Origin of the sequence: Staphylococcus sp. 11511212 (assembly GCF_011394755.1) — a bacterium.
Taxonomy (GTDB): domain Bacteria; phylum Bacillota; class Bacilli; order Staphylococcales; family Staphylococcaceae; genus Staphylococcus; species Staphylococcus chromogenes.
This window is the reverse complement of the sequence record NZ_JAANBQ010000017.1, coordinates 1-57,262: the sequence shown is the minus strand read 5'-3', so window position 1 is coordinate 57,262 and position 57,262 is coordinate 1. Positions and strand designations below refer to the sequence as shown.

Annotated in this window: 69 protein-coding genes (1 of these 69 cut by a window edge); 63 read left to right on the top strand and 6 right to left on the bottom strand. The window is 36.6% G+C overall.

Translation table 11 applies throughout. The annotated features are described in order from the left end of the window. Positions 1-800: the final stretch of an efflux RND transporter permease subunit gene (locus tag G8Y84_RS10370; protein WP_037574809.1), read on the top strand. 2,356 nt of this gene lie to the left of the window's left edge; the window shows 800 of its 3,156 coding nt (coding positions 2,357-3,156); the start codon falls outside the window, past its left edge; the stop codon is at positions 798-800. A 245-nt stretch (positions 801-1,045) separates the two neighbouring features. Next, on the top strand, positions 1,046-2,197 hold the full coding sequence (locus G8Y84_RS10365) for an aminotransferase class I/II-fold pyridoxal phosphate-dependent enzyme (RefSeq protein ID WP_037574807.1): 1,152 nt from the start codon (positions 1,046-1,048) through the stop codon (positions 2,195-2,197). 66 nt (positions 2,198-2,263) lie between these two features. On the opposite strand, the gene mspA is transcribed toward G8Y84_RS10365, so the two are convergent. Beyond that, on the bottom strand, positions 2,264-2,581 hold the full coding sequence (mspA, locus tag G8Y84_RS10360; RefSeq protein WP_037574805.1) for a membrane stabilizing protein MspA: 318 nt from the start codon (positions 2,579-2,581) through the stop codon (positions 2,264-2,266). 42 nt (positions 2,582-2,623) lie between these two features. After that, entirely contained in the window at positions 2,624-2,797 is a 174-nt protein-coding gene (locus G8Y84_RS10355; RefSeq protein ID WP_165806336.1) for an SE1832 family protein, read from the bottom strand. A 126-nt stretch (positions 2,798-2,923) separates the two neighbouring features. Between G8Y84_RS10355 and G8Y84_RS10350 the strand changes: the two genes are divergently transcribed. After that, positions 2,924-3,838, top strand: a complete 915-nt coding sequence (locus tag G8Y84_RS10350) for an AEC family transporter (RefSeq protein WP_037574803.1) — start codon at positions 2,924-2,926, stop codon at positions 3,836-3,838. 38 nt (positions 3,839-3,876) lie between these two features. On the opposite strand, the gene G8Y84_RS10345 is transcribed toward G8Y84_RS10350, so the two are convergent. Continuing rightward, the gene (locus G8Y84_RS10345) at positions 3,877-4,737 is read right to left on the bottom strand and encodes a GNAT family N-acetyltransferase (protein ID WP_037574801.1); all 861 of its coding nucleotides are present in this window, start codon (positions 4,735-4,737) and stop codon (positions 3,877-3,879) included. A gap of 121 nt (positions 4,738-4,858) precedes the next feature. Here G8Y84_RS10345 and G8Y84_RS10340 point away from each other — a divergent pair, with 121 nt between their 5' ends. From G8Y84_RS10340 to G8Y84_RS10110, 47 genes are all read left to right on the top strand, one after another. Beyond that, the gene (locus G8Y84_RS10340; protein ID WP_037574799.1) at positions 4,859-6,991 is read left to right on the top strand and encodes a DNA topoisomerase III; all 2,133 of its coding nucleotides are present in this window, start codon (positions 4,859-4,861) and stop codon (positions 6,989-6,991) included. 111 nt (positions 6,992-7,102) lie between these two features. Further along, positions 7,103-8,437 carry an NCS2 family permease gene (locus G8Y84_RS10335; protein WP_037574797.1) on the top strand — a complete coding sequence of 445 codons (1,335 nt, stop codon included), beginning with the start codon at positions 7,103-7,105 and terminating at the stop codon, positions 8,435-8,437. A 461-nt stretch (positions 8,438-8,898) separates the two neighbouring features. Beyond that, positions 8,899-9,207: a 30S ribosomal protein S10 gene (gene rpsJ, locus G8Y84_RS10330; protein WP_001118667.1), complete on the top strand. Its 309-nt coding sequence runs from the start codon at positions 8,899-8,901 to the stop codon at positions 9,205-9,207. Between the two features lie 27 nt (positions 9,208-9,234). Next, positions 9,235-9,894, top strand: coding sequence for a 50S ribosomal protein L3 (gene rplC / locus G8Y84_RS10325; RefSeq protein WP_037574795.1), 660 nt, complete (start codon positions 9,235-9,237; stop codon positions 9,892-9,894). A 26-nt stretch (positions 9,895-9,920) separates the two neighbouring features. Continuing rightward, positions 9,921-10,544, top strand: a complete 624-nt coding sequence (gene rplD / locus G8Y84_RS10320) for a 50S ribosomal protein L4 (protein WP_037574793.1) — start codon at positions 9,921-9,923, stop codon at positions 10,542-10,544. Beyond that, complete coding sequence (rplW, locus tag G8Y84_RS10315) at positions 10,544-10,819, top strand: 50S ribosomal protein L23 (RefSeq protein WP_037567103.1); 276 nt, start codon at positions 10,544-10,546, stop codon at positions 10,817-10,819. The genes rplD and rplW overlap by 1 nt, the downstream gene beginning before the upstream one ends. Positions 10,820-10,848: 29 nt before the next feature. Next, positions 10,849-11,682 carry a 50S ribosomal protein L2 gene (gene rplB / locus G8Y84_RS10310; protein WP_037574791.1) on the top strand — a complete coding sequence of 278 codons (834 nt, stop codon included), beginning with the start codon at positions 10,849-10,851 and terminating at the stop codon, positions 11,680-11,682. 64 nt (positions 11,683-11,746) lie between these two features. Continuing rightward, on the top strand, positions 11,747-12,025 hold the full coding sequence (gene rpsS / locus G8Y84_RS10305; RefSeq protein WP_014613216.1) for a 30S ribosomal protein S19: 279 nt from the start codon (positions 11,747-11,749) through the stop codon (positions 12,023-12,025). Between the two features lie 26 nt (positions 12,026-12,051). After that, positions 12,052-12,405 carry a 50S ribosomal protein L22 gene (gene rplV / locus G8Y84_RS10300; RefSeq protein WP_037574789.1) on the top strand — a complete coding sequence of 118 codons (354 nt, stop codon included), beginning with the start codon at positions 12,052-12,054 and terminating at the stop codon, positions 12,403-12,405. Positions 12,406-12,427: 22 nt separating this feature from the next. Next, on the top strand, positions 12,428-13,081 hold the full coding sequence (gene rpsC / locus G8Y84_RS10295; protein WP_037574787.1) for a 30S ribosomal protein S3: 654 nt from the start codon (positions 12,428-12,430) through the stop codon (positions 13,079-13,081). A 2-nt stretch (positions 13,082-13,083) separates the two neighbouring features. After that, on the top strand, positions 13,084-13,518 hold the full coding sequence (gene rplP, locus G8Y84_RS10290; RefSeq protein ID WP_037567112.1) for a 50S ribosomal protein L16: 435 nt from the start codon (positions 13,084-13,086) through the stop codon (positions 13,516-13,518). Beyond that, the gene (gene rpmC / locus G8Y84_RS10285) at positions 13,508-13,717 is read left to right on the top strand and encodes a 50S ribosomal protein L29 (RefSeq protein WP_014613220.1); all 210 of its coding nucleotides are present in this window, start codon (positions 13,508-13,510) and stop codon (positions 13,715-13,717) included. Before rplP ends, rpmC begins: the two co-directional genes overlap by 11 nt. Before the next feature lie 24 nt (positions 13,718-13,741). Then, complete coding sequence (gene rpsQ, locus G8Y84_RS10280; protein ID WP_037567114.1) at positions 13,742-14,005, top strand: 30S ribosomal protein S17; 264 nt, start codon at positions 13,742-13,744, stop codon at positions 14,003-14,005. Positions 14,006-14,035: 30 nt separating this feature from the next. After that, on the top strand, positions 14,036-14,404 hold the full coding sequence (rplN, locus tag G8Y84_RS10275; RefSeq protein ID WP_014613222.1) for a 50S ribosomal protein L14: 369 nt from the start codon (positions 14,036-14,038) through the stop codon (positions 14,402-14,404). Positions 14,405-14,442: 38 nt separating this feature from the next. Beyond that, positions 14,443-14,760, top strand: a complete 318-nt coding sequence (gene rplX / locus G8Y84_RS10270; RefSeq protein WP_037567116.1) for a 50S ribosomal protein L24 — start codon at positions 14,443-14,445, stop codon at positions 14,758-14,760. A gap of 24 nt (positions 14,761-14,784) precedes the next feature. Next, positions 14,785-15,324, top strand: a complete 540-nt coding sequence (rplE, locus tag G8Y84_RS10265) for a 50S ribosomal protein L5 (RefSeq protein WP_037574785.1) — start codon at positions 14,785-14,787, stop codon at positions 15,322-15,324. 21 nt (positions 15,325-15,345) lie between these two features. After that, the gene (locus tag G8Y84_RS10260; protein WP_037574783.1) at positions 15,346-15,531 is read left to right on the top strand and encodes a type Z 30S ribosomal protein S14; all 186 of its coding nucleotides are present in this window, start codon (positions 15,346-15,348) and stop codon (positions 15,529-15,531) included. Between the two features lie 31 nt (positions 15,532-15,562). Beyond that, positions 15,563-15,961: a 30S ribosomal protein S8 gene (gene rpsH, locus G8Y84_RS10255; protein ID WP_037574781.1), complete on the top strand. Its 399-nt coding sequence runs from the start codon at positions 15,563-15,565 to the stop codon at positions 15,959-15,961. A gap of 29 nt (positions 15,962-15,990) precedes the next feature. After that, a complete protein-coding gene (rplF, locus tag G8Y84_RS10250; protein ID WP_037567123.1) occupies positions 15,991-16,527 on the top strand; it encodes a 50S ribosomal protein L6 in 537 nt (178 codons plus the stop codon). 30 nt (positions 16,528-16,557) lie between these two features. Beyond that, positions 16,558-16,917, top strand: coding sequence for a 50S ribosomal protein L18 (rplR, locus tag G8Y84_RS10245; protein WP_037574779.1), 360 nt, complete (start codon positions 16,558-16,560; stop codon positions 16,915-16,917). A gap of 21 nt (positions 16,918-16,938) precedes the next feature. Continuing rightward, positions 16,939-17,439 carry a 30S ribosomal protein S5 gene (gene rpsE, locus G8Y84_RS10240; protein WP_037574777.1) on the top strand — a complete coding sequence of 167 codons (501 nt, stop codon included), beginning with the start codon at positions 16,939-16,941 and terminating at the stop codon, positions 17,437-17,439. Between the two features lie 17 nt (positions 17,440-17,456). Then, positions 17,457-17,636 carry a 50S ribosomal protein L30 gene (rpmD, locus tag G8Y84_RS10235; RefSeq protein WP_037574776.1) on the top strand — a complete coding sequence of 60 codons (180 nt, stop codon included), beginning with the start codon at positions 17,457-17,459 and terminating at the stop codon, positions 17,634-17,636. A 16-nt stretch (positions 17,637-17,652) separates the two neighbouring features. After that, positions 17,653-18,093 (top strand): 50S ribosomal protein L15, encoded by a 441-nt coding sequence (rplO, locus tag G8Y84_RS10230; RefSeq protein WP_037574774.1) that lies wholly within the window; start codon positions 17,653-17,655, stop codon positions 18,091-18,093. After that, complete coding sequence (gene secY, locus G8Y84_RS10225; protein ID WP_037574771.1) at positions 18,093-19,385, top strand: preprotein translocase subunit SecY; 1,293 nt, start codon at positions 18,093-18,095, stop codon at positions 19,383-19,385. Before rplO ends, secY begins: the two co-directional genes overlap by 1 nt. A 17-nt stretch (positions 19,386-19,402) precedes the next feature. Continuing rightward, positions 19,403-20,053, top strand: a complete 651-nt coding sequence (locus tag G8Y84_RS10220; protein WP_037574768.1) for an adenylate kinase — start codon at positions 19,403-19,405, stop codon at positions 20,051-20,053. Positions 20,054-20,220: 167 nt separating this feature from the next. Further along, positions 20,221-20,439 (top strand): translation initiation factor IF-1, encoded by a 219-nt coding sequence (gene infA, locus G8Y84_RS10215; RefSeq protein WP_001118443.1) that lies wholly within the window; start codon positions 20,221-20,223, stop codon positions 20,437-20,439. A 32-nt stretch (positions 20,440-20,471) separates the two neighbouring features. Further along, the gene (rpmJ, locus tag G8Y84_RS10210) at positions 20,472-20,585 is read left to right on the top strand and encodes a 50S ribosomal protein L36 (RefSeq protein ID WP_002509257.1); all 114 of its coding nucleotides are present in this window, start codon (positions 20,472-20,474) and stop codon (positions 20,583-20,585) included. A 22-nt stretch (positions 20,586-20,607) separates the two neighbouring features. After that, complete coding sequence (gene rpsM, locus G8Y84_RS10205) at positions 20,608-20,973, top strand: 30S ribosomal protein S13 (RefSeq protein ID WP_037574765.1); 366 nt, start codon at positions 20,608-20,610, stop codon at positions 20,971-20,973. A 24-nt stretch (positions 20,974-20,997) separates the two neighbouring features. Continuing rightward, positions 20,998-21,387, top strand: a complete 390-nt coding sequence (rpsK, locus tag G8Y84_RS10200) for a 30S ribosomal protein S11 (protein WP_014613235.1) — start codon at positions 20,998-21,000, stop codon at positions 21,385-21,387. A gap of 83 nt (positions 21,388-21,470) precedes the next feature. Next, positions 21,471-22,415, top strand: a complete 945-nt coding sequence (locus G8Y84_RS10195) for a DNA-directed RNA polymerase subunit alpha (protein ID WP_037574762.1) — start codon at positions 21,471-21,473, stop codon at positions 22,413-22,415. A gap of 16 nt (positions 22,416-22,431) precedes the next feature. After that, a complete protein-coding gene (gene rplQ, locus G8Y84_RS10190; RefSeq protein ID WP_037574759.1) occupies positions 22,432-22,800 on the top strand; it encodes a 50S ribosomal protein L17 in 369 nt (122 codons plus the stop codon). 366 nt (positions 22,801-23,166) lie between these two features. Then, positions 23,167-23,970 carry an energy-coupling factor transporter ATPase gene (locus G8Y84_RS10185; RefSeq protein ID WP_103158737.1) on the top strand — a complete coding sequence of 268 codons (804 nt, stop codon included), beginning with the start codon at positions 23,167-23,169 and terminating at the stop codon, positions 23,968-23,970. Further along, positions 23,967-24,833, top strand: a complete 867-nt coding sequence (locus G8Y84_RS10180) for an energy-coupling factor transporter ATPase (protein ID WP_103158738.1) — start codon at positions 23,967-23,969, stop codon at positions 24,831-24,833. The genes G8Y84_RS10185 and G8Y84_RS10180 overlap by 4 nt, the downstream gene beginning before the upstream one ends. Continuing rightward, positions 24,823-25,626, top strand: a complete 804-nt coding sequence (locus G8Y84_RS10175) for an energy-coupling factor transporter transmembrane component T family protein (RefSeq protein WP_037574751.1) — start codon at positions 24,823-24,825, stop codon at positions 25,624-25,626. The genes G8Y84_RS10180 and G8Y84_RS10175 overlap by 11 nt, the downstream gene beginning before the upstream one ends. A gap of 14 nt (positions 25,627-25,640) precedes the next feature. Continuing rightward, positions 25,641-26,471, top strand: a complete 831-nt coding sequence (gene truA / locus G8Y84_RS10170; RefSeq protein ID WP_103158739.1) for a tRNA pseudouridine(38-40) synthase TruA — start codon at positions 25,641-25,643, stop codon at positions 26,469-26,471. A gap of 188 nt (positions 26,472-26,659) precedes the next feature. Next, a complete protein-coding gene (rplM, locus tag G8Y84_RS10165; protein ID WP_037574745.1) occupies positions 26,660-27,097 on the top strand; it encodes a 50S ribosomal protein L13 in 438 nt (145 codons plus the stop codon). A 19-nt stretch (positions 27,098-27,116) separates the two neighbouring features. Beyond that, the gene (gene rpsI / locus G8Y84_RS10160) at positions 27,117-27,509 is read left to right on the top strand and encodes a 30S ribosomal protein S9 (protein ID WP_037542446.1); all 393 of its coding nucleotides are present in this window, start codon (positions 27,117-27,119) and stop codon (positions 27,507-27,509) included. A gap of 645 nt (positions 27,510-28,154) precedes the next feature. Then, positions 28,155-28,907: a DeoR/GlpR family DNA-binding transcription regulator gene (locus G8Y84_RS10155; RefSeq protein ID WP_037574742.1), complete on the top strand. Its 753-nt coding sequence runs from the start codon at positions 28,155-28,157 to the stop codon at positions 28,905-28,907. Positions 28,908-29,147: 240 nt separating this feature from the next. Next, positions 29,148-29,576 carry a galactose-6-phosphate isomerase subunit LacA gene (lacA, locus tag G8Y84_RS10150; protein ID WP_037574739.1) on the top strand — a complete coding sequence of 143 codons (429 nt, stop codon included), beginning with the start codon at positions 29,148-29,150 and terminating at the stop codon, positions 29,574-29,576. 15 nt (positions 29,577-29,591) lie between these two features. Then, the gene (gene lacB, locus G8Y84_RS10145; RefSeq protein ID WP_037574736.1) at positions 29,592-30,107 is read left to right on the top strand and encodes a galactose-6-phosphate isomerase subunit LacB; all 516 of its coding nucleotides are present in this window, start codon (positions 29,592-29,594) and stop codon (positions 30,105-30,107) included. A 101-nt stretch (positions 30,108-30,208) separates the two neighbouring features. Next, on the top strand, positions 30,209-31,180 hold the full coding sequence (lacD, locus tag G8Y84_RS10140; RefSeq protein ID WP_103158740.1) for a tagatose-bisphosphate aldolase: 972 nt from the start codon (positions 30,209-30,211) through the stop codon (positions 31,178-31,180). Between the two features lie 30 nt (positions 31,181-31,210). Next, a complete protein-coding gene (locus G8Y84_RS10135) occupies positions 31,211-31,525 on the top strand; it encodes a PTS lactose/cellobiose transporter subunit IIA (protein WP_037574730.1) in 315 nt (104 codons plus the stop codon). A gap of 5 nt (positions 31,526-31,530) precedes the next feature. Continuing rightward, a complete protein-coding gene (locus G8Y84_RS10130) occupies positions 31,531-33,279 on the top strand; it encodes a lactose-specific PTS transporter subunit EIIC (protein ID WP_107363502.1) in 1,749 nt (582 codons plus the stop codon). Between the two features lie 15 nt (positions 33,280-33,294). Beyond that, on the top strand, positions 33,295-34,698 hold the full coding sequence (gene lacG / locus G8Y84_RS10125; RefSeq protein ID WP_105996789.1) for a 6-phospho-beta-galactosidase: 1,404 nt from the start codon (positions 33,295-33,297) through the stop codon (positions 34,696-34,698). Between the two features lie 265 nt (positions 34,699-34,963). Beyond that, on the top strand, positions 34,964-35,971 hold the full coding sequence (locus tag G8Y84_RS10120; protein ID WP_103158742.1) for a zinc-binding alcohol dehydrogenase family protein: 1,008 nt from the start codon (positions 34,964-34,966) through the stop codon (positions 35,969-35,971). A 77-nt stretch (positions 35,972-36,048) separates the two neighbouring features. Further along, complete coding sequence (locus G8Y84_RS10115) at positions 36,049-37,575, top strand: BCCT family transporter (protein ID WP_037574720.1); 1,527 nt, start codon at positions 36,049-36,051, stop codon at positions 37,573-37,575. A 263-nt stretch (positions 37,576-37,838) separates the two neighbouring features. Then, positions 37,839-38,168, top strand: a complete 330-nt coding sequence (locus tag G8Y84_RS10110) for a hypothetical protein (protein ID WP_103159485.1) — start codon at positions 37,839-37,841, stop codon at positions 38,166-38,168. 58 nt (positions 38,169-38,226) lie between these two features. Here G8Y84_RS10110 and G8Y84_RS10105 read toward each other — a convergent pair whose 3' ends face one another. Both G8Y84_RS10105 and G8Y84_RS10100 read right to left on the bottom strand, forming a co-directional pair. Further along, entirely contained in the window at positions 38,227-39,378 is a 1,152-nt protein-coding gene (locus tag G8Y84_RS10105; protein WP_037574714.1) for an MFS transporter, read from the bottom strand. A 139-nt stretch (positions 39,379-39,517) separates the two neighbouring features. Beyond that, on the bottom strand, positions 39,518-41,464 hold the full coding sequence (locus tag G8Y84_RS10100; RefSeq protein ID WP_165806335.1) for an IucA/IucC family protein: 1,947 nt from the start codon (positions 41,462-41,464) through the stop codon (positions 39,518-39,520). Between the two features lie 101 nt (positions 41,465-41,565). Here G8Y84_RS10100 and G8Y84_RS10095 point away from each other — a divergent pair, with 101 nt between their 5' ends. The 6 genes from G8Y84_RS10095 (at position 41,566) to G8Y84_RS10070 (ending at position 48,652) form a co-directional block, all read left to right on the top strand. Then, entirely contained in the window at positions 41,566-42,732 is a 1,167-nt protein-coding gene (locus G8Y84_RS10095) for an MFS transporter (protein ID WP_037574708.1), read from the top strand. A gap of 1 nt (position 42,733) precedes the next feature. After that, on the top strand, positions 42,734-44,497 hold the full coding sequence (locus G8Y84_RS10090; RefSeq protein ID WP_165806334.1) for an IucA/IucC family protein: 1,764 nt from the start codon (positions 42,734-42,736) through the stop codon (positions 44,495-44,497). Between the two features lie 3 nt (positions 44,498-44,500). Further along, positions 44,501-45,571 carry an alanine racemase gene (locus G8Y84_RS10085; RefSeq protein ID WP_037574703.1) on the top strand — a complete coding sequence of 357 codons (1,071 nt, stop codon included), beginning with the start codon at positions 44,501-44,503 and terminating at the stop codon, positions 45,569-45,571. 73 nt (positions 45,572-45,644) lie between these two features. Further along, positions 45,645-46,622 (top strand): ABC transporter substrate-binding protein, encoded by a 978-nt coding sequence (locus tag G8Y84_RS10080; RefSeq protein WP_037575241.1) that lies wholly within the window; start codon positions 45,645-45,647, stop codon positions 46,620-46,622. 45 nt (positions 46,623-46,667) lie between these two features. After that, positions 46,668-47,693, top strand: a complete 1,026-nt coding sequence (locus G8Y84_RS10075; RefSeq protein ID WP_165806333.1) for a FecCD family ABC transporter permease — start codon at positions 46,668-46,670, stop codon at positions 47,691-47,693. Further along, complete coding sequence (locus G8Y84_RS10070; RefSeq protein WP_105963147.1) at positions 47,690-48,652, top strand: FecCD family ABC transporter permease; 963 nt, start codon at positions 47,690-47,692, stop codon at positions 48,650-48,652. The genes G8Y84_RS10075 and G8Y84_RS10070 overlap by 4 nt, the downstream gene beginning before the upstream one ends. Before the next feature lie 101 nt (positions 48,653-48,753). Here G8Y84_RS10070 and G8Y84_RS10065 read toward each other — a convergent pair whose 3' ends face one another. Continuing rightward, on the bottom strand, positions 48,754-49,014 hold the full coding sequence (locus G8Y84_RS10065; RefSeq protein ID WP_037574694.1) for a SunI/YnzG family protein: 261 nt from the start codon (positions 49,012-49,014) through the stop codon (positions 48,754-48,756). Between the two features lie 187 nt (positions 49,015-49,201). On the opposite strand from G8Y84_RS10065, the gene G8Y84_RS10060 reads away from it, so the two are divergent. From G8Y84_RS10060 to G8Y84_RS10030, 7 genes are all read left to right on the top strand, one after another. Next, entirely contained in the window at positions 49,202-49,705 is a 504-nt protein-coding gene (locus G8Y84_RS10060) for a metal-dependent hydrolase (protein WP_037574691.1), read from the top strand. Between the two features lie 50 nt (positions 49,706-49,755). Beyond that, a complete protein-coding gene (locus G8Y84_RS10055; protein ID WP_105963146.1) occupies positions 49,756-50,946 on the top strand; it encodes a UTP--glucose-1-phosphate uridylyltransferase in 1,191 nt (396 codons plus the stop codon). 10 nt (positions 50,947-50,956) lie between these two features. Continuing rightward, positions 50,957-51,643, top strand: a complete 687-nt coding sequence (gene trhA / locus G8Y84_RS10050) for a PAQR family membrane homeostasis protein TrhA (protein ID WP_105963145.1) — start codon at positions 50,957-50,959, stop codon at positions 51,641-51,643. Between the two features lie 312 nt (positions 51,644-51,955). After that, positions 51,956-53,290, top strand: a complete 1,335-nt coding sequence (sdrM, locus tag G8Y84_RS10045; RefSeq protein WP_103159481.1) for a multidrug efflux MFS transporter SdrM — start codon at positions 51,956-51,958, stop codon at positions 53,288-53,290. Positions 53,291-53,330: 40 nt separating this feature from the next. Further along, positions 53,331-53,798, top strand: coding sequence for a SepA family multidrug efflux transporter (locus tag G8Y84_RS10040; protein ID WP_037574677.1), 468 nt, complete (start codon positions 53,331-53,333; stop codon positions 53,796-53,798). Between the two features lie 345 nt (positions 53,799-54,143). Next, positions 54,144-55,580 carry an MDR family MFS transporter gene (locus G8Y84_RS10035; RefSeq protein WP_103159480.1) on the top strand — a complete coding sequence of 479 codons (1,437 nt, stop codon included), beginning with the start codon at positions 54,144-54,146 and terminating at the stop codon, positions 55,578-55,580. A 92-nt stretch (positions 55,581-55,672) separates the two neighbouring features. Beyond that, the gene (locus G8Y84_RS10030; protein WP_037574671.1) at positions 55,673-56,737 is read left to right on the top strand and encodes an Mrp/NBP35 family ATP-binding protein; all 1,065 of its coding nucleotides are present in this window, start codon (positions 55,673-55,675) and stop codon (positions 56,735-56,737) included. Positions 56,738-57,262 lie beyond the last annotated feature (525 nt).

Genomic DNA, 57,262 nt, shown 5'->3' with positions numbered 1-57,262 from the left:
ATCAAAAAGAAACGAACTGGACACAGAGTAAACTTGAAAATACACCTATTCCTTCACCTATGGATGAGAATTTAAAATTAAGTGATATCGCGACGCTTGAAAAAACGACAACGCCTAATTCTTTTGTGAAAGAAAGTGGCGATTATACAAGTACGGTGACTGCGAATATTTCTAGCAAAGATGTCGGGTCTATCACACAAGAAGTTATGAAATCACTCAATAAGTTAGATAAACCTCAAAATGTTAAAACTTCTGTGGGTGGCACGAATGACGATATTAATGACGCGTTCTCACAATTATTAGTCGCAATGCTTGCAGCCATCATTATTGTTTATTTAGTGCTCGTTCTCACGTTTAAAGGAGGTTTGGCTCCATTTACTATCCTTTTCTCATTACCGTATACGGTGATTGGCGTAGTGCTTGCATTAATGGCCACGGGTGAAACCTTATCAGTGCCTAGTATGATAGGGATGCTGATGTTAATTGGTATTGTTGTGACGAATGCCATTGTTTTAATCGATCGTGTCATCAATAATGAAAAAGCTGGCATGTCGATGAAAGAGGCATTACTTGAAGCGGGAGGTACACGTATACGTCCTATTTTAATGACGGCAATTGCAACCATAGGCGCGTTAATTCCACTATTATTTGGACAAAACAGTTCGGTGCTCATTTCCAAAGGACTCGCCGCTACAGTTATTGGTGGTTTGTTATCTTCAACTTTACTAACGTTGATTGTAGTGCCAGTAATATACGAAATCTTATTTACGCTCAAAGCGAAACTAAGTAGAAAAAAATAAAATTGACGAATCCATATTGATTTGATAGGCTATTAACAATTCGATATATTGATGTTTTAATGATGCTCAGCAAAACATATGCGTATGTCCTTATATCTATTGATTAAGACTTTAAAACATCCATTGCAATAGCGTTCACAAATGATCGGAGGGTGTGAGATAGAAATGATTAAAATTTCCAAATCTCATGCCCTTTGTTTATATCGTAAGGAAGAGGACTTTTATGGATTAAAGGGGGCTGTCAGATGAGTTACACAACAATTTTAGATGAGATTCCAGAGAGTTATTTTGGTAAAACAATGGGGAAAGAGGTCAAACATGGACCTTTACCGTTAATTAATTTAGCGGTCGGTATTCCTGATGCAGATACACCTGAAACAATTTTAAAAGCTTTAGAAAAGGCGATTCGCGAACCAGTAAATCAAAAATATTTAGCCTTTCATGGAAAAGCAGCATTTAAACAAGCCATCGTTGATTTTTACGACCGTCATTTTGGTGTTACCTTAGATCCAGAAACAGAAGTGTGTCTATTTTATGGAACGAAAAATGGTCTGGTCGCTTTACCTACATGTGTCATTGAGCCAGGAGATAAAGTACTCTTACCTGACCCAGGATATACAGATTATGAAGCGGGCGTACGCTTAGCCCACGGGCAACCGCAACCTTTAAAGTTGTATCCTGAGCACCACTATTTACCCCAATGGGAAGAGATAGATACGTCAGAGACCAAATTGATTTATTTGACTTATCCTAATAACCCTACAGGTTCTGTGGCATCACCAGAATTTTTTCAACAGACGATGGATTATTTTAAAGATACTGAGACAATGTTTGTCCATGATTTTGCATATCAAGCATTTGGTTTTGATGCACCTAATCCAAGTCTATTAGCTGCAAACGGAGCAAAAGAACGGGCCATTGAAGTCTTCTCTTTTTCGAAAGGATATAACATGTCAGGGTACCGGGTTGGATTTGCCGTGGGTAATAAAGAGATGATTGCTAATTTAAAAAAATATCATACACATACACAAGCCGGAATGTATGGGGCTTTACAAGATGCGTGCACAGTGGCGTTAAATGATTGTGATGAAGTTCTTCGTGAACAAGCAAATATTTTTAAGCAGCGAAGAAATCTGATTGAAGAAAAATTGAAGGCAGCAAAGATTCCACATGACCCCATAAAAGGCGGTATCTTTTTATGGCTACCTTGTCCACCAGGCTTTTCAAGCGATGCCTTCGTCGAATATCTTTTAGCGCAATATTCGATATTAGTAGCACCCGGGCATCCGTTTGGAAGCGAAGGAGAAGGATATGTACGTGTGTCTTTCGCAATCGATGAGTCACAGCTACTTGAAGCGTTAAAACGACTTACGCAACTTGCGCCACTTTATCATTAATCAAAAATAATGGGAGGAAGTGAGAAGACCTACGTCTTTTCATTTCCTCCCTATATCATCAGACCGTTATATCATGACGAAAGTTAAAATGATATAAATCACAAAGATAAGAACGGTCATCATATTAAGAATATGAACGCCTTTTTCGTCATTTTTTGAATGTTTAAATGCCGTTATTTCGACATTTCCGATAAGTAACAATAAGACGACGAATAACCACCACGTGCTAAACGTATGATAGGCTAATGATGAAGCAATGACGATGATGAGTAATATCGCCAAAATAATTCTTAATATACTTGATAAGCGCAAGTTCATTTTAAAGATACTGAGATAACTTACGATTAAATAAAGTAAAGGTAATAAGAGAAAATATATAAGCATGTGATTGTCCTTTCTCGTCAACGAAATTATGACGCTAATGAGTTACTGAGGTGTATTTTGAAGCTGCTGACGAATGTTTGCTATTTCGTTTTCTAATGCCTCAAGTTGTTGGATTAAGGGATCTACATGTTGGCCCGTAGATTCACGTTTTTCTAAATCACCTTGTAAGCGTACATAATCAATTTTGAGCTCTTGAAGTTGGGCTTCTAAATTCATATCCATAAGCCTCCTTTTAATAGGTATATTATAACACGCTTGAATGATATCATTAAATTTAATTTATGATGAATCGAAAGGTTAAAGGTACATAAAGTAGCTAAGAAAAATGAAAGAGGTGAAACGATGACTGAACGGTTTATCATGATTATATTATTAATAGCGTTAGGTTATATATTGAAGCGTACAGGTTATGTTAAAGGATCAGAAGCAAAAGTTTTAACAACCTTAGTGCTGAACGTGACATTACCTTCAGTGGTAATCGTCAATCTTAATGGTGTAACTTTAACGCCTTCTTTATCTGTGTTACCGCTCATGATGGTAATTTACGGAGCCTTCACTAAAATGTTCGTCGTGTGGCTCTTTTTAAAATATGATAACGAGGTTCGTGGGACAGTCGCCATGATGATGGCTTCTTTAAATATAGGTATTTTTGCTTACCCACTTGTTCAAGAAATGTGGCCTGAAAAAGGACTATTGTATTTCGGGATGGCTGATATTGGAGGAGCGATACTCATGTTTGGTATCACTTACTTTGTCGCGGGTTATTATAAAAATGTCGAAGGTACTTTAAATGCGCGAACAATTTTATTGAGTTGTGTTCGGTCTGTACCTTTAATGACTTATATCCTGATGATATTTCTAAATTTGGCTCACTTAGAATTACCCCATGTCATGCTCGACTTTTTTGATATGGTAGGAAAAGCGAATTTACCTTTATCTATGATTCTGTTAGGGGTTTTACTAGATTTTAAAATTGAACGTCACTTTTTACCACTTACACTTAAATATCTAGGCCTACATTATGGCTTGGGTATAATATGTGGATTTTTAGTATACTTTTTTCTTCCGGTACAAGACGATATGATTAAAACCACGTTACAATTGATTTGGGTACTCCCTGTTGGTGTCGCAATTTTATCATATGCAGTTCAATTTCAATATAAAACATTACCGATGATCGCGATGGCAAGTAATATCACGATTGTCATCAGCATTATTATTTTATATTTGTATCAATATTTCTTTATACCAGCATAAAAGGGACTTAAAGCACACTGACTTTGAGTCCCTTACGTTTATCGTACTAATTTGAATTTGCGGTATTCAGAGGTCATTTCAAAACCGAATTCATGAAAACGTTCGACCAGACGATGATTTTTACTTCGAATTTTAAAATAAACATCGTGTATATCGGGTTGAGCCAACGCTTCATGTATCGCGTGTTGAATTAAATCAAAAGCAATGCCTTTCAAACGATAATGTGTATGCGAAGAAAAATAACGGATTTCCGCATGTCCTTCATTTGGGTTTAAAATCAAATACAAGTACCCTTTTAAAATACCTTCTGCCATGTATAGTTTAAGTTGATGTTGTGTATCTAAGGTTTCAACGATTTCCTCGGCGCGCATCGCATTGTGTGAAAAAGTATCTTCATGTAATTTTTTGAAATATTTGAAGTAGGCCGGCTTATAATCAATAATGTGATGAATATTTTCCGTTTCTCCTAAATCTGTATGTGTAGAGAGGTGATAATCAGTAAAAGTATAAGACGCTCCAATCGTTTTCATATAGGCTTTAATGTGTTCATTTTCAGCAGCATAGGCAAAGTAATATGTCGCTGGTTTTGCATGTGACGAAGTAGCTGCATTAAATAAAAGTTCAAACGCATCACCGGTTGGAAGATAGTCTTTTTGAGTGATAGGGCCGATGACTTTATAGCGATTTTCAAGATAGGGGATGCAAATAAGTGCCATTTGAATCGCTCCATTTTCTTCTAATACGAAAATCCCTGTTGTTTGAATGGCTTCTTCAAGATACATATCATAAGCTTTGTCATATTGAAGCGGGAGTTTGTTGGTGTAAGACTGTGATGTTGAAACATTTTCCTTAATAAAGTTTGAAATACGATCAACGGAAGTGACTTGAGTAACTTTCATAGTGCCCCTCCTTAGTGGATTCTTTAAATTAATTATAATTTGTTTTGATAGGAAATGGAAGTGTGTCAATAAGAGGCATGTTACAATGATTACAATACCAAGTTGGAACAGGAGTAGATGAATGAAATCTTTAGTACTTGCAGAAAAGCCATCCGTAGGGAGAGACATCGCAAAAGCTTTACATGTCACACAACAAAAAAATGGCTATTTCGAAAATCAACAATATATTATTACATGGGCATTAGGACATTTAGTCACAAATGCAACACCAGAACAATATGATAAAAAATATCAGCAATGGCGCTTAGAAGATTTACCTATCATCCCAAAACATATGAAAACAATTGTTATTGGTAAAACGCGCAAACAATTTAACACAGTTCAGCATTTATTAAAAAGAGAAGATGTTAAAGACGTTATTATCGCTACAGATGCGGGACGAGAAGGAGAGTTAGTCGCACGATTAATTTTAGATAAGGTGCATGTGAAAAAGCCATTGAAGCGTTTATGGATTAGTTCGGTTACACCGAAAGCCATCCAACAAGGCTTTCGTCAACTCAAAGATGCAAAACATTATTATCCGTTATATCAAGCGGCCCTTGCACGCAGTGAAGCGGACTGGATTGTCGGAATTAATGCGACGCGCGCACTCACCACACGTTATGATGCGCAATTATCATTGGGAAGAGTTCAAACGCCAACGCTTAAATTGATTCAACAACGCCAAGAAGACATAAAAAAATTTAAACCTCAAACATATTATACGCTTGAACTCAAAGCGGAAGGTACCCCGTTCAAACTAGACCAAAATCAACGCGTGTTTGAGCGCAACAAGTTAGAAAAAATTGAGTCAGATATTCAAAAACAACCTTTAAAAATTGTAGAAGTTAAAGAAAAAGAGAAGAAAACATACCCTGGACGTTTGTTTAATTTAACAGATGTGCAACAGATGGCATATCAACGCTACAAAATTGGTGCGAAGCAAACTTTGAATGCGCTTCAAAGTTTATATGAACATCACAAAGTACTCACATATCCTCGGACGGATTCAAACTATTTAACAACAGATATGGTCGGTACCATTAAAGAACGGTTGCAAGCGGTTATGGCTACAGAGTATAAACCAACAGCCCAGTCTTTAGTCAAACGCACATTTACATCTAAACTCAGTTGCGTTAATAACCAAAAAGTATCAGATCATCATGCGATTATACCAACAGAAGTACGTGTAGATATAGAGGCATTAGGCGCTAATGAAAAGAAAATCTATTTAATGGTGGTCCAACGCTTTCTTGAGGTGTTATCAGACCCGTATCAATATATTGAGCGACGCGTTGTGGGGCAAATAGGTAAATATCAATTTGTGCATAAAAGTGAGGTTGTTACCCAATTAGGTTTTAAAGCCTTACAAAAAGAGGACCATAGGAAGGAAACATCTTTTTCTATCCATCAAGGTGACGAACTAAAAAAAGTTGAAATCATGATTCAATCACATGAAACAACACCACCATCATATTTCAATGAAGGAACATTATTGAAAGCGATGGAGCGTCCTGATCAATTTTTCAACCTAGAGAACAAACATTCTGCAGAAACCTTAAAAGCCACGGGCGGCATAGGAACGGTTGCGACACGCGCAGACATCATTGAAAAACTATTTAATATGAATGCCATTGAAAGCCATGGAGGCCAATTAAAAGTCACTTCAAAAGGTACGCAAATATTAAATTTAGCACCTCAAGCCTTAACTTCACCGATGCTCACTGCAGAATGGGAAGATAAGTTGTTACGTATTGAGAAAGGTCAGTATCGCCGTCAAGATTTTATTGAAGAAATGAAAAAGTTTACGAATGAAGTGATTCACACAATTAAAGAGAGTGATCAAAAATATAAGCATGATAATTTAACTTCTGCTGAGTGTCCAACTTGTGGGAAATTTATGCTTAAGGTCAAAACGAAAAACGGTTCAATGCTCGTGTGTCAGGATCCATCTTGTAAAACAAAAAAAGATGTTAAGACGCAAACAAAGGCGAGATGTCCACAATGTAAAAAAAGATTGACGAAGTTTGGAACAGGGAACCAAGCAACGTATCGTTGTGTATGTGGTCACACAGAAACCCAAGAACAAATGAATCAACGTTTAAAATCTAAAGGAAAAGATAAAGTTTCGAAACGTGATATGAAAAAATATATGAAAGATGAAGATATTGATAATAATCCATTCAAAGATGCATTAAAAGGATTAAAACTGTAGCTAAAATCGAACTTAATCAACATATATCTTCTTAAAGTTCGGAATTATGTTGAAAAAAGTCAGTTTACGTATTAAAATATGAAAGTATTTTGATAAAAGGAGCTAATAAAAGTGAAGCGATATTTCCGTTTTGAAGAACACCAAACGAATTTTAAGCGTGAAATTCTTGGTGGATTAACCACGTTTTTGTCTATGGCCTATATTTTAGCTGTCAACCCACAAGTGTTGAGTTTAGCAGGAGTTGACGGTGTATCACCTGATCAAAAAATGGATAAGGGCGCTATATTTGTAGCCACGGCTTTAGCTGCATTTGTAGGGTGTTTATTTATGGGGATTATTGCCCGTTATCCAATTGCACTTGCCCCTGGGATGGGATTAAATGCCTTTTTTGCCTTCACAGTTGTACTAACGATGGGCATTCCATGGCAAACGGGTTTAACTGGCGTACTGTTTTCCGGTTTTATCTTTGCGATTTTAACAGCCACGGGTCTAAGGGAAACGATTATTAATGCGATTCCTTTCGAAATGAAAATGGCCGTTTCTTCCGGAATAGGACTTTTTATTACATTTGTAGGTCTACAAAGTTCTGGAATCATAACGAACCAAGATGCTACATTAGTCACATTAGGTAAACTTACAGAACCCCATGTTTTACTGGCAGTGTTTGGGATTGTGATAACGATTATTCTTTATGCTAAAAAGGTGCCAGGTGCTATTTTTATAGGGATGGTCCTTACAGCGATTGCTGGACTTATCACACAGCAAATTGCACCTCCGACAGGTGTGATAGGTAAAGTCCCAAGTATTGCACCGACGTTTGGCGCAGCTTTTGAAGCATTTCAAGACCCAGCACAGTTATTTACGGTTCAGTTTTTAATTGTCATTTTAACGTTTTTATTTATAGATTTCTTTGATACAGCAGGAACTATCGTTGCCGTTGCTTCACAAGCAGGTTTCATGAAAAATAACCGTCTGCCAAGAGCAGGACGTGCGCTATTTTCAGATTCACTTGCAACAATGGTAGGTGCCATTTTTGGTACGACGACAACCACTTCTTATATTGAATCAACATCAGGCGTGGCTGTAGGTGCCAGAACAGGGTTTGCAAGTATTATTACCGGCTTTTGTTTCTTATTAGCTCTATTCTTTAGCCCATTAATGGCTGTTGTGACGCCAGCTGTAACGACACCCGCGCTTGTGGTGGTAGGTGTACTGATGGCTTCAAATCTTGCTTCCATTAGTTGGAAGAACTTTGAAGTCGCCGTGCCTGCATTTGTGACGATTATTATGATGCCACTTTCTTATTCAATCGCAACAGGGATTGCTTGTGGGTTTATCTTCTATCCGATCACGATGGTTTTAACGAAACGTCACAGAGAAGTTCATCCAATAATGTATGCATTATTAGTTATTTTTATATTGTATTTTGTATTTGTACATGGCTAAGTGAAGATGTATACTTACTCGAAAAATTGGACATTAACTGCAATGTCCAATTTTTTTGTTTTAAGAGACTAATTTAGAATTTGGCAATAGCAAATAGGATTCGTACTTTCGTCATCAACTACTCCTATGGACGAAAACATAATGAGTTCTGAAATGTAATAAAAAACTCATATTTAATATAGAAGGTTTGTAAGTTAAAAATATTGAAGAAATTCACAAAAAAGTGTTGAAGTAGTGGCCTATTTAGAGTAAAATAATGGGGTATGTGAATTAGACATAAATATTTTACAGAAAAAAGGTTGAACGAATCTACTTTTTCGTGTAAGATGTCTAATGTTGGACTTTTAATGCGATGAAGCGAAAGGTTACTGACACACCCGGCCGCTTTGCCATGGCGTTGTGTGAGATAGTTTTCGTGGAGAAGTCTTATCACTAATGAAGACGAACAAGGAGGGTAAATTATGGCAAAACAAAAAATCAGAATCAGATTAAAAGCTTATGATCACCGTGTAATCGATCAATCAGCTGAAAAAATTGTTGAAACTGCGAAACGTTCTGGTGCAGACGTATCAGGACCAATCCCGTTGCCAACAGAAAAATCAGTGTACACAATTATCCGTGCGGTGCATAAGTACAAAGATTCACGTGAGCAATTCGAACAACGTACTCATAAACGTTTAATCGACATTGTTAATCCTACACCAAAAACAGTTGATGCTTTAATGGGATTAAACTTACCATCAGGTGTAGACATCGAAATTAAATTATAATAGAAAATTTTAGGAGGTGGACTTTCGATGACCAAAGGAATCTTAGGAAGAAAAATTGGAATGACTCAAGTATTCGGTGAAAACGGAGACTTAATTCCAGTAACAGTAGTAGAAGCAAAAGGAAATGTTGTTTTACAAAAGAAAACTGAAGAAATCGACGGTTACAATGCTGTACAAATCGGTTTCGACGACAAATTAGCGTACAAAAAAGATAGCAAAACAAACAAATATGCGAACAAACCAGCTGAAGGACATGCGAAAAAAGCTGGCGTAACACCTAAGCGCTTCATTCGTGAATTCAGAAACGTAAACGTTGATGAATACGAAGTAGGTCAAGAAGTCTCAGTAGATACATTCGAAGCAGGCGACATTATTGACGTAACAGGAACTTCAAAAGGTAAAGGTTTCCAAGGTGCAATTAAACGTCACAACCAAGCACGTGGACCTATGTCACACGGTTCTCATTTCCACAGAGCACCAGGTTCAATCGGTATGGCGTCAGATGCGTCTCGCGTATTTAAAGGACAAAAATTACCAGGCCGTATGGGCGGTAATACTGTCACTGTTCAAAACTTAGAAGTTGTTCAAGTAGATACGGAAAACAACGTAATTTTAGTTAAAGGTAACGTACCTGGCCCTAAAAAAGGTTTTGTTCAAATCCAAACAGCAATTAAAGCTAACAAATAATAAGTAGCGAAAGGAGGAAATGCATAATGGCAAATTATGATGTATTAAAAGTTGACGGATCTAAAGCTGGTTCAGTTGAACTTAGCGATGCAGTATTCGCAATCGAACCTAACAACGAAGTATTATTCGAAGCGATTAACTTACAACGCGCTTCATTACGCCAAGGAACACATGCTGTTAAAAATCGTTCAGCTGTTCGTGGCGGTGGACGTAAACCATGGAGACAAAAAGGTACAGGACGTGCACGTCAAGGTACAATCCGTGCTCCACAATGGCGTGGCGGTGGTGTAGTATTCGGCCCAACACCAAGAAGCTACAGCTACAAAATGCCTAAGAAAATGCGTCGTTTAGCATTACGTTCTGCATTATCTTACAAAGTCCAAGAAAACGGACTTAAAATCGTTGATAACTTCAACTTAGACGCTCCAAAAACTAAAGACTTTAAAACAACATTAACGAACTTAGAATTACCTAAGAAAGTATTAGTTGTAACACTTAGTGAAGACGTAAACGTTGAATTATCTGCACGTAACATCCCTGGTGTTCAAATTACAACTCCAGAAGGATTAAACGTATTAGATTTAACACACGCTGACAGTGTTTTAATCACTGAAGAAGCAGTTAAAAAAGTTGAGGAGGTGCTCGGATAATGGAAGCGAGAGATATTCTAAAGCGCCCCGTAATTACTGAAAAATCATCTGAAGCAATGGCTGAGGACAAATACACTTTTGATGTAGATGTACGTGCCAACAAAACACAGGTTAAAATTGCTGTGGAAGAAATCTTCGATGTAAAAGTAGCGAATGTTAATATCATTAACTACAAACCTAAAAAGAAACGTATGGGCCGTTACCAAGGCTATACAAACAAACGTCGTAAAGCTATCGTAACTTTAAAAGAAGGTCAAATCGACTTATTCAACTAAAAAACATACCAATAAGGAGGTAAGCGACAATGGCATTAAAATATTATAAGCCAATTACAAATGGTCGTCGTAATATGACTACTTTAGATTTCGCTGAAATTACTGAATCTAAACCAGAAAAGTCATTATTACAACCGCTACCGAAAAAAGCGGGTCGTAACAACCAAGGTAAATTGACTGTACGTCACCATGGTGGCGGTCACAAACGTCAATACCGTGTGATTGATTTCAAACGTAACAAAGATGGAATTGCTGGTAAAGTTGATTCTATCCAATATGATCCAAACAGATCAGCAAACATTGCATTAATCGTATACGCAGATGGTGAGAAACGTTACATCATCGCACCAAAAGGATTACAAGTAGGTCAAATGATTGAAAGTGGTTCAGAAGCTGACATTAAAGTTGGTAACGCACTTCAATTAAAAGACATTCCTGTAGGTACTGTTATCCACAATATCGAATTAAAACCAGGACGCGGCGGTCAAATCGCACGTTCAGCTGGTGCAAGTGCACAAGTATTAGGTAAAGAAGGTAAATACGTTCTTGTAAGACTTCGTTCTGGTGAAGTACGTATGATTCTTTCAACTTGTCGTGCAACAATCGGTCAAGTTGGTAACCTTCAACACGAACTTGTAAACGTTGGTAAAGCTGGTAAATCAAGATGGTTAGGTAAAAGACCTACTGTTCGTGGTTCTGTAATGAACCCTAACGATCACCCACACGGTGGTGGTGAAGGCCGTGCGCCAATCGGACGTCCATCTCCTATGTCACCATGGGGTAAACCAACGCTTGGTAAGAAAACACGTCGTGGTAAGAAACATTCAGACAAACTTATCGTTCGTAGACGTAAGAAAAAATAAAAATAGCTTATTTGGGTGTGCGGCTTCCTAGCTGCACGCACACAATAAGAAAGGAGGCGCCACTATGGCTCGTAGTATTAAAAAGGGACCTTTCGTCGATGATCATTTAATGAAAAAAGTTGAAGCTCAAGGCGACAGCGAAAAGAAACAAGTAATTAAAACATGGTCACGTCGTTCAACAATTTTCCCAAACTTCATTGGACACACATTTGCAGTATATGATGGTCGCAAACACGTACCTGTATATGTAACTGAAGATATGGTTGGTCACAAATTAGGTGAATTTGCTCCAACTCGTACATTTAAAGGACACGCTGCAGACGACAAGAAAACAAGAAGATAATAACGTAAGTAGAGGAGGAAATACGAATGGAAGCAAAAGCGGTTGCTAGAACGATCAGAATCGCACCTCGTAAAGTTAGATTAGTATTAGATCTAATCAGAGGAAAAGACGTAAGAGAAGCAGTAGCGATTTTAAAATTAACAAACAAAGCTTCTTCTCCAGTAGTAGAAAAATTATTAATGTCCGCTTTAGCAAATGCTGAGCACAACTATGGAATGAACACTGATGAATTAGTTGTTAAAGAAGCATACGCTAACGAAGGACCAACATTAAAACGTTTCCGTCCACGTGCACAAGGCCGTGCGAGCGCAATTAACAAAAGAACAAGCCACATTACAATCGTTGTAAGTGATGGTAAAGAAGAAGCTAAAGAAGCTTAATAAATACTAAGGAGGGAATACCGTGGGTCAAAAAATTAATCCAATCGGACTTCGTGTTGGTATCATCCGCGACTGGGAAGCGAAATGGTTCGCTGAAAAAGACTTCGCATCATTATTACACGAAGACTTAAAAATTCGTAAATTTATCGACAACGCATTAAAAGATGCGTCAGTATCTCACGTTGAGATTGAACGTGCTGCTAACCGTATTAACATCGCAATTCATACTGGTAAACCAGGTATGGTTATTGGTAAAGGCGGTTCAGAAATCGAAAAACTTCGTAACAAATTAAACCAATTAACTGACAAAAAAGTACACATCAACGTTGTTGAAATCAAGAAAGTTGATTTAGATGCTCGTTTAGTAGCTGAAAACATTGCACGTCAATTAGAAAACCGTGCATCATTCCGTCGTGTACAAAAACAAGCAATCGGAAGAGCAATGAAACTTGGCGCAAAAGGTATCAAAACTCAAGTTTCAGGTCGTTTAGGTGGCGCTGACATCGCGCGTGCTGAACAATATTCAGAAGGAACTGTACCACTTCATACATTACGTGCTGACATTGACTATGCACATGCTGAAGCTGACACAACTTATGGTAAGTTAGGTGTTAAAGTATGGATTTATCGTGGTGAAGTTCTTCCTACTAAGAAAAATAGTGAAGGAGGAAAATAATTATGTTACTACCAAAGCGTGTAAAATATCGTCGTCAACATCGTCCTGACACTAAAGGTCGTTCTAAAGGCGGTAACTACGTAACATTTGGCGAATTTGGTTTACAAGCAACTACAACATCTTGGATCACTTCTCGTCAAATCGAATCAGCTCGTATCGCTATGACACGTTACATGAAACGTGGCGGGAAAGTTTGGATTAAAATCTTCCCTCATACACCATATACTAAAAAACCTTTAGAAGTACGTATGGGTGCTGGTAAAGGTGCGGTAGAAGGCTGGATCGCAGTTGTAAAACCAGGTCGTATTTTATTTGAAGTTGCAGGCGTATCTGAAGAAGTTGCGCGTGAGGCATTACGTTTAGCGAGCCACAAACTTCCAGTTAAAACGAAGTTTGTAAAACGTGAAGAATTGGGTGGTGAAACAAATGAAAGCTAAGGAAATTAGAGACTTAACCACTTCAGAAATCGAAGAGCAAATCAAATCATCGAAAGAAGAGCTTTTTAACCTACGCTTTCAATTAGCTACAGGTCAATTAGAAGAGACGGCACGTATTAAAACAGTCAGAAAAACAATTGCACGTCTTAAAACTGTTGCGCGTGAAAGAGAATTAGAACAAGGAAAAGCAAACCAATAATAGTTGAAAGAGGAGGTTACTAAAGTGAGCGAAAGAAATGATCGTAAAGTTTACGTTGGTAAAGTCGTTTCAGACAAAATGGACAAAACAGTGACTGTTTTAGTTGAAACATACAAAACACACAAACTATATGGTAAACGTGTAAAATATTCTAAGAAATATAAAACACATGACGAAAACAATTCAGCTAAACTAGGAGATATCGTTAAAATTCAAGAAACTCGTCCTTTATCAGCGACAAAACGTTTCCGTTTAGTAGAAATTGTCGAAGAATCAGTAATTATTTAATGACTATTTAAAGATAAGGGAGGTTTAATCATGATCCAACAAGAAACACGTTTAAAAGTAGCAGACAACTCTGGTGCTCGTGAAGTACTTACAATCAAAGTATTAGGTGGATCTGGCCGTAAAACAGCAAACATCGGTGACGTCATCGTAGCAACTGTTAAAAATGCTACACCAGGAGGCGTTGTTAAGAAAGGCGATGTTGTTAAAGCTGTAGTGGTACGTACAAAATCAGGTGTACGTCGTAAAGACGGTTCTTACATCAAATTTGATGAAAATGCATGTGTTATCATTCGTGACGACAAAGGACCACGTGGTACTCGTATCTTCGGTCCAGTAGCGCGTGAATTACGTGAAGGAAACTTTATGAAAATCGTTTCTCTTGCACCAGAAGTACTATAATTTATAAAATCTAAATCACAATTCAAGGAGGTGCCCACATGCATATCAAAAAAGGTGACAACGTAATCGTTATCGCAGGTAAAGACAAAGGTAAAACAGGTAAAGTCGTAGCAACTGAACCTAAAAAAGACCGTGTCGTTGTGGAAGGTGTAAACGTAGTTAAAAAACACCAAAAACCAACTCAAATCAATCCTGAAGGTGGAATCTTAGAAACTGAAGCAGCTATTCATGTTTCTAACGTACAATTATTAGACCCTAAAACAAACAAACCTACACGTGTAGGCTACAAATTTGTTGATGGTAAAAAAGTAAGAATCGCTAAAAAATCAGGCGAAGAAATCAAGTCTAATAAATAATAAAAGTTGAAAGGAGGATCCACTTTGAACCGTTTAAAAGAAAAATTCAACACTGAAGTTAGTGAGAACTTAGTAAAAAAATTCAACTATAGCTCAGTAATGGAAGTACCAAAAATTGATAAAATCGTAGTAAACATGGGTGTTGGTGATGCAGTTCAAAACTCTAAAGTATTAGATACAGCAGTTGAGGAGTTAACAGCAATCACTGGTCAAAAACCTTTAATCACTAAAGCTAAAAAATCAGTTGCGACTTTCCGTTTACGTGAAGGTATGCCAATTGGTGCTAAAGTAACATTACGTGGTGAAAGAATGTATGAATTCTTAGATAAATTAATCTCTGTATCATTACCACGTGTACGTGATTTCCGCGGTGTTTCTAAAAACGCATTCGATGGTCGCGGTAACTACACTTTAGGTGTTAAAGAACAATTAATTTTCCCTGAAATCGATTATGATAAAGTATCAAAAGTTCGTGGAATGGATATCGTTATCGTTACTACTGCTAACACTGACGAGGAAGCTCGTGAATTGTTAACACAATTCGGTATGCCATTTCAAAAATAATCTCTAAAGGAGGCTAAATAAGTGGCTAAAAAATCAATGGTTGTTAAACAACAAAAGGAACAAAAGTTCCAAGTACGTGAATATACACGTTGCGAACGTTGTGGTCGTCCACATTCTGTTTATCGTAAATTTAAACTTTGCCGTATTTGTTTCCGTGAATTAGCTTATAAAGGTCAAATTCCTGGCGTACGTAAAGCTAGCTGGTAAAAATTTAACTCTTGAAAGGAGGCAACAAACTATGACATTGTCAGATCCAATTGCAGATATGTTAACTCGTGTAAGAAACGCAAACATGGTGCGTCACGAAAAATTAGAATTACCTGCATCAAACATTAAAAAAGAAATCGCTGAAATCCTTAAAAAAGAAGGTTTCATCAAAAACGTTGAGTACATCGAAGATGATAAACAAGGTGTTATTCGTTTATTCTTAAAATATGGTTCAAATAACGAGCGTGTTATTACAGGCTTAAAACGTATTTCTAAACCAGGTTTACGTGTTTACGCTAAAGCGAACGAAGTACCTAAAGTATTAAATGGTTTAGGTATCGCATTAGTTTCTACTTCAGAAGGTGTTATCACTGACAAAGAAGCTAGAAAACGTAATGTTGGTGGCGAAGTATTAGCTTACATTTGGTAATCATTAATTAAATAAGGAGGTGCCACAGGATGAGCCGTGTTGGTAAAAAAATTATCGAGATTCCTAGTGACGTAACTGTAACTATCGAAGGTAACAAAGTCACTGTTAAAGGACCTAAAGGTGAATTATCACAAACACTTAACGAAGAAATGACTTACAAACAAGAAGAAAACACACTTGAAGTTGTTAGACCATCTGATTCTAAAGAACATAGAACAATTCATGGTACAACTCGTGCGTTAATTAATAATATGGTACAAGGTGTATCACAAGGATACGTTAAAGGACTTGAACTTATCGGTGTTGGTTACCGTGCTCAAGTACAAGGTTCTAAACTTGTATTAAACGTAGGTTATTCTCACCCAGTTGAAATCGAAGCTGCTGAAGGTATTACTTTCTCAGTAGAGAAAAATACAACTGTAAAAGTTGAAGGTATCGACAAAGAATTAGTAGGTGCAACAGCATCTAAAATTCGCGATGTACGTCCACCAGAACCTTATAAAGGTAAAGGTATTCGTTACCAAGGTGAATATGTACGCCGTAAAGAAGGTAAAACTGGTAAATAATAAATAAACTCTACAGAAAGGAGTATTGACATGATCAGCAAAATTGATAAAAACAAAGTACGTTTAAAAAGACATGCACGTGTTCGTACGAAATTGTCAGGTACTAGCGAAAAGCCACGTCTTAACGTATATCGTTCAAACAAACACATTTATGCACAAATCATTGATGACGTTAAAGGTGTAACGTTAGCTCAAGCTTCTACAAAAGATAGCGATATTGACACATCAGCAACAAAAGTTGAAATGGCAACTAAAGTTGGTGAATCAATCGCTAAAAAAGCAAGCGAAAAAGGCATCGAAGCAGTTGTATTCGATCGTGGAGGATACTTATTCCACGGACGTGTTAAAGCGTTAGCAGATGCAGCTCGCGAAAATGGACTTCAATTTTAATTTAAAGGAGGGACAATATAAATGGCTCGTAGAGAAGAAGAAGTTAAAGAATTTGAAGAACGCGTTGTTACGATTAACCGTGTTGCAAAAGTTGTTAAAGGTGGACGTCGTTTCCGTTTCACAGCACTTGTAGTTGTAGGTGACAAAAATGGTCGCGTTGGTTTCGGTACTGGTAAAGCACAAGAGGTACCTGAAGCGATTAAAAAAGCTGTTGAAGCTGCGAAAAAAGATCTTATCACAGTTCCACGTGTTGATGGTACTACACCACACACAATCACTGGACGTTATGGTTCAGGAAGTGTATTCATGAAACCAGCTGCTCCTGGTACAGGGGTTATCGCAGGTGGACCAGTTCGTGCCGTATTAGAACTTGCAGGTATCACTGATATCTTAAGTAAGTCATTAGGTTCAAACACACCTATTAACATGGTACGCGCAACAGTTAACGGTTTACAAAACTTAAAAAATGCTGAAGATGTTGCCCGTTTACGTGGTAAATCAGTAGAAGAATTATATAATTAAGGAGGGAGACATTTAAAATGGCTAAAATTCAAATTACCCTCACTCGAAGCGTTATCGGACGTCCAGAAACACAACGTAAAACAGTTGAAGCTTTAGGTTTGAAAAAAATGCATTCTTCTGTAATCGTTGAAGATAACGATGCGATTCGTGGACAAATTAACAAAGTAAGTCACTTAGTAACAGTAGAAGAAAAATAATTAAGGAGGTGCCCAAATGAAATTACATGAGTTAAAACCATCAGCAGGTTCACGTAAAGTACGTAACCGTGTAGGTCGTGGTGCGGCTACTGGTAACGGTAAAACAAGTGGTCGTGGTCAAAAAGGTCAAAAAGCACGTTCAGGTGGTGGCGTAAGACCAGGATTCGAAGGTGGTCAATTACCATTATTCCGTCGTATCCCTAAACGTGGTTTCACTAACATCAACCGTAAAGAATATGCTATTGTTAATTTAGACCAACTTAACAAATTCGAAGATGGTACTGAGGTTACACCTGAATTATTAATTGAATCAGGCGTAGTTAAAAGTGAAAAATCTGGCATTAAAGTATTAGGTAATGGTTCTTTAGAAAAGAAATTGACTGTTAAAGCACACAAATTCTCAGCTTCTGCTAAAGATGCTATTGAAGCGAAAGGCGGAGCTCACGAGGTGATCTAATGTTTCACACGCTTGTGAATTTCTTTAAAACTAAAGAAGTTCGTAACAAGATTTTCTTTACTCTTGCAATGTTAGTGATTTTCAAAATTGGTACGTATATTCCAGCACCTGGAGTTAATCCAGCAGCATTTGATAATCAACAAGGTTCTCAAGGCGTCACTGATCTGTTAAATACATTTGGTGGCGGGGCCTTGAAGAACTTTTCCATTTTTGCAATGGGGATTATGCCTTACATCACAGCTTCCATTGTGATGCAATTGTTACAAATGGATATTGTTCCAAAGTTTACAGAATGGGCGAAGCAAGGTGAAGTAGGACGCAAGAAGTTAAATAACATTACGCGTTATTTCACGATTGTACTTGCGTTTATCCAATCTATTGGTATGTCTTATCAATTTAACTCATACCTCGGTGGTGCACTGATTCAAACACAAAATGTTTGGTCGTATCTTTTAATAGCAATTGTATTGACAACAGGTACTGCATTCTTAATGTGGTTAGGTGAACAAATTACGCAATACGGTGTCGGTAATGGGATTTCCATTATCATCTTTGCAGGTATTTTATCAACACTGCCATCCGCTTTAATGCAATTCTATCAACAAGAATTCATTGGACAAGATGATGTCACACTTGCTTGGCTGAAAGTCATTGGTCTTATTGTAGGTATGATTTTACTTACAGTGGGCGCGGTTTTCGTATTACAAGCCATTCGTAAAATTCCTATTCAATATGCAAAAAAACAATCGAATATGCGTCTTGGTTCACAAGCAACATATTTACCATTAAAAGTTAACTCTGCAGGGGTAATTCCTGTCATTTTCGCAATGGCATTTTTCTTATTACCACGAACATTAACTTTGTTCTTCCCGAAAGCAGATTGGGCGCAGAAAATTGGTAACTATGCTGATCCATCAAACAATATGGGAATGATCGTTTATGTAGTACTTATTATTGCATTTACGTATTTCTATGCGTTTGTTCAAGTTAACCCTGAAAAAATGTCAGATAATCTGAAAAAACAAGGGAGCTATGTTCCTGGGATTCGTCCTGGAGAACAGACGAAAAAGTATATAACTAAAGTCTTATATCGCTTAACGTTCGTAGGTTCAATTTTCTTAGCAGTGATTGCGATTCTTCCTATTATTGCAACGAAATTCATGAATTTACCACAAGCTATTCAACTTGGTGGTACAAGCTTACTCATCGTTATCGGTGTTGCTATTGAAACGATGAAAAGTTTAGAAGCTCAAGTGAATGAAAAAGAATATAAAGGCTTTGGTCGACGATAATTCATAGGAGGGCATTTATGAATATTATCTTAATGGGATTACCTGGTGCTGGTAAAGGAACTCAAGCGAGTGAAATTATTAAAAAGTACCCTATTCCTCATATTTCTACAGGGGACATGTTCAGAAAAGCGATTAAAGATGAAACCGAACTAGGTAAAGAAGCTAAATCGTACATGGATCGTGGGGAACTTGTACCAGATGAAGTTACAGTAGGCATTGTGAAAGAACGTATCTCTGAAGACGATGCGAAAAAAGGTTTCTTATTAGACGGATTTCCTCGTACAATCGAACAAGCTGAAGCTTTAAATTCGATTTTAAAAGACCTTGGAAGAGAAATCGATGCAGTTGTAAACATTGATGTGCCAGAAGAGGAATTGATGAATCGTCTTACAGGTCGTCGCATTTGTGAAATTTGTGGCACAACGTATCATCTTGTTTTCAATCCTCCAAAGGTTGAAGGTGTTTGTGATCTTGAAGGTGGTAAACTTTACCAACGTGAAGATGACAACCCTGAAACAGTTGCTAACCGTTTAGATGTTAACATCAAACAATCTAAACCTATTTTAGATTTTTATAGCCAAAAAGGCGTACTTAAAAATATTGACGGTTCTAAAAATATTAATGAAGTTACAGAAGACGTCATCCGTATTTTAGAATCTTTAAAATAGTAACGACTTGGTTTAAAGTGTTTGACTTTACACGTCGTTAACTTTGAAACTGTAATCAAAATTCCGTGACAAGTCTTATAAACGATACGCTTTGACAATGTAAACCAAGCCAACTATTATTCGTTGATATATTAAGATCCTTACAACTGAAAAGGAGGCGTTAATTCATGGCAAAACAAGATGTTATCGAACTCGAAGGTACAGTATTAGATACTTTACCAAATGCAATGTTTAAAGTAGAATTAGAAAATGGTCACGAGATTTTAGCTCACGTTAGTGGCAAGATTCGTATGAACTATATTCGTATTCTACCTGGCGATAAAGTAACAGTAGAAATGTCTCCGTATGATTTAACACGCGGAAGAATCACATATCGTTATAAGTAATTGTCACTCCATCATTGAAGGAGGTATAAAAAATGAAAGTAAGACCATCAGTTAAACCGATTTGCGAAAAATGTAAAGTCATTAAACGTAAAGGTAAAGTAATGGTAATTTGTGAAAACCCTAAACACAAACAAAAACAAGGTTAATTAAAAGAGAGGTGTAAATAATATGGCACGTATTGCAGGAATTGATATCCCACGTGATAAACGCGTAGTAATTTCATTAACATATATCTACGGTATCGGTAAAACATCAGCGAAACAAATCTTATCTGAAGCAAACGTTTCAGAAGACACTCGTGTTAAAGATTTAACTGACGACGAATTAGGCCGCATCCGTGAAGTTGTAGATGGCTACAAAGTTGAAGGTGACTTACGTCGTGAAACAAACTTAAACATTAAGCGTTTAATGGAAATTTCATCTTACCGTGGTATCCGTCACCGTCGTGGTTTACCAGTAAATGGTCAAAAAACTAAAAACAATGCGCGTACGCGTAAAGGCCCAGTTAAAACTGTAGCTAACAAGAAAAAATAATAGGTAAAGGAGGCAAATTAATCTATGGCACGTAAACAAGTATCACGTAAACGTAGAGTGAAAAAGAATATTGAAAACGGTGTTGCTCACATCCGTTCTACATTCAATAATACAATCGTAACTATTACAGATGAATTCGGAAATGCTTTATCATGGTCATCTGCAGGTGCATTAGGATTTAAAGGTTCTAAGAAATCTACACCATTCGCAGCTCAAATGGCTTCAGAAACAGCTTCAAAAGCTGCAATGGAACATGGTTTGAAATCAGTTGAAGTAACAGTAAAAGGCCCTGGTCCAGGTCGTGAATCAGCGATCCGTGCATTACAATCAGCAGGCTTAGAAGTAACAGCGATTAAAGACGTTACTCCAGTTCCACATAATGGTTGCCGTCCACCAAAACGTCGTCGCGTATAATTAAATTTTTGTTTTGTCACTACTCACTTAACACTAAAAATTTATAGTTTATGCAAGTCGACGTACTTAAGGAGGATATGTAAATGATAGAAATCGAGAAACCTAGAATTGAAACAATTGAAGTTAGTGATGATGCTAAATTCGGTAAGTTTGTTGTTGAACCACTTGAACGTGGTTACGGTACTACACTAGGAAACTCCTTACGTCGTATCCTACTATCATCATTACCAGGTGCGGCTGTGAAATACATCGAAATCGAAGGTGTTTTACACGAATTCTCAGCGATTGATAACGTTGTAGAAGATGTTTCTACGATTATCATGAATATTAAAAAGTTAGCACTTAATATTTACTCTGAAGAAGAAAAAACATTAGAAATCGATGTAAAAGAAGAAGGCGAAGTCACTGCCAAAGATATTACACACGACAGTGATGTTGAAATCTTAAATCCTGACCTTAAAATTGCCACTGTATCAAAAGGTGGACATTTCAAAATGCGTTTAGTCGCTAATAAGGGCCGTGGATATGCATTAGCTGATCAAAACAACTCAAGTGATTTACCAATTGGTGTTATTCCAGTGGATTCACTTTACTCACCAGTGGAACGTGTGAATTACACAGTTGAGAATACACGTGTCGGTCAAAGCTCTGACTTCGATAAGTTAACTTTAGATGTGTGGACTGATGGTTCAATCACACCACAAGAAGCTGTCTCATTAGCTGCAAAAATCATGACTGAGCATTTAAACATTTTTGTTGGTTTAACTGACGAAGCGCAAAATGCTGAAATTATGATTGAAAAAGAAGAAGATCAAAAAGAAAAAGTACTTGAAATGTCTATCGAAGAATTAGACTTATCTGTACGTTCTTACAACTGTCTTAAACGTGCTGGTATTAACTCAGTGCAAGAACTCGCTGACAAATCAGAGGCTGATATGATGAAAGTGCGTAACTTAGGTCGCAAGTCTCTTGAAGAAGTTAAATACAAATTAGAAGACTTAGGTTTAGGTCTAAGAAAAGAAGATTGATAAAGGAGGTTAACTCATGGGTTACAGAAAATTAGGTCGTACTTCAGATCAACGTAAAGCAATGTTACGTGACTTAGCAACTTCACTTATTGTTAACGAGCGTATTGAAACAACAGAAGCACGTGCGAAAGAACTTCGTAGTGTCGTTGAAAAATTGATCACTTTAGGTAAAAAAGGTGACTTAGCTTCTCGTCGTAACGCTGCTAAAACATTACGTAATGTAGAAATCTTAAACGAAGATGAAACAACACAAACAGCATTACAAAAATTATTTGGTGAAATCGCGGACCGTTACCAAGAGCGCCAAGGTGGATACACTCGTATCGTTAAAGTTGCGCCACGTAAAGGTGACGGTGCATTAACAGTTATTATCGAATTAGTATAATAAATACACACTACTACATTTAAAGCATATGAGTGCAACGATAATGTTTGCCACATACAAATATTGTCTAGCTCAAAGTGCCCCATCTAACTTAATATTGACGACAAAGCGTGAACTCAATATAGATGGGGTGCGCGCTTTTTTCTTGTCAATCGTTTGTGATGTTCATTTTTGAATCATTGCGATTGAGACAATAGCATCATCTGGGCTTTTCCATATATTGGAGATGCCCTTTTTTGTTTATTTACAAAAGTTAAAATCGCGTGAGTCTAACCATTTTAAATGTCATCATATCGGCTCGGTTGGTATACAATCTATCTTATATTCGGTAAAATAGGAGAGAAGTTAAAAAAGAGAGGATAAACCATGCAACCTATCATTGAATTCAAAAATGTTTCATTTCAATATGATGCATCAGAAACAACGATTTTAAAAGACATTAATTTTTCTTTTAATCCAGGCGCGTGGGTTTCAATCGTTGGTCATAATGGCTCAGGTAAATCAACATTAACTAAACTCATCGCAGGTATTGAATCTGAGTTTGAAGGCGATATCCTTATAAATGGTCACTCTGTAAAGTCAGAGACGCATTCAGCTTTTCGAGAACGCATTGGGGTCGTATTTCAAAATCCGGAAAACCAATTTGTGGGGTCCACGGTCAGTTATGACGTTGCTTTTGGACTTGAAAATAAAAAAGTTTCATATGAAGAAATGCATCAAATTGTCCCTCAAGTTTTAAAAGATGTAGATATGTTTGATAAGCGTCTGCATGAACCGACTTCTTTATCAGGAGGTCAAAAACAACGTGTTGCGATTGCAGGGGTGCTTGCTTTAAAGCCCAAACTGATTATTTTAGATGAAGCTACCTCAATGTTAGATCCTGAGGGGAAAGCTGAAATTTTAAAAATGATTCAAACACTTAATCATCAGTGGGGAGTTACTGTGCTTTCAGTGACACATGATTTAAGTGAAGTTGTGGACTCAGATTGTATCATCGTCATGAATGAAGGCCGGATTGCCATGCAAGGAGATGCAGAAACGATTTTCAAGGAATCAGATATGCTTCAACAACTTGGCTTAGTTTTGCCCTTCTCCATGCGTATGGCTGAAAAGTTACAATTAGAAACACATTTATTATCTTACGATGCACTAGTGGAGCGATTACTATGATTCAATTTAATGACGTGTCATACACGTATCAAAAGCATACGCCTTATGCTTATCAAGCTTTAAATCTTGTGACGACGACGTTTGAAGAAGGCCGCTATTATGCCATTATAGGTAAAACAGGTTCAGGTAAATCAACTCTTATTCAACATTTAAATGGATTATTAAAGCCTTCAAGAGGGACGTTACAAGTCTTTGATATGCATATTAATCGTAAAACGAAAGATCGTGAATTAAAAGCAATACGACGACGTATAGGAATGGTTTTCCAATTCCCTGAAGCACAACTTTTTGAAGAAACCGTAGAAAAGGAAATTTTATTTGGCCCTAAAAATTTCAAAATGGATACAGCGAAAGCCTTGGAAAAAGCAAAAAAGTATTTAGAGATGATGGGCATCGAACCAGAGAAATTATTACAAAAATCTCCGTTTTTATTATCTGGAGGACAAATGCGAAAGGTGGCAATCACTTCAATTTTAGCCTGTGATCCAGACGTTTTAATTTTAGATGAACCTACAGCAGGACTTGATCCTATTAGTAAACAACAAGTGATGACCCTTATTCAGCATTTAAATCAACAAGAAGGCAAAACGGTTATTTTAGTTTCACATGAAATGAATGATGTTGCACGCTATGCAGACGAAGTGAAAGTGATGAAAAAAGGACACATTGTTGGAACGTACACACCTGAAGTATTTTTCCAACAAGAGGAACTCGTAAAATCACTCCATCTAGATTTACCTGATACGTTACGTTTACAACGTGATTTAGAGCAACGTTCGAACATGCTATTCGATGGTGTGGCTTTAACGGAAGAATCCTTTATAGAATTGTATGAAAAGTGGGGTGGCCGACGTGAAAGATAAACTGATTATTGGACGTTACCTACCACTAAATTCTATTGTGCATCGCATTGATCCTAGAGCAAAGTTTTTGTTTGTTTTTCTATTTATTATCATCATTTTTTTCAGCCATCATTGGTTTGCATATTTATGGCTCGCATGCATTCTATTAGTCATTATTAAATTAGCACGCTTGCCTCTTTTCTTTTTATTGAAAGGGTTAACCCCCGTTTTTATTTTTGTAGGATTGACGTTTGTCATGCATCTATTTGTCACCAAAGGGGGCACACGTCTTTTCGAATGGGGAATCCTCTCTATTGATAGTCAAGGGGTTAATGAAGGGGCACTCATTGTATGCCGACTGATATTCATTATGTTGATTTCAACAATTTTGACGCTCACGACCAGTCCATTAGAGCTCACGGATGCTTTTGAACGCTTATTTAAACCATTAAAGTATATAAAAATACCTGTTGCCGCATTAAGCATGATGATGTCCATTGCATTACGGTTTATTCCAACGTTAATGGAAGAATTAGATAAAATTATGATGTCTCAAAAGTCGAGAGGTTCAGATTTTAATTCTGGGGGGCTTTTCCATCGCATACAAGCATTTGTCCCTTTACTCATTCCACTATTTATTTCGGCATTTAAACGTGCAGAAGATTTAGCCATCGCCATGGAAGTCAGAGGATATGATGCCCAACTCGAACGGACGAGTTATCGTCATTTAGAATGGCACTTTAAAGATACAGTAACGATTGCATTGCTCATTCCTATTGGTGCGGTTGTTTATTTAATTCGATTATATTTATAGAAAGGCGGCAAAGCATGCAACGTGTACTCGTAAAAATCAGTTACCACGGAGGACAGTTTTTAGGATTTCAAATTCAAAATCAGGGACGCACTGTCCAAGGGTATTTTGAAAAGATTTTAAAGCGCATGCATAAACACCCTGTACGCATCCATCCGTCAAGTCGCACAGACCGTGGTGTGCACGCATTAGAGCAATACTTTCACTTTGATACCGAACTGGTGATTTCGCCCACACAGTGGCAATATGCGATGAATCGTGCGTTACCTGAAGACATTTATGTGCATGACGTTACGTTTATTGATGACGATTTTCATTGTCGGTATGATTGTGTCGGAAAAACATATCGATATAAGATTTATCAAGGAGCGCACAAAGACCCTTTTCAAGCGCATCTTAAAACCTATATTTCTCATGAATTGAATATAGACGAAATGAACAAAGCTGCACAGTTATTTATAGGAACACATGATTTCACAAGTTTTTGTTCACAAAAAACAGAAGTCGAAAGCAAAGAACGTACCCTCTATGAAAGTCGTGTTATTCCAACACAAGATGGCTTAGATTTTGTCATTTCAGGCTCAGGTTTTTTATATAACATGGTGCGTGTCATCATGGCATTTTTAATTGAAGTAGGAAAAGGCAAACGTCAAGCAGATGAAGTGCCGATGATTTTAAAAGCGCAAGATCGTAATCTTGTGCCCCATACGGCGCCTGCGGAAGGCCTCTATTTAGAAAGAATATATTTATCTGAGGCGGAATTGATTGAAAAATTCGGTTCAGAAATTCGAATTCATAAGAAAAAATCATTACAAAATTCTATGAAACACATTGACAATAACGGGTAAAAATTATATCATAGTTAACGGTATTGTTTTATATCACCCCACGATAAGCCCCGGAAACTTATTGTGTTACAAGATATAGAAGCAGGACAGATCAACAGTTAACGGAATAAACATTTCGTTCACAGTTGTGTACGAAAACTGGTTGAAAACACGCTTAGAATTACTTATTCACTAGGAGGACAATTAATATGCGTCAAACATTTATGGCAAATGAATCAAATATTGAGCGCAAATGGTATGTTGTTGATGCTGAAGGCCAAACATTAGGTCGTTTATCATCAGAAGTAGCATCTATCTTACGCGGTAAAAATAAAGTAACTTATACACCACACGTTGATACAGGTGATTACGTAATCATCATCAACGCTGAAAAAATCCAATTCACTGGTAACAAAGAACAAGATAAAATTTACTACAGACACTCAAATCACCCAGGTGGTTTAAAATCAATCACTGCTGGTGAATTAAAACGTACAAACCCAGAACGTTTATTAGAAAACTCAATTAAAGGGATGTTACCAAGTTCACGTTTAGGTGAAAAACAAGGTAAAAAATTATTCGTTTATCGTGGCGCTGAACATCCACACGCTGCACAACAACCAGAAAACTACGAGTTACGTGGTTAATTAGAAGGAGGAAATGACATTGGCACAAGTTGAATATAGAGGCACAGGCCGTCGTAAAAACTCAGTAGCACGTGTACGTTTAGTACCAGGTGAAGGTAACATTAAAGTAAACGACCGTGACGTACGTGAATACTTACCATTCGAATCATTAATCTTAGACTTAAACCAACCATTTGACGTTACTGAAACAAAAGGTAACTACGATGTATTAGTTAACGTTCATGGTGGCGGTTTCACTGGTCAAGCACAAGCTATCCGTCATGGTATCGCTCGTGCATTATTAGAAGCAGATCCTGAGTACAGAGGTTCTTTAAAACGCGCTGGATTACTTACTCGTGACCCACGTATGAAAGAACGTAAAAAACCAGGTCTTAAAAAAGCACGTCGTTCACCACAATTCTCAAAACGTTAATATTTCAAACTGTTACGATATTATTCGAATACAGATTTGTGTATCATATCAAAAGCACATCTCGACAAAGGTCGGGATGTGCTTTTTTATAGTTAAGGAAATTATTTAAGCTCTGAAGATAAATGAAAAATGGTTCTCTGTCAAATAGGACTGGTCACATTAAATCAAGGAGTAAACTCCTTTTTTTGTGAGAGTATAAATTCTTGAACATTATTGGTTATTTTAATACTACTTAAATCAGTAAAACTGAGGCGTAAAATAGATTTTAGAAAGCTTGAAAATATATAGCGTATTTGATTAGTTCCTAAGCCGAGACTTCTGAGGCATCTAGCCGAAACCGAAAATCCATTTTAAGATTGAGATAGTCTCAATCTTAAAATTAGTTGAGGTGAGGCGCCTAGAAAAGCGAGGCTTTATGGAACAATCAAATACATGAAATTATTTATACATCAATTTAATTTATTATAGAACCTGAAAAATGAAATTACATATTGTTCCGCCCTTTGTTTGTTTATGTTGAATTAAATTGTTTAGAAATTCGCAATTGTTTATTTTTGCATCTATTTATAGTAAATTGAAGTTAATATGAATAAATGGACTGCTTTAAGCAATGAAGCGAGGACAAACAAAAAGGTTGTGAACAGATTGAATAAATATGAACGATTAGATGAAATCGCAAGACGTGTTCATGAAAAAGGAACAATACGTATTCAAGATATCGTCGATGACTTGAATGTATCTGATATGACGGTTAGGCGAGATCTGATTGAGCTAGAAGAACAAGGTGTTTTAACGAAAATACATGGGGGTGCTCGAAGCAATACGGCTTTTCAATATAAAGAGATGTCCCATAATGAAAAACATACGCAACAAATGGAAGAAAAAAAAGAGATTGCTAAAAAAGCGGCGCAACTGATTGAAGATGGCAACAACATCTTTCTTGGTCCTGGGACGACGATTGAATTGTTAGCTAGCGAGATTCAAAACAAGCGCTTATCGGTAGTCACCAATTGCCTTCCCGTATTTCACATTTTGTTTCGTAAACGCTCTGAACACTTCAATGTTTATTTAATCGGAGGCGCTCAACGAGAAATTACAGAATCATTTGTTGGTGAGATGGCCAATACGTTACTTGAGAAGATGCGTTTTTCTAAAATCTTTTTTAGTGCAAATGGAATTAAAGGTAATGATGTGATGACTTCTTCTTATGAAGAGGCTTATACGCAAAAATTAGCTATCGCCCACGCAAATGAGAAATATTTGCTTGCAGATGATTCTAAATTAGGCAAAGAAGATTTTGTTTCGTTTTGTGAGTTAACCGATCTGACAGCTATTGTAACGAACGATTTAACAGAAGAGCAACAGCGCATGATTCGCAATTATATTGAAGTGATTTAGTCACTCGTGTATTCCATGAATAAAAATTTTTATCTAATTCTAAAGACAGACGAAAGATTTCATACTTCGGCTGTCTTTTTTTTGTCTAAATTGAGAACAAATCAAACTTAAATAAACATAAATCAACATTAGATGTTGTAAAAATGTTTATTTAAGTTTATAATTTAAACATAAAGAGATGAAAGCGCTTATTTCAATGTAAGTTTCAACATAGGCGATAACTTAGGAAGGATGATTAATGTGAAAGTAGTAATAGGTGCAGATCAGTATGGTTTAGCGTTAAAAGACCACATTAAAACTTATCTTGAAGAGAACAATTACGACGTATTAGATGTCACTGAAAAAAATACCTCAGATTTTATTGATGTTACTGTAGCTGTGGCAAAAGAAGTTCAGAAAGATGATAGTAACTTAGGGATTGTCATTGATGAATATGGTGCAGGGAGCTTTATGGTAGCAACAAAAATCAAAGGCATGATAGCTGCAGAAGTGTCTGATGAACGTTCAGCGTATATGACGCGCAGTCATAACAATTCCAAAATGATTACAATGGGCGCTGCACTTGTGGGTGAAAAATTGGCCATTAATATTGTTAAAGGCTTTGTAGAAGGTCATTACGATGGCGGCCGTCATCAAATTCGCGTCGATATGTTAAACAAAATGTGTTAATAGGAGGCAATAAATATGAAAATAGCAATTGGTTGCGATCATATTGTAACAGATACAAAAATGGAAGTTTCTCAATTTCTAAAATCATTAGGTCATGAAGTCATTGATTGTGGAACTTATGACTTTACACGTACGCATTATCCGATTTTTGGTAAAAAAGTTGGAGAAGCAGTGACACGTGGAGAGGCAGATTTAGGTGTATGTATATGCGGTACAGGTGTGGGGATTAATAACGCCGTAAATAAAGTGCCAGGCATTCGTTCAGCATTAGTGAGAGATATGTCGACAGCGTTATACGCCAAAGAACAACTCAATGCGAATGTAATAGGTTTCGGAGGCAAAATTGTAGGTGAGCTTTTACTTTGTGATATTGTTGAAGCATTTATCAATGCAGAGTATAAGCCGACTGAAGAAAACAAAAAGTTGATTGAGAAAATATCTAAAGTTGAATCGATTAATCAAGAACAAAAAGATGAGCATTTCTTTGATGAGTTTTTAGAAAAATGGGACAAAGGTGAATATCACGATTAATTCTATCTTTTATATTTTGAAAATTTAGATAAAAAATGTGGTAGATTTATACGTTAAAAATCAACAACCAAATGTATTAACAAAATGAAGAGGTGTAAGACATGAGCTCAAAACAAACATTTTTAGAACAAGTCAGTAACGAAAACGGTATTATTTCTGCGCTTGCCTTTGATCAACGTGGCGCATTAAAACGTATGATGGCCAAATATCAAACAGGAGAACCTCAAGTAGAAGACATCGAAACTTTAAAAAAATTAGTTTCTGAAGAACTAACGCCTTATGCATCATCTATTTTATTAGACCCTGAATACGGCTTACCTGCGACACAAGTCCGTCATCCTGAAGCAGGGCTCTTATTAGCTTATGAGAAAACCGGCTATGACGTAAATGCTAAAGGTCGTTTACCAGACTGCTTAGTCGACTGGTCAGCAAAACGTATTAAAGAAGCTGGCGCACACGCTGTGAAATTCTTACTTTATTACGATATTGATGATGAGGAAGCGATTAATAATCAAAAAGAAGCCTATATTGAACGTATAGGTTCTGAATGTAAAGCGGAAGATATTCCGTTTTTCTTAGAAATTTTAGCGTATGATGACACGATTGAAGACAATAAAGGACCAGAATATGCCAAAGTAAAACCACGTAAAGTGATTGAAGCAATGCGTGTTTTTTCAAATGAACGTTTTGGTGTAGATGTTTTAAAAGTCGAAGTTCCAGTAGATATGAATTATGTGGAAGGATTTGGTGAAGGGGAAGCGGTCTATACGCAAGAAGAAGCGGCTGCTTACTTTAAACAACAAGACGAAGCCACAGAACTTCCTTACATTTATTTAAGTGCAGGGGTGTCAGCACAATTATTCCAAGACACATTACGTTTTGCATCTAAAGCTGGCGCTCAATTTAACGGTGTACTGTGTGGACGTGCCACTTGGGCAGGTTCAGTAGAAGCCTACATTAAAGAAGGCGAAACAGCAGCAAGAGAATGGTTACGTTCAGAAGGATACCGCAATATTAGCGAATTAAACAACGTTTTAAAGGACACAGCCGTATCATACAAAAAGCATGTTTAAAATTATTCAATTTTAGTGGAGGGGATTTCCATGAACAGAGAAGAAGTTACAATGTTAGGGTTTGAAATCGTTGCTTATGCTGGAGATGCACGTTCTAAATATTTAGAAGCTTTAAATGTTGCGCAAACAGGAGATTATGCGAAAGCGGAACAATTAATCGAAGAAGGCAACCAATGTATTGTTGATGCACATAATGCACAAACCTCTTTATTACAAAAAGAAGCGGCAGGTGATGATATCGCATACAGTGTGACGATGATGCATGGCCAAGATCACCTTATGACAACATTATTATTAAAAGATATGTTAAAGCACATCATTGAATTATACAAAAGAGGGAGTTAATCATTATGATGAATAAATTAATCGGTTTTATTGAAAAGGGTAAACCATTCTTTGAAAAGCTCTCTCGAAATATATATTTAAGAGCCATTCGTGATGGATTTATTTCAGCAATGCCTGTCATTTTATTTTCAAGTATATTTCTACTTATTGCCTACGTCCCGAATATCTTTGGATTTACATGGCCAAAACACATCGAAGCAGCCATAATGAAACCTTATGGGTATACGATGGGCGTTGTAGGTTTACTTGTCGCAGGGACTACCGCTAAAGCATTAACTGATGCCTATAACCGTCGACTTGAAAGTACGAATCAAATTAACTTTATTTCGACGATGCTTGCTTCAATTTGCGGATTTTTATTTTTAGCAGCCAACCCTCTTGAAGAAGGTGGTTTTGCGAACGCCTTTATGGGAACAAAAGGGTTATTAACAGCATTTTTATCTGCCTTTGTGACTGTTATTATCTATAACATATGTGTGAAAAACAATGTCACGATTAAAATGCCAAAAGAAGTGCCACCGAATATTTCTCAAGTATTCAAAGATTTGATTCCATTTACACTTGTTATTTTAGTGTTATATGGTTTGGATTTAACGGTGCGTGCCCTTATTAATACAAATGTGGCAGAAGCTATTGTAAAGCTGTTTGAACCTTTATTTACAGCAGCAGATGGTTATGTGGGCATCACCTTAATTTTTGGTGCTTTTGCCTTGTTCTGGTTTGTCGGGATTCATGGCCCATCAATTGTTGAACCGGCGATTGCCGCAATCACCTATGCCAATATTGAAACAAACTTTAAAATGCTACAAGCTGGTGAACATGCAGACAAAATTTTAACACCGGGTACGCAAATGTTTATCGTAACTATGGGGGGAACTGGGGCAACATTGGTTGTGCCGTTTATCTTCATGTGGTTATCAAAATCAAAACGAAACAAAGCTATCGGTCGTGCGTCTGTCGTACCAACATTTTTCGGTGTGAATGAGCCGATTTTGTTCGGGGCACCGATTGTTTTAAATCCAGTCTTTTTTATTCCGTTCATCACAGCACCGATTGTTAACGTTTGGATTTTCAAATTTTTTGTTGATGTTCTAGGGATGAACAGTTTCAGTGTTGTACTTCCATGGACAACACCAGGTCCACTGGGCGTTATCATGGGAACAGGTTTCGAAGTGTGGGCATTTGTCCTTGCACTCGTACTGATTGTCGTCGATGTCCTCATCTACTATCCATTCTTTAAAGTTTATGATAAGCAAATTTTAGAAGATGAGTTAAAAGGGATTGATGGTTCAGACGAATTACGTTCAAAAGTCTCTGATAATTTTGATACGAAAAAAGCGGATGCGGTCATCGCCTCATCTGTTGGAACAACAACAGCACAAGAAACAAAAGCAGACCAAACGCAAACACAAGAGGCTAAAAGTGTCGACGATATTACTGAACAAACCAATGTACTTGTCTTATGTGCGGGTGGAGGCACAAGTGGTTTACTCGCAAATGCGCTTAATCAAGCAGCCGCAGAACACCATAAACCTGTGACGGCAGCCGCAGGAAGTTACGGCGCACATATGGATATTATGAAAGAATACGATTTAGTTATTTTAGCCCCACAAGTGGCATCTAACTATGAAGACATTAAACAAGATACAGATCGACTAGGTATTAAATTGGCTAAAACGCAAGGTGCCGAATATATCAAATTGACGCGAGATGGCGAAGGGGCACTACAATTTGTGAAAGATCAATTCAAATAAAAGGAGTCTTATACAATGAAAAAATTACCGAAGGATTTTATTTTCGGCGGGGCCACTGCAGCGTATCAAGCAGAAGGTGCTACTCAAACTGATGGTAAAGGTCGCGTCGCTTGGGACACATATTTAGAAGAAAATTATTGGTACACAGCTGAGCCAGCAAGTGATTTTTATCATCGTTATCCTGTAGATTTAGAGTTGAGTGAACAATTTGGGGTGAATGGTATTCGTATTTCCATCGCTTGGTCTCGTATTTTTCCAACAGGATATGGTGAAGTTAATGCCAAAGGTGTTGAGTACTATCACAACCTGTTCAAAGAGTGTTTAAAGCGTGGGGTAGAACCCTTTGTCACATTACATCACTTTGATACACCTGAAACGTTACATTCGGATGGTGATTTCTTAAATCGACATAACATTCAACATTTTGTGGATTATGCAGCATTTTGTTTTAAAGAATTTGAAGAAGTGAAGTATTGGACAACATTTAATGAAATTGGTCCGATTGGCGATGGACAATATTTAGTTGGGAAATTCCCACCAGGGATTCAATATGATTTTGAAAAAGTCTTTCAATCTCATCATAATATGATGGTTGCCCATGCCAAAGCCGTAAAATTATATAAAGAACAAGGATATACTGGGGAGATAGGTGTAGTTCACGCATTACCAACAAAATATCCGTTTGATAAAAATAATCCTGAAGATGTGCGCGCTGCAGAACTCGAAGATATTATTCACAATAAATTTATTCTTGATGCGACATATCTTGGAAAATATTCTGAGGCCACAATGAATGGCGTTAAACACATTTTAGACGTGAATGGTGGACAACTTGATTTACGTGAGGAAGATTTTGAAGTTTTAGAAGCGGCTAAAGATTTAAATGACTTTTTAGGAATTAATTATTACATGAGTGATTGGATGCGTGGTTTTGATGGAGAAAGTGAAATTACGCATAATGGTAAAGGGGAAAAAGGCGCATCTAAATATCAATTAAAAGGGGTAGGTCAACGTGAATTTGATATAGATGTTCCACGAACAGATTGGGACTGGATGATTTATCCTCAAGGACTCTATGATCAAATTATGCGTGTAAAACGTGATTATCCGAATTATAAAAAAATCTATGTCACTGAAAACGGCTTGGGTTATAAAGATGAATTTAAAAATAACACAGTTGAAGATGATGCACGTATTGATTATGTGAAACAACATTTAGAAGTGATTGCGGATGCGATTGAAGATGGCGCAAATGTCAAAGGCTATTTTATTTGGTCATTGATGGATGTCTTCTCTTGGTCAAATGGTTATGAAAAACGTTATGGTCTTTTCTATGTGGATTTTGAGACACAAGAACGCTATCCTAAAAAAAGTGCATATTGGTATAAAAAGCTCGCAGAAACTCAAATCATTGAATAAGCGATTAAAATAACATCTAAAAATCAACAAAATTCATGTAGGCCTCTCAAAATTGGATTAAATAATTGGGAGAATGTATTAGTTTTTGAAACAATTGCCTACTTTATCGAAAAAGAGGCTCGGACATACACGTGTTCGAGTCTCTTTTATCTTCATTGAACGGAACTAAAGATAGTGCTATATTGAGGGAGAATTAAGGAGACACGTATGTGATGCTGAGTGGCACTACATTTGTCAATTTGAATCCAAGGAGGAAGTTGAAAATATGAAAGCTATTGTGAGTACACAGCCTTTCGAACTGAAAGAAGGCAATCTATTTAAAGAAATCGAAGTCACACATCCTCATCCTACGAAAGATGAAGTACTAATAAAAGTACATGCTACGGGAGTCAACCCTGTAGATACAAAAACACGCAAAGCGCCATTAAATGATGCGTATCGTATTCTAGGATTTGATGCTGCGGGGGAAATTGTGGCTTGTGGAGAAAATGTATCTGACTTTCATGTCGGCGACCGTGTATTTTATGCGGGATCTAATCAACGCCAAGGCGCTAATCAAACACATCAACTGATACCTACTGACTATATTGCGCGTATTCCTGATGACTTGTCTTACGAAGATGCTGCGGCGCTTCCATTAACAGCGTTAACCACGTATGAGACGTTTTTTGATGTGTTTGGTATTTCGAAAAACCCTGAAGATAATAAAGGGAAAACACTGCTTATTATTAATGGCGCAGGTGGCGTTGGAAGTATTGCCACACAAATTGCCAAAGCCTACGGATTAACGGTGGTCACAACAGCAGGACGCGAAGAAACGAAAGTTTGGTCCTTACAACAAGGTGCGGATGATGTATTGAATCACAAAAATTCACTCGTGGACGAATGGGCAAAAACAGAACGTCTTGCACCTGATTATATTTTCTGTACTTACGACACAGACGCTTATTTTGAACCGATGATTGAATTAGTACAGCCCCGTGGGCATATCGCAACGATTGTGGCATTCAAAGAAAAACAAGACTTAAATCTTTTGAAAAATAAAAGTATCACATTCACGCATGAGTTTATGTTTGCGAGAGCGATTCATCAAAAAGAGGTTAAACAATATCAAACTTACTTAATAGATGTGGCGGATAAATTAGAAAAAGGGCAATACATTTCAACGCGAACGAAAACGCTTGAAGGTCTCTCTGTGGAAACAGTATACGAAGCGCATGAAGAAATGGAAAATCAACAATTTATTGGTAAATTAGTTATTAAAATCATTTAAATTATTCGATGAAAAACCGATTAAATAGCTGGGAATAGGGAAAGTGCATAGAAATAAAGTGAAGGTGGATATGAAGTATGAAAAACTTTAAAGTGAGTATCGTCTTTTGGGTATCACTTGTATTGTGTGCGCTTTTCGTATTATTAGGTGCACTTTTCCCTAAACACGTGGAGACAACCACTCAAAAAGTCACGAGTTTTATTGCGACAAACTTCGCATGGTATTATTTATTGCTTGTTTTAGCGATATTATTTGTCTGTATTTATCTCTTATTTTCAAAGTACAGTTCAATCACATTAGGAAAAGAAGGAGAAGATCCAGAGTTTTCATTAAAATCTTGGTTTGCGATGTTATTTAGTGCTGGTATGGGCATGGGGCTTGTATTTTGGACTACAGCAGAGCCTTTAAGCCATGCTTATACAAGTGCACCATTAGCAAAACCTGGATCTAACCAAGCGATTGAAGATGCGATACAATTTGCCTTTTTCCATTGGGGCATTCACGCATGGGGTGTCTATGGGATTGTTGCATTAGTGATGGCTTATTTTAATTTCCATAAAGGCTATCCGGGATTGGTTAGTGCGACCCTTCGTCCCTTATTTGGTGAAAAGCGCATGTCTGGACCGTTAGGCAGTTTACTAGATGTGCTTGCGATTATCGCAACAGTGACAGGTGTCGCTGCAACACTCGGTTTTGGTGCGCTACAAATTAACCAAGGTCTTAATTTTATGTTCAACATCAAGCCTTCGTTTACAGCGCAGTTATTGATTATTTTGTTTTCAGCGATGGTCTTTACATGGTCAAGTTGGACCGGAATTAGTAAAGGAATAAAGTATTTAAGTAATATTAATATGTTACTGGCGTTTATTGTTTTAGTTTTAGTTTTTGTACTAGGACCTACGCTTTATATTTTAAATACTTTTTCTAATGGTCTCGGTAATTATATCGCCCACTTTTTTGATATGAGTTTACGCATGCCATTAAATAATGAACAGCAGAAAACATGGGTCAATAATTGGACGATTTTTTATTGGGCATGGTGGGTCTCATGGGCACCATTTGTCGGTATTTTTATAGCGCGTGTTTCACGTGGAAGAACGATTAAAGAATTTATTATTGGTGTATTATTTGTGCCATCATTCGTATGTTTTATTTTCTTTGCCGTGTTTGGCGCATCCGCGCTTGATCAACAACAACATGGAGTGGCAAATTTGGCAAAAGAAGCAACAGAAACAGCTACATTTGCCATGTATCAACATTTTCCTATGGGTTTTCTATTAAGCTTGTTGACATTGATTGTGATTTTTATCTTCTTTATTACATCTGCCGACTCAGCGAACTATGTACTGGGGATGTTGAGTACTAAAGGAGATAATAACCCAGCTTCGTTTGTCAAAGTCGCATGGGGAATCATGCTTGCGTTATTTGCGATTATTATGATTGTGACAGGTGGCACACAAGCGATTCAAAATATGTTAATTATTGCAGCACTGCCGTTCTCCTTTGTCATTATTTTAATGATTTGGTCTCTATTCCGCGCTTTAGCTCAAGAGCGTCCACGTCGACATGTGACAACAAAAGAAGATAAAAGTAAAAATGAATGAGTGATGTAGGACTAAGCTATATGCGGTATCATTTATTAAAATATATTTTTGATTCTTAGCAAAGCAATGAATCAATTTTGATACATTTCATTTCAAATAAACGTTATAAATTAGTGCTAATTTTGGGTGGGCGTGTAGTCCACCCACTTTTATGTTTTAATTTAAGTTAACTTTATATATTTATTAAAAATAAGATTGTATTGTGTGTTTTATTAAGTATAATATATCTATAATCAAGTAAAATTAGAAAGTAGCGTTTTTTCATGATCTCTCAGTTAGCACTCACACCACAGGTAGTCACACAAATACAAGTTATTTTTGACAGAGAACTGAGTTTTAACTCTGGTATACGTCATTGGCGACCACAATATCAAATGTCCACATTGCGAAAAAATACGCCTTCAACGAAATGGTTAAAGATGAATCAGCAATGTTTGAAAATTTATTTTCAAGTCAGTATTGATGAAGCCTATGAACCTATCATGGTCTTAAGAAAACTTCATCGCCACGTACAAATGACGATGAAAGAATATTGTATTCCTGTCGAAGTTGAATTACATATGCAAATCACGCATTTTTTGACTAAGCAATAATGACAACGCTAAAAAACCCATCGTATTCTCTATAGACGATGGGCTTTGTTTATAGTGTTCAATGGTTTTTAGGTTGCGGTTTTTTTAGAGAGAAGATTACGAGTAAACCTAATATCCCAATACCCATAGCCACATAAATCGTGGCATAGAGATTCATATGGGCGACAATGAGGCCACCAAGTAATGCGCCAAATCCTATGCCGGCATTAAGTGCGGACATATTCCAACTCATGATTTGACTGTTATCACCTTCGACTTGTTCAATTAAACCACTTTGTACAGCGGGGTTAGTACTCCATTGAATCAAATGCCACACAAATAAGGCGATAAGTAATAAAATACTGTAGGTCCAAAGTTGATTTAAAATAAGCATCATAATAGTAAAGAGGGTTCCACTAATCAGTAACCATTTTTTAAAAGATAAGATGTCTGTAAAAAAGCCGCCTATTGATGTTCCGAAGACACCTGCTACACCAATGATGAGAAGGGCAAGTGAAACAAACTGGATAGTATGATGGCCTGAAAGAATCAGAGGATTAATATAAATATAAGCCACTGAATTAGCAGTTAAAAAGATAAAGGTAATGGATAATAATTTTATGACTTCAGATTTATGACGAATTTTCATGCGGTAATCTTGAGTGGTTTCATAGTTTGTTTGTAATTGCTTTGGCAAATAAATACTTAACAAAATACCTGCGATAATGGCAACGAAAATAATCATACCAAATGTATAGCGCCAACCAATCCAGTCACCGATTAATGTTCCTATAGGGACACCAAATACATTCGCGCCGCTAAAGCCAGTGTAGACTAATCCTAGCATCCGACCACGATGCTGGGGTTTAGCAAGAATCACGGTGATGGCTAAAATTTTTACGACAATTAAGGCAGCAGCAGCTGAAGAAATGATTCTACCGATAACAATCATTGTAAAATTGGGAGCAATTGCAATCATGAAGTTCCCTAAGATAAAAGCAATGATTGTGATTAGTAGAACAGGTTTAGGTGAAAAACGTTCTGTTAATTTTACGAGTATGGGCCCTGTGATTGCGAAAGTAAAAGCATAAATCGTAACAAGTTGACCTATCCATGCTTCAGAAATTTGAAGGTCTGTACTCATTAAGCTGAGTATTCCTGCAACGACAAGCTCTACCATTCCTACAATAAAAATACTTAGCATAAATGTAATTGTACGCATGACGGTCATAATAAAAAACTCCCTTTTTATAGTCTCTGAGCTCAATTTTAATATACTTTTCATAAATACGAAACAGGACAAAAAGAGAAGTGACAAGAGACGTTCAAATGAAATGAAGGAACTCTTGCCACTTACTAAAATTGGAAAGTTATTTTTTTAATGGATTGTCTACTTTTATATACGTATACGCATGAGCTTCGTCTAATAAACGCATAGTTGTCACACATTTATAGTCGATTTGTGGACTGAAAAAGACAGCGTTAAACTTCTGAATTCGTGTACTAGAGACATTGTTTGCTTGAGCTTTACTCATCACATTATCTAGTCGATTGCGCACGAGTTGCCAGAGCGCTTCTTCTAATCCAGATGATGCGAAATGTTTTGAGATACATGCCACCAATTCACCGAGATGGTTTTGAATGGTTGAATAGAATGCTTTGTTAAATACAGTCGATTCACTTTGAGTTAAAATACGAGACTTTTCATGAAAGTGACTTGTGTCGTAACCTGTAGCGTTAAGCTGATGTTCGTCAATACGTAATCCTTCAAAGTCACGAATAAACATTTTTGAAACGGCACTTGTTTTTTTATTGATTGTAACAATCGTATTTTGCAAATGTGCTTCAAGCGCAATCCCGTATTTCACGAGAAGCGGCATGACATAATCAATCAATGAGTTGGCGTAGGTTTCAAACCAACTACATATACTAGTTTGTTCATCTTTTTGAGTGTACTGCTGATATTTTTTAATAATATCAATAATGAGCGGTAAAGATTGATTAGATGATGCTGAAACTAAGCTTGAAGGAATGATAGGGAATTCTTCCTCTGTCACTGCATGATAAATGTTTTCACGATAAAGGGTTCCTAATTGTTCGCTTCGTTGTTCTTGGATAGAGGCATCATCTGAAGAATCAAAAAAGTGGATCCCTGCCCATTCTGGTACAGATTGTGTATTGAGCGGTTGGAACCAAGCATCGTTTTTTTCTATCGACTGTAATATGTGTGTCATTAATGGTCCATTATGCGTCGTTTGTTCAGACAACGTTCGAATTTCACCTGTAATATGTACGTTAGTTGATAACTTAATATGTGGAGATTTATTCGGAAATTTTGGCATCAATGTTCTAAATGAAAGTCCTGCATAATAAGGCGCTTCATAACGTATCGGAATAATCTTCTTGGAATGTAATTCCTCTGAATAATCTCGGTTCATAATTTCTTTATATTGCCAAGGATGTATGACCATCACATCATACTCATCAAGAGAAATATCCTCAGAAAATTGTGCTTCAATGGCATCTTTTAGTCCAGAGAACATTTCAAAGACCAAGTCTTCATAAGATTTTCCAACACTTTGTTTGCGTGTTAATGAATGATGAATAAGGACAAATTGTAAATCCACTTCATGACCATATTCAGAGGCATAAGCAATGGTTTCTTCAGTGTTCATCCCTTTACGTAATTTGGCGCCAGGATGAATAGGATGGCCTTCCACGACAGACTGTTCTGAAGTAAGGTAGGGGTCTTGCTGAGATGTAATCAGGTCATATAAGGACAATCCATGTTGTTGATATTGTAATGATTGATAGCTCAATGCTAGAGACATGTGCGTGGCACTATTCTCCAAATCATCTGCAAATTGCTCACTATTGTCTCCCTCTAATGAAGGGTCTTCGCTAAGTATTACACGTAATAATTCATTAGGATGGAGCACGCGTGTAAACTGATCATGTTTTTTCCAGTAAAATGGCCCTTTAACATCAATTCTATTAAAGGCATGTTGCCCAATGATTTCTCCGCACAATGAAATATCTTGTTTTGGAAAATGGATGCTGAGCATCTCGCCCTCGTTTAAAAGGTCAGAACTGAGTAAATGGGGAGCGACAATTTGGCTATGGATATAACCTCCTACAAGGTTTTCTCTATATAGGGAACCCATTAAACGTGCAGTAATTTTGTCACGTCCATCGGGGAGGATATTTAAAAAGAGTTCAGCCCATTCATTGGAATGTTGCTTTAAATATTGGTAGCTAAGTTGTTCTTCGTTTGTCAGTGAAAGTTCTTTTTGACTTACTTTACTTTCGGAATTCATATGTGCACCTCATTCTTTTTATTTTACAAATGCAAAGATGATTCGTATAATCCATAATATCGGAATTGAGAATGATTATCAATTATAGAAAGGTGAGTATTTTGGCTAAATGGTATTTTTCTAGCACTTTTTTACTCTTTTTAGGCAACTGGGTCGGCCAAATTGCATTGAATTGGTACGCATTTCAAATCAATCATCAAGCAATGGATTTAGCATTTATAAATTTCTTTCGTCTGATTCCTATTTTCCTTTTGAGCTTATGGGCAGGTAGTCTTGCTGACCGTTACCGTCGGTGTAAGCTGATAAAGTTAAGCGTCTTTTGCTCTTTTATTATTACCTCTACGCTTACCATTTTGGTGTTGGTATTGGGAGAGGTTCCGATGATGCTACTCTATGTTTACGCATTGTTACGGGGGTCCTTAAGCGCGATTGAGACACCTATCAGACAAGCTGTTTTACCTGATTTATCTCACAAGCTCCCTGTCTCAAAAGCAGTCTCTTACAATTCATTTATTTTAAATATTTGTCGCTCTATTGGTCCTGCAATTTCCGGGTTTTTGATAGCGTTATATGGTAGTGCTTTCGCTTTTGTTCTACAAGCACTTCTATATTTCTGTTCACTTCTATTAAGTTTACCGCTTTATTTTAAATCGAAACAACAGAAACGCGTTCGTGGGATTTCATTTGCGGTGGCGAAACGTTATCTCAAAATACATATCGAAGGTAGAACAATTTTTATCACGTCGTTACTTATTATGGCTACAGGCTTTTCATATACGACACTATTACCTATACTCACAAATGCTCATTTTCCTAACAATGCCTCTGTATTTGGAACGGCGATGACGATTAGTGCCATTGGAGGCGTGGTCGCAACATTGGTGCTTCCTTATCTAATCGACTATGTGCATAATCAACGGATATATTTCATAAGTTCGATTTGTTTTGGTGTGGGTCTTATAATTATATTCAAAGCGAATATCATAGGATTATTCATTGCCATCTTTTTTATTGGATTATTTGGTCAATTTGCAAGAACATCCAATCGAATCTTTTTTCAAAATGATGCAGAAAAAGAACATCGAGGTAAAATTTTAAGTGTCATCATGATGGATCGAGGGATGATACCATTAGGGGCAATGTTGATGAGTTTATTAACAAATTGGTTAGGTATTACAACCACATTTTTAATCATGGGTATCAGTACATTTGTGATCGCAATCGTCGGTTATATCATCAATCAAAAATATGTCGGAGGTCAAATTTAAAATGAAAGTCACAGATTATAACTTTGCGGATCGTAATATCCAATATCGTGTGATTCTTGCAAGTATAAAGGAATCTTTATTTCCTAATCACGCACGTATTTCTTTTGAGGACAAATGGGTTGAAATACAACTCCATCAACATCTTTTATATGTGCAATATTCGACGAAAAGTGCGTTTTTTCAAATTCATTTGGAAGGACCGATTGTTTATCAAGTCGGGCAAAATAAGGAAGAAATTAATCATTTAGAAAGATTACTAGAACTATTAACAGATAAATTTAACATCCCTTTTGATGCAAGACTCATCGAAGAGCTTCAACATAGTCGTCTAGGACTTTCTCTCACTTATGAGCAATTTGAACAACGTAAGATTGCGATGCATCATGCCCTTAAGATTACGAGATTACCAGAAAAAATTAATTTCATTTCTTGGTTGAGTCATATGCAAGGGAACGAGCATACGAGCAGTCTTGCATATACGGAGGGCATGATATGGGAAGGTCATCCTTCGCATCCATTAACTAAGACCAAATTACCACTCAATGAAGCGGACATTCGAGATTATGCACCTGAATTTATGAAAACAGTGTTTTTAAAAATTGTTTTAGTGCATCGGAGTTATTTGGCTATTACCTCCATGGATGACAATGATCGATTTGTAGGTGAACATATCATTCCAGAATATAATAGTCGCTTAAAACAATTTTTAGAGCCCTTAGGTTGCGAATTAAGTGATTACCGTGTGATATTAGTTCACCCGTGGCAGTATGAGCATGTCATCACTGAACAATTCACCATCGCTATAAAAAATTTAAATGTCATTCCGACACCTTATTCTATTCCATCAACGCCGACACTCTCATTTAGAACGATGGCGCTTGACCATAAACCTTACCACATAAAACTGCCAGTTAATGTCCAAGCTACAAGTGCCGTACGAACAGTTTCACCTGTGACCACAGTCGATGGTCCTAAATTAAGCTATCAATTGCAAGGGTTGTTGAATATCTATCCTTCACTTCAAGTGGCTATGGAGCCATATGGTATGTATGTGAAAGAAGAAAATGACATAGCAAGACAATTTGCGATGATTGTAAGACAATCTCCAAAAACGTCCGATAACAATATATTACAATTTGTCACGGCAGCCCTCACACAAGAAAATCCAGTAGACGAGCAAGTGACGGTAGACAGTCTGATTGAGTTTTTATATGGAACTATTGATGCAAAGGCCATCGAGACCTTTATCCAATCCTATACAAAGACATTAATTCCACCTTTGATAGCCTATATACAAACTTATGGGATTGCATTAGAAGCACATCAACAAAATACAATTTTTCAAGTGAACCAACAAACACAAGAATTCTCATTTATTGTGCGAGATTTGGGAGGTTCGCGTATCGATATAGACACATTAGTCAAAGAGGTGCCTCACATTGAGATTACTAATGAAAGTCTTATTGCAGATAATATCGAAGCAGTTGTGGCGAAGTTTCAACATGCAGTGATTCAAAATCAATTAGGAACACTCATTGACCATTTCCATCATGCGAATCATATGGATGAGGCACTACTCTATAAAATCGTTCGTGAATGCGTTGCGCGTTCCATCGATGACACTTTAGCGCATTCTAACACCTTAAGAGACGTTCTATTTGGAGAAACTGTTACAGTGAAAGCGTTGCTCAACATGCGCATGCATCAACGTGTCAAATCCTATATGGAAATTGAATTACAAAACCCCATTCAAAAAGAGGTGTAACTTTTGGCACACATTAATATCCATCTCAGTAAAATTCAATATAATGCTTTAGTTTTAAAAAAATTGCTTGAGGATCGTAAAATCCAAATGATTCCTGTGTTGAAATGCGCAGGAGGAGACGTGCAAATCGCGAAACTCTTTGAAAAAATAGGATTTTATCTTGTTGCAGAATCACGTTTGAATCTTATTGAAGCCAATACGACGGATTTAGACTACATGATGATTAAGGGATCAACACCGATAGAAGTCCCAAAGCTCGTCCAAAATACAACTCTAAGTATTCAAACGGATTTAAATGTCATTCGAGCGATTAACGAAGAGGCCAAAAAACGCCACAAACCCCATTCTATTTTATTGATGGTGGACTGGAAAGATGGTAGAGAAGGCATTTTAACGTATGAGACGATAGATTATTTAAACGAAATTATGAAACTGGATCATATCTATCTAAAAGGTCTTTCTTTTAATTTTATGTGTTATAGACCTTTACCGCCGACCGAAGAAGATATTAGTTATATTGAGCACTTTATTCATAATATCCATAAAGAAACAGGGTTAAGTTTTCCAATCATTTCTGGTGGCAATTCTAGCATGTTGACGCTAGCCATGTATTATGATTTAGGTTGTATTAATGAATTGCGTATCGGGGAAGCTTTATTTAGAGGCTATGAAACAGCTCAGCAACAGAGATTACCCTTTTTATATACGGATACCATTGAAATTGTGGGTCAAATTGCTGAAATAAAACCACGGCTTAATTTATCGACGCATCATGCCTATATGCAAGCTTTAGTAGACATCGGAAACTTAGATACAGAGATATCTGACCTCACACCGCGAGATGAAAAGTTAAAAATTGTCGGTAGTACGAGTGATTTACTATTGCTAGACTTAGGGGATACCTATAGTTATCAAGTTGGAGATACGGTGACCTTTAACATGGGTTATGGCGCAATAGCACAAAGTATGCATTCTAAACAGCTGAACAAAATTTACTATCAGGACAAGGGTATAGAATTAATGGCGGAGCATTTTAACGGTGCAACAGAGCATAAATGTTTAAAACAATATTGACATTGAGAATCATTATCAATAAAATAAAAAAGTAAGGTGAATTACATAAGAAAAGGAGAATGTCATTGTGAACATGAAAAGAGCGATAAGTTTATTCACATTGGTAGCATTCATGGTGCTCCTCGCCGCTTGTGGTAGTGTGAGTGATTCAGGGAACTCTACCTCAAAAAATAAAGACGGTAAAGGTGTCGAAGTGAAGCATGAAGCGGGTACGACAACAGTGAAAGGTGAACCTAAACGTGTGGTGGCTCTCGAATACTCATTTGTCGATGCACTCGTTTCACTAGGAGTTAAACCTGTCGGAATTGCTGACGATGGGAAGAAAGGTAACATCATTGAGCCCATAAAAGATAAGGTTGGCAACTATAAATCTGTAGGTTCACGTAAACAACCGAACTTAGAAGTTATCAGTGAGCTAAAACCAGATTTAATTATTGCAGATAGCAATAGACATAAAAGCAATTATGAACAATTAAGTAAGATAGCACCAACGATTTTATTACCAAGTTTAGATGCGGACTATAAAGAAAACATCGAAGCATTTAAAACGATTGGTAAAGCATTATCTAAAGAAAAAGAAGCGGATCAACGTTTGAAAGCACACGAAGATAAAATAGAGAAATATAAAAAAGAAATTTCAATGAATAAAGATTTAAAAGTTTTACCAGCAGTTATTTCTCAATCTGGCTTCTTAGCCCATTCAGATAAATCCTATGTAGGTCAATTTTTACATGAATTAGGCTTTAAAGAAGCATTAACAAAAGAGGTTGCAGATCAATTACCTGAATATTTAAATGCGCCATATTTAAATATGAATGCCGAGCAACTGGCAGAAGTGAATCCTGAACGAATGTTTATTATGGTTAACGGCGAAAATGATCCACATTATGCTAAAATGAAGAAAGATCCAGTCTGGAAAGATATTGACGCTGTAAAACATGACCGTGTGCACATCGTTGATAGACAAACATGGTCTAAATTCAGAGGTTTAATCTCATCAGAAGAAATTGCAAAAGAGTTAGCTGAAATTTCTAAGAAAGAACAAAAATAACGACCTTGTGATAACTTCATTTCATTTTTATTAAAGGTGATTTCAATGTCAAAACATACACATGCTAAAATAGAAGAAGATCACCAAAGAAAACGCACAACGCTCACATTTATTGTGAGCGTGTGTTTTCTTATTATTGCAATTTATCTCAATCTTGCAATCGGTGCGACTAAAATTTCATTTCAATCTATGATGGATTATTTCTTTCATCTTAATCAAACGAAAGAAACTTTTTTAATACATAATGTGCGTATGCCAAGAATGGTAGCCGCTTTACTCATTGGAGCAGCACTTGCAGTCGCAGGTGTGCTAATGCAATCTATTACGAGAAACCCTTTAGCATCACCACAAATTTTTGGTGTGAATGCAGGGGCTTCCTTTATTGTTGTGTTAATTACGGTTATGATTCCTTCACTTGCAAATCATACTGTCGTTTTTGCGTTTATCGGTGCCTTTATTGGTGGCCTAACTGTGTATATGTTAGCAGGCTCTACTAAAGGAATGACCCCTATCAAATTAGCGCTTGCAGGGATGACCATCCATCTTTTTTTCAGTAGTTTGACACAAGGCATTATACTCCTCAACGAAGATGCTACGACTACAGTTATGTTTTGGCTTGTAGGTGCCCTACATACCATTAAATGGCCAGATATCATCCAAGTTTTGCCTTGGATTTTGGGAGGACTTCTTGTTGCTCTAGCGCTTGGTAAACAACTGGCGATATTAGAGCTTGGAGATGAACTGGCTAAAGGGCTAGGTCAACATACACAACGGGTGCGTGCCATTGCAGGATTCATCGTCGTGATACTTGCAGGTGCCTGTGTGTCCATTGCAGGTCCTATTGGTTTTGTAGGTCTCATTGTCCCTCACATTGTTAAACATTATTTGAATAGAAATTATGTTTTGATTATCTTGCTCTCGATGATTATTGGAGCCGATTTATTATTAATTTCTGATGTTGTGAGTCGATTCATTGCATTTCCATTTGAGTCACCCGTAGGTATTGTGACATCATTCATCGGTGCATTGTACTTCTTATGGATTACGATGAGAGGGGTGAAAGCACGATGACATTTCAGTTATCCAGACGCTATTTTTTCGTAGTACTGTTATTGATAATTTGTTCATTTTTAAGTTTAAGTGCAGGGGCTATTTGGATGTCTCCTTTAAAAGTATTGAAAGAAATATGGACGGGGGAGAACTTTATTTTAGTGGAGTATCGCATACCAAGAATGATTTTAGGGATTCTTGTTGGGGCGGCTTTAGCCATCTCAGGTGCAGTGATTCAAGGCGTAGTACGTAATCCTTTGGCATCGCCAGACGTCATTGGAATTACGAAAGGAGCGAGCTTAGCCGCAGTCATTGTGATTATCGTTTTCCCAGCGGCGCCTCTATTTGTTTTGCCATTTGCTTCTTTTGTTGGGGCGATGGTGATAAGTATTATCCTATCGCTACTCATTAGTTTTAAAGGTGTGAAGGGGTCTCAACTTGCGTTAATTGGGATGGCCATTGGAGCAATAGCGATGGCTCTCGTTCAATATTTACTCATTCGTAGTCCAATGGAGGCCAATATTGCACTTGTATGGTTAACAGGAAGTTTATTTGGAAGAAACTACCAACATATCATTTCAATCTTGCCATGGTTGATTGTAGCTATTCCAGTGATTATGCTATATAGCCGCAAATTAGATTTACTTCATCTCGGTGAAGACGTAGCCACAAGTTTAGGAACGCATGTCAAACGCACAAAAATGATTTTATTAGTTGCCGCAGTGATGCTCGCGGGTGCCGCTATCTCAGTAGCAGGTGGATTAAGCTTTTTAGGTTTAATTGCACCGCACATTGCACGGAGTATCGTAGGTCATAAACATGTTCATATTGTTATGATGTCAGGACTCATAGGGGGACTATTGATGGTGTTTGCTGATGGATTAGCACGTATGATAGCACCTCCCCTAGATATTCCAGTTGGCGTTTTAATTGCAATTATAGGTGCGCCTTACTTTCTTTATGTCCTTCGAAAAATGTAGAATTAAGCATTTTATCATATCATCTTTAAGTCAATACAAAAAAGCGAGCTAAGAAATTTTCTTAACTCGCTTTTTATTGTTCATAAATGTGAACGTCTATTTTATTTTGTGATTTCGTTATATACTTTTTTATCGTTTAATGTGTAAATGATGTATTGATGGTCATCCGTATCGATAATTACACGGTTCGTTTTGCCAAATGTTGATCCAATACGAGAAACTTCTTTTTCACTATCACAAGGAAATGCATGAATATCTTGGTCTTCAGTTACGTTTTTGATTTCGTCATTTGGAATACGGATATCTGCAACTCTCCATTGGATTTGTACTTCTTTGTCATTTTTCTTAACTGTCATAGCCATTTGACTGACACATCCTTTACCTAATTGATGATTACATTGTAACCGATTTCTCACAAGATTGCAAGTGTAATGTGCTATACCTAATATTAAATGTGTCATACTATTAAAAGCGAAAATACGTTCGTATTTAATGGAGAATTGTGATATACTATGAGCATATTTTATATAAGTTTGAAAGGAGTCTAAAATGACAGGAAAGACGCATTCTTCTGCAGGATTGCTCATCGGGTCGATGGTAGCTACACATTATCAATTAGATCTATTTGAATCTGTGACAGCTATTGTAATTGCGGGTCTTGCGAGCATTCTTCCAGACATCTGTCATTCACGAAGTATAATCAGTCAACGATTAAAATTGATAAACTTTATTATCAAACATTTGTTTGGCCATCGTACTTTTACACATTCTATTTTATTTATATTTATATGTTATTATTTATTAACCTTAATTCAAACACCAATTTACTACATGATTAGCATTATTTGTGGTATGCTTTCACATGTAATATTAGATATGTTGACTCCTAGAGGTGTCCGCTTATTATTTCCATTACCAGTGCGTGTTCGCTTTCCCATTCAATTTAAAACAGGCGGTCTTTTAGATGTATCTTTAGCTTCGGCTTTTAGTATTTTGACGGTATACATATTATTTGAAGCGCCGATTAAGCGTATTCTTACGACATGGATTTAATCATTGTATTCACGTTGTTCGCACATTAGAATCAAAGGAGCGTATCACAAATGCTTGAGAAAAATAAATTAGAAAAATATAATCAACAACACTTACTAGAATATGAAAAGTTAATGAGTCAGAAAGAAAAAGAAAGACTAAATGACAGTTTGCAATCTTTGGATTTAGCAGAAATTCAAAAACTATATGAAGATGTTTACGTTAATCGTCAGACCATTCGAGACGTTTCTTCTATTCAAGAAGTAATTTATACACGTAAAACAGACCTCAACGAAGACGAAATTGCAATGTATGAGCAAAAAGGGTTAGAGGCACTTCGCCAACATCAATTTGCAGTTTTATTAATGGCAGGAGGGCAAGGCACAAGACTTGGGTATAAAGGTCCTAAAGGCTCTTTTAAAATTGAAGGGGTTAGCTTGTTTGAACTTCAAGCAAGACAACTCATACGTTTATATGAACAAATTGGGACGTACATTGATTGGTACATCATGACAAGTGATATTAACGATGAAGAAACGCGACAATTTTTTAAAGATGAAAACTACTTTGGATATGACCCTGAGCATATTTATTTTTATAAGCAAGATACTGTCGTGGCTCTAAATGAAAAGGGACAACTTATCTTTGACAAAAACGCGCAAATCATGGAAACACCTAATGGTAATGGAGGCGTTTTTAAATCATTAAAAAAAGCAGGTTTACTCGAGCAAATGATTACGCGTGGTAATCGATTTATTTTTATGAATAATATCGATAATGTTCTCGTAAAAGTATTAGACCCCGTTTTTGCAGGTTTCACTGTCCACTTTGATAAGGATGTCACGTCTAAATCCATACAGCCTAAGCATGGCGAAAGTGTAGGGCGACTTGTGAGCCACGAAGAGAAAGATACAGTGCTTGAATATTCGGAATTAGACCCTGAAGTTGCAAATCAATTTGATAATGCTAATATCGGGATTCATGCCTTTAAAACCGAATTCATTCAAAATGTAGTGGAGGAGCCATTACCGTATCATTTGGCCATTAAGCAATTAGAACAATTAGACGAAGATTTTGGTATAGTAAAACAACCCACCCTTAAATTTGAGCTTTTTTATTTTGATATTTTCAAATACGCAAACTCATTTATTACGTTGCAAGTTCCACGTGAAGAAGAGTTTAGCCCACTCAAAAATAGAGAAGGCAACGACAGTGTTGAAACCGCAACGAATGATTTGAAACGAATGAATATAATTGAATAGAGGTGGCGAAATGTCACATTCGCAAGGCACAAAAGCAAAAAAGACGAAATCGAACGCTTTTAAAGATATCAACCCCCTGTCTTTTGGGGAGGAAATTGGAAATGCCGTTTCTCATGGATTTGCTGCTTTACTCATGTTGCTTGCACTTCCATATGCTGCTGTTTACAGTTATATCACTCAAGGTGTAACCATGGCGGTTAGTGTTTCAGTATTTGTAATCAGTTTGTTTTTAATGTTTATCTCTTCAACGGTATATCATACGATGCAACAAGCTTCTTCGCACAAATATGTACTCCGGATTATAGATCATAGTATGATTTATGTGGCAATTTCTGGGAGTTACACACCAGTGTCCCTTGTCCTAGTCGGTGGATGGTTAGGGTGGACCGTCATGATATTACTGTGGGTCATTACGATTTTAGGAATTTTATATAAATCCATCGCCACACACGTTAACCCTAAATTAAGTTTATTTATTTACTTATTTATGGGATGGGTCGGTGTGATATATTTCCCAATTATCTTAAAAGAGCAGGCTTGGTTATTTTTACTTTTTATCGTGTTCGGTGGTGTAGCCTATACGATAGGTGCATGGTTTTATGCTCAAAAAAATAGACCTTATTTCCATATGATTTGGCACATTTTTATCTTTATCGCATCAATTTTTCATTTTATTGCGATTGTTTATTTTATGTAGGTGATAATGATGAAGTTATCCAATTATAAATTAATCATGTTTGCTTTAGTAGTATTGTTACTCTTTCAATTTTACTTTGCGTTTTATTATCTCCTTGGTGAAGGTGCATCAAATGGTTCCCCAATTATGGGACTTTTATCTTTGATTTTAGCTTTTATCGTCATTGCGATAATGTTGTCAATACGACACTATTTTAAAAAGCATAAATAAGACAAAAACGAATCTCTCTGTATTTATCGGGGTGGTTCGTTTTTATTACTTTAAAAATTATCATATAGTTATAGATGAATAGAAAAAAGGTGGACGCAAAAAATGAAAATTAAACAGATAAATATTATCGTGTCGCTAGTATTAATTATGTTTATGTCAGCTATAGAGACGACAATTGTGGCAATTGCCTTACCTACGATGAGAAAAGCTTTACAACCAGATGCCTCCATCGCCCTTGTTTTTACGATATATTTTGTGGGTATTGTGACTGCGATTCCCGTGATTAGTGAGATGATGTCTCGTATCAAAGTACGTATGATTACGCTCATTGGTTTGTGCTTTTTTATAGGCGGAAGTTTACTTGCTGGGTTGAGTGGCAATTTTGAATTATTGCTACTTGCGCGTTTCATTCAAGGAATCGGTGCAGGTGTTAATATGTCGCTCGCTCAAATTGTCCCAAAATTAGCTTTTGAAATTCCATTTCGATATAAAGTTATGGGAATTGTAGGCAGTGTTTGGGGAATTTCAAGTATTATAGGTCCATTTATTGGCGGAGTGATTTTAGAGTGGACTACGTGGCATTGGTTATTTTTTATCAACGTACCCATTGGATTAGTCGCGATGATTTTAGTGGTTTTAAGCTATCATTTTGACAACGAAACAATTCAAAAACACCCCGTTGATTTCAAAGGTATCTTAGGGTTTTATTTCGTTATAGCGTTGTTCATGCTTTTAGTTTCAACTTTTAAACTTCAATGGATTTATTTAGTGGGTATCGCACTTTTTCTAATCAGTGGTTGGGGAATGATTCAATATTTTAAAAGACAGTCACGTCCATTTATTGCACTTAAAGAATTTACGCCAACGGTACGCTTAGCCTTTTTTACAGACTTGTTAATCGCGATGATTTTAATAGGCTTCAACGTCTTTATACCTTCCTATCTGCAAGATACGTTGAATTTAACACCCTTACAAAGTGGACTTGTCATTTTTCCATTATCCGTCGGTTGGTTAATTATCAATTTTACTTTAGACAAAATAGAAGCCCGGTTGTCATTGAAAATGTTATATATCAGTTTGTTGAGTATTTTACTTCTTGCAAGCTTAAGCGTGTTCTTTAATGTCATGCATCCTATTTTTATCGCGATAACCGTGTTCTTTGCGGGGATGAGTTTTGGAAGTGCCTATACTAAAGACAGTGTTTTAGTTCAGGAAAGCGTTTCAGCTGACCAAATGAAAAAAATGATGTCGTTATTTACGTTAACGCGTAATTTGGGAAATGCGATAGGTTCAGCAATTATGGGGACAGTTTATGGTCTGTCGATTGCAATTTTCCATTTTCCAATTCAACATGTGATGTTACTTACATTAGTTTTAATTATCATTTTAATCCTTTTATGGATTGTCAATGCTCGGCGAATAAATACCCATAATTAAATCTTGTATTTAAACAATTGTTAAATGAGGAGGCGTTGTAGTGAAAGGAAAATTTAATTTTGTTAATCTCATTACATTACTCGTCATTATTACAATATTTGTAATTTCAGGGGGTATTTTTTTAACTTTACTCGCTTTCGGCTTATTTGGGTTGAGTCGAATATTGATATATTTTCAATTAGCAGAGTTTACGTTTAACGAAGGTTTTTATGACAATCTATTTTACTATGGAAGTTACATTTTGTTAGGATATTTTCTTATCTATTGCATTGAGTATGTGATGGATATCTTGAAAAAGAAACTTTATCCAAACCCTTATTTACAAGGGATGACCTTCCATCTCATCACATATACACTCATTGTTTGTATGTTTTACTTTATTGTTCATATCCATTTTTCGCATATTCACATCGATTTTTGGGTGCTAATGATCATTATTGCTTTTCTATATTTGTGTAAGGAAATTTTTTATCCTGATTCTGAAGATTTATACCATCATCGAAAATAACTTTAATTGTCTATAAATGACGCTTCTTATTTTAAAGGTAAATGCCTACTTTAAAGAAGCGCTCATTTATAGCTTTTTTATATAGTATAATCAAAATTTTTGGTGATTATATTTTTGACGTGTAAACTAAAAATGATTCTATTTTTGAAAAGTATTTAGCTTTAAAACGAGTAAGATGTAAAGTCTAGTGACCATATATATGATGACCTATAGGGTTGTAACTGAATTTAATTAGTAAGTGAAATCCAAACTTTGAAAGAACTAGACGCTTTTAAAAAATGAATAGAATAATTGTTTTGTCAGAAGACGGTGTTTCAAATATATGAAGAAAAGGGGAGAAGCAGGATGTCGGGGATTCAAGTGAAAAAAGAAGAACGTAACATTATTGTTGCGGTGATGTTGATTAGTGCGTTTACTGCAATTTTGAATCAAACGTTACTCAATACCGCATTACCAGATATTATGCGGGGATTAAATATTGATGAAAGTACCTCTCAATGGTTAGTCACAGGGTTTATGTTAGTGAATGGGATTATGATTCCACTCACGGCTTATTTTATGGACCGTATACAAACAAGAACACTTTATATGATTGCAATGGGGATATTTTTATTGGGTTCTATTATTGCAGCGCTCGCCCCAAATTTTGCCATTTTAATGACAGCTAGGGTAATACAAGCGATGGGCGCGGGGATTATCATGCCATTGAGCCAGTTTACAATGTTTAGCTTGTTTCCTAAAAATCAACGTGGCTTTGCCATGGGGCTCTCAGGGCTTGTCATTCAATTTGCGCCAGCGATTGGACCGACTTTATCAGGAGTTCTCGTCGATCACTTTTCATGGAGGGTTCCATTATTTGTGGTCGTTGCAGTCGCAATCATCGGTTACGTATTTGGTTTTAAATATATGAAAAACTTTAGTGAGATCAAACAAGTGAAATTAGATAAAGCCTCAGTCGTATTATCGACGTTAGGCTTTGGCCTTATGCTATATGCGTTTAGTATTGCGGGAACAGTCGGTTTTAGCAATATCATTGTCATCCTAAGTCTCATTATTAGTATTATCATTATTATTGTTTTCGTTACACGACAATTGTCTATTTCGAACCCTATTTTACGACTGGAAGCGTTTAAAAATCGTATATTCACATTAACGTCGATTGCATCAATGATTGCATTCACGTCTATGGTTGGACCTGCATTATTAATACCTATATACATTCAAAATGTATTGCATTTATCTGCGTTTCTATCAGGTCTTGTCATATTGCCAGGTGCCATTATTAATGGTGCGATGTCAGTCGTGACAGGGAAAATATATGACAAAGTAGGGGCACGTGTCTTAATTATTCCTGGTTTTACTTTGTTACTTATTACGACACTCATGCTAAGCCAGGTTACAGCGCACACCTCATTTACGTATGTCATTATCGTCTTTACGATTCGTTTATTCTCAATATCCTTTATTATGATGCCTCTTAATACAGCAGGGATTAACGCACTTGATAATGATATGGTTTCTCATGGTACAGCAATAATGAATGCATTACGTACTATTGCAGGTTCAATGGGAACAGCAATTATGGTGACGGTTATGGCAATTGGAACAAAATTATATCAACCAGATCCATCAGTGAGTGCACAAATGATTCCGAGAGAAGCTATGGCATATGGTGTAGAACTGGCATTTTACCTCGCTTCCGGAATTATCTTTTTGGGCTTGATTTTAAGTCTATTTATTCATGATCGTTCGAAAAAGAAGAAAAACTTATCTGTAAGATAAGAGTTTGTAAATAATTTAAAGCAATAACCTTATTTTGTAACGACAAATTTGGTAAAATAAAAGCAAATTGTGCAATAAAGGAGATGGCGGAAGTGTTAACAGAAGTGCAAGTTAAACAAATAGTAGGTGAAATTATTGATCCTTCAGTTAATGTTCCATTAAAAGAAACAGATGGAATTTTAGAAGTTTCTATAAAAGAAGAAAAAGAACATGTCAGTGTAAAAGTGGCAATGGCTCAATTAGGTGGCCAACAGCAATTAGATTTACAAATGGCAATTGTAGAAAAGCTTAAAGAAAATGGAGCAAAAACAGTAGGAATTCGTTTTGAAGCATTACCGGAAGATAAAGCTAAACAATTTCAAAGCTCAAACAATAATCAGCAACAAACAATTGAAGAGTTTTTAGCAAAAGGGAATGACTTGGAATTTATAGCGATTGCTTCTGGTAAAGGGGGCGTCGGTAAATCTACTGTTGCGGTTAACTTAGCGGTTGCTTTAGCGCGCGCTGGTAAACGTGTAGGATTAATTGATGCAGATATTTATGGTTTTAGTGTGCCTGACATGATGGGTATAGATAATAAACCAGGCATAGAAGGTAAAACTGTAGTCCCCGTAGAGCGTCACGGCGTAAAAGTAATTTCAATGGCATTTTTTGTAGAAGAAAACGCGCCCGTTATTTGGCGTGGACCAATGCTTGGTAAAATGTTGACAAATTTCTTCACTGATGTGAAATGGGGCGAACTTGACTATTTAATTCTAGATTTACCACCGGGCACAGGGGACGTCGCTCTAGATGTTCATACAATGTTGCCTTCAAGTAAGGAAATTATTGTGACGACCCCACACCCCACAGCGGCTTTTGTTGCTGCACGTGCAGGAGCTATGGCAAAGCACACTGAACATAGTATTTTAGGTGTCATTGAAAACATGTCATATTTTGAAAGTAAAGAAACAGGAAATAAAGAATATATATTTGGACAAGGTGGCGGCCAAAAGCTAGCTGAGGAACTTCATACGGACTTGTTAGGACAACTTCCATTAGCGCAACCTTCATGGAAACCAACAGACTTTTCACCTTCTGTATATCAACCAGAAGATGAACTAGGTCAAATCTATTTAGATATGGCTCAAAAAATTATCAACAAAACTGAAAAATAAATAACGATTGAGAGTTTGGAAAATAGAGCCAACCCTTAATTTAGAAGGCCATCAAAATTTACTTTAAGATAAATTTTGATGGCTATTTTAGTACTCCTTAAGCGTTTAAACCTGCGTCAGTAAGAGCGATTTTATAACTTGATCTTATGGACGAATGATAATATTAAACGCTTCTTTTTATGTAGGTGTACGTAAGACACGCCTTTATGTGTAAATAAAGAGTTAAAAGTGTAAATAAAAACCTTGATATTCTTCATAAACATGATAGAATATTTTCTTGTGAGTGATAACACACACATATCTAACGAAAAAGTTAAAGTAAAAAAGTTGAAAAAACTTGTTGACTTTATACAGTTGAGTTGATATGATATAAAAGTCGCTGAAAACGACAGCAAACATTTAATAAAAAGATTTCGAAAGTGTAAAATTTACTGTTGAAATCACGAAATGAATGTTTTAAACTTATAAAAGTCTTGTAAATAACTTGTAAAGAACATTAAGTTGTGATAAGATATTCGAGACAAA

Coding starts and splice junctions, on each gene's coding strand:
- G8Y84_RS10365 (WP_037574807.1), top strand. CDS start 1,046: ATGAGTTACACAACAATTTTAGATGAGATTCCAGAGAGTTATTTTGGT.
- mspA (WP_037574805.1), bottom strand. CDS start 2,581: ATGCTTATATATTTTCTCTTATTACCTTTACTTTATTTAATCGTAAGT.
- G8Y84_RS10355 (WP_165806336.1), bottom strand. CDS start 2,797: ATGAATTTAGAAGCCCAACTTCAAGAGCTCAAAATTGATTATGTACGC.
- G8Y84_RS10350 (WP_037574803.1), top strand. CDS start 2,924: ATGACTGAACGGTTTATCATGATTATATTATTAATAGCGTTAGGTTAT.
- G8Y84_RS10345 (WP_037574801.1), bottom strand. CDS start 4,737: ATGAAAGTTACTCAAGTCACTTCCGTTGATCGTATTTCAAACTTTATT.
- G8Y84_RS10340 (WP_037574799.1), top strand. CDS start 4,859: ATGAAATCTTTAGTACTTGCAGAAAAGCCATCCGTAGGGAGAGACATC.
- rpsJ (WP_001118667.1), top strand. CDS start 8,899: ATGGCAAAACAAAAAATCAGAATCAGATTAAAAGCTTATGATCACCGT.
- rplC (WP_037574795.1), top strand. CDS start 9,235: ATGACCAAAGGAATCTTAGGAAGAAAAATTGGAATGACTCAAGTATTC.
- rplD (WP_037574793.1), top strand. CDS start 9,921: ATGGCAAATTATGATGTATTAAAAGTTGACGGATCTAAAGCTGGTTCA.
- rplW (WP_037567103.1), top strand. CDS start 10,544: ATGGAAGCGAGAGATATTCTAAAGCGCCCCGTAATTACTGAAAAATCA.
- rplB (WP_037574791.1), top strand. CDS start 10,849: ATGGCATTAAAATATTATAAGCCAATTACAAATGGTCGTCGTAATATG.
- rpsS (WP_014613216.1), top strand. CDS start 11,747: ATGGCTCGTAGTATTAAAAAGGGACCTTTCGTCGATGATCATTTAATG.
- rplV (WP_037574789.1), top strand. CDS start 12,052: ATGGAAGCAAAAGCGGTTGCTAGAACGATCAGAATCGCACCTCGTAAA.
- rplP (WP_037567112.1), top strand. CDS start 13,084: ATGTTACTACCAAAGCGTGTAAAATATCGTCGTCAACATCGTCCTGAC.
- rpmC (WP_014613220.1), top strand. CDS start 13,508: ATGAAAGCTAAGGAAATTAGAGACTTAACCACTTCAGAAATCGAAGAG.
- rplN (WP_014613222.1), top strand. CDS start 14,036: ATGATCCAACAAGAAACACGTTTAAAAGTAGCAGACAACTCTGGTGCT.
- rplX (WP_037567116.1), top strand. CDS start 14,443: ATGCATATCAAAAAAGGTGACAACGTAATCGTTATCGCAGGTAAAGAC.
- rpsH (WP_037574781.1), top strand. CDS start 15,563: ATGACATTGTCAGATCCAATTGCAGATATGTTAACTCGTGTAAGAAAC.
- rplF (WP_037567123.1), top strand. CDS start 15,991: ATGAGCCGTGTTGGTAAAAAAATTATCGAGATTCCTAGTGACGTAACT.
- rplR (WP_037574779.1), top strand. CDS start 16,558: ATGATCAGCAAAATTGATAAAAACAAAGTACGTTTAAAAAGACATGCA.
- rpsE (WP_037574777.1), top strand. CDS start 16,939: ATGGCTCGTAGAGAAGAAGAAGTTAAAGAATTTGAAGAACGCGTTGTT.
- rpmD (WP_037574776.1), top strand. CDS start 17,457: ATGGCTAAAATTCAAATTACCCTCACTCGAAGCGTTATCGGACGTCCA.
- rplO (WP_037574774.1), top strand. CDS start 17,653: ATGAAATTACATGAGTTAAAACCATCAGCAGGTTCACGTAAAGTACGT.
- secY (WP_037574771.1), top strand. CDS start 18,093: ATGTTTCACACGCTTGTGAATTTCTTTAAAACTAAAGAAGTTCGTAAC.
- G8Y84_RS10220 (WP_037574768.1), top strand. CDS start 19,403: ATGAATATTATCTTAATGGGATTACCTGGTGCTGGTAAAGGAACTCAA.
- infA (WP_001118443.1), top strand. CDS start 20,221: ATGGCAAAACAAGATGTTATCGAACTCGAAGGTACAGTATTAGATACT.
- rpmJ (WP_002509257.1), top strand. CDS start 20,472: ATGAAAGTAAGACCATCAGTTAAACCGATTTGCGAAAAATGTAAAGTC.
- rpsM (WP_037574765.1), top strand. CDS start 20,608: ATGGCACGTATTGCAGGAATTGATATCCCACGTGATAAACGCGTAGTA.
- rpsK (WP_014613235.1), top strand. CDS start 20,998: ATGGCACGTAAACAAGTATCACGTAAACGTAGAGTGAAAAAGAATATT.
- G8Y84_RS10195 (WP_037574762.1), top strand. CDS start 21,471: ATGATAGAAATCGAGAAACCTAGAATTGAAACAATTGAAGTTAGTGAT.
- rplQ (WP_037574759.1), top strand. CDS start 22,432: ATGGGTTACAGAAAATTAGGTCGTACTTCAGATCAACGTAAAGCAATG.
- G8Y84_RS10185 (WP_103158737.1), top strand. CDS start 23,167: ATGCAACCTATCATTGAATTCAAAAATGTTTCATTTCAATATGATGCA.
- G8Y84_RS10180 (WP_103158738.1), top strand. CDS start 23,967: ATGATTCAATTTAATGACGTGTCATACACGTATCAAAAGCATACGCCT.
- truA (WP_103158739.1), top strand. CDS start 25,641: ATGCAACGTGTACTCGTAAAAATCAGTTACCACGGAGGACAGTTTTTA.
- rplM (WP_037574745.1), top strand. CDS start 26,660: ATGCGTCAAACATTTATGGCAAATGAATCAAATATTGAGCGCAAATGG.
- lacB (WP_037574736.1), top strand. CDS start 29,592: ATGAAAATAGCAATTGGTTGCGATCATATTGTAACAGATACAAAAATG.
- lacD (WP_103158740.1), top strand. CDS start 30,209: ATGAGCTCAAAACAAACATTTTTAGAACAAGTCAGTAACGAAAACGGT.
- G8Y84_RS10135 (WP_037574730.1), top strand. CDS start 31,211: ATGAACAGAGAAGAAGTTACAATGTTAGGGTTTGAAATCGTTGCTTAT.
- G8Y84_RS10130 (WP_107363502.1), top strand. CDS start 31,531: ATGATGAATAAATTAATCGGTTTTATTGAAAAGGGTAAACCATTCTTT.
- lacG (WP_105996789.1), top strand. CDS start 33,295: ATGAAAAAATTACCGAAGGATTTTATTTTCGGCGGGGCCACTGCAGCG.
- G8Y84_RS10120 (WP_103158742.1), top strand. CDS start 34,964: ATGAAAGCTATTGTGAGTACACAGCCTTTCGAACTGAAAGAAGGCAAT.
- G8Y84_RS10115 (WP_037574720.1), top strand. CDS start 36,049: ATGAAAAACTTTAAAGTGAGTATCGTCTTTTGGGTATCACTTGTATTG.
- G8Y84_RS10110 (WP_103159485.1), top strand. CDS start 37,839: ATGATCTCTCAGTTAGCACTCACACCACAGGTAGTCACACAAATACAA.
- G8Y84_RS10105 (WP_037574714.1), bottom strand. CDS start 39,378: ATGACCGTCATGCGTACAATTACATTTATGCTAAGTATTTTTATTGTA.
- G8Y84_RS10100 (WP_165806335.1), bottom strand. CDS start 41,464: ATGAATTCCGAAAGTAAAGTAAGTCAAAAAGAACTTTCACTGACAAAC.
- G8Y84_RS10090 (WP_165806334.1), top strand. CDS start 42,734: ATGAAAGTCACAGATTATAACTTTGCGGATCGTAATATCCAATATCGT.
- G8Y84_RS10080 (WP_037575241.1), top strand. CDS start 45,645: ATGAAAAGAGCGATAAGTTTATTCACATTGGTAGCATTCATGGTGCTC.
- G8Y84_RS10075 (WP_165806333.1), top strand. CDS start 46,668: ATGTCAAAACATACACATGCTAAAATAGAAGAAGATCACCAAAGAAAA.
- G8Y84_RS10070 (WP_105963147.1), top strand. CDS start 47,690: ATGACATTTCAGTTATCCAGACGCTATTTTTTCGTAGTACTGTTATTG.
- G8Y84_RS10065 (WP_037574694.1), bottom strand. CDS start 49,014: ATGGCTATGACAGTTAAGAAAAATGACAAAGAAGTACAAATCCAATGG.
- G8Y84_RS10060 (WP_037574691.1), top strand. CDS start 49,202: ATGACAGGAAAGACGCATTCTTCTGCAGGATTGCTCATCGGGTCGATG.
- G8Y84_RS10055 (WP_105963146.1), top strand. CDS start 49,756: ATGCTTGAGAAAAATAAATTAGAAAAATATAATCAACAACACTTACTA.
- trhA (WP_105963145.1), top strand. CDS start 50,957: ATGTCACATTCGCAAGGCACAAAAGCAAAAAAGACGAAATCGAACGCT.
- sdrM (WP_103159481.1), top strand. CDS start 51,956: ATGAAAATTAAACAGATAAATATTATCGTGTCGCTAGTATTAATTATG.
- G8Y84_RS10035 (WP_103159480.1), top strand. CDS start 54,144: ATGTCGGGGATTCAAGTGAAAAAAGAAGAACGTAACATTATTGTTGCG.